Here is a 52,622-nt window from a genome sequence, read left to right on the forward strand (position 1 = left end):
GTACCCCGAGAAGCTCGTCTACGACGTGGCCGGCTTCCCCGCCGTCCGCGGCCAGGACCTGGTGGACCGGCTGGCCGAGCAGGCCGGGCAGTCGAACCCGGTCTACCTGCTCGGGCACGGGGTCACCGACCTCGACGACGCGGGTGAGCACATCGTCGCCACGACCGACGCCGGCACGCGGATCACCGCGGGGGCGGTGCTGGTGTGCGGCGGGATCGGCAACTTCGTGCCCCGCGAGCTCCCTGTGGGCTCCGACTACCTGGGCCGGGGGCTGCGGTACTTCGTGCCCCGGCTGGACGAACTCACCGGACAGGACGTCGTGGTCGTCGGCGGCGGGGACTCGGCGCTGGACTGGGCTCTGTCGCTGGAGCCGATCGCCTCGTCGGTGACGGTGGTGCACCGGCGTACGCGGTTCCGGGCTCACGAACGCACCGTCGAGCAGGTGCACGCGTCCTCCGTGCGCGTCCTGACGCCCTACGAGGTCGAGAAGATCTCCGGCGACGGGTCGGTGTCGGAGGTCGTGGTCGCGGGCCCGGACGGCGACCGGATCAGCCTGCCCGCCCAGTCCGTCGTCGCCGCGCTCGGCTTCATCGCCGATCTCGGGCCGATCGAGCGGTGGGGACTGGAGCTACGCCGTCGGCGCATCCTCGTCGACCGCACGATGCGCACGAGCCGGGAGCGCGTCTTCGCGGCCGGCGACATCGCCGACCACGACGGCAAGGTCAGCCTCATCTCGATCGGCTTCGGCGAGGCCGCTCTGGCCGTCAACCACATCGCCTCCCTGCTCGACTCGGCCCGCTCCCTCACGCCGGGACACTCCTCCGATGTGTGAGGGCCTGGCACACCTCAACTCTTCCCGCACATTTACACGGCTCTCACCGTTACGCTATCCAATACGGCGTTCCATTCAACGTCTCACCACCTTATTAAGTACGAAACAGGAGCAAGATTCATGGCCACGAAGGCGCAGCCCGGCACCGGCGAGCAAGGCGCTCCCGACACGACCGCGCCGACGATCCAGACGGTGCAGCGTGCGGCGCTGATCCTCGGCTCGTTCACGGTCGGCAAGCCGCACATGAGTCTCAACGAGATCACCGCGCGGCTCGGGGCGAGCAAGGCGACCGCGCACCGCTACACGAAGGCGCTGCGGGCGGCGAACCTGCTGCGCTACGACGAGCGCACCTCGCTGTACTCCCTCGGCCCCCAGGTGCTCACGCTCGCGACGGCGGCGCGGGCCGGCCTGCCGATCGTCGCCGCCGCCGAGCCGTACATGGAGGAGCTGGTCCGGCGCGTCGACGAGACGATCGTGCTGTCGGTCTGGGACGGCGAGTCGCCGACCGTGGTGCGCTCGGTGGACAACACCGACCACATGGTGCGCATCAGCGTCCGGGTCGGCTCGCGTCTCGACCTCACCTCCTCGGCACAGGGACGGATCTTCCTCACGTTCCTGCCCCCGGACCAGGTACCGGCGCTGCCGCGCTCGGTCCGCAAGTCCCCCGAGCTCACCGAGGAGCTCGACGCCATCCGGCAGCACGGGCTGTCGGTCAACTCCCCCGCCGTCAACGGGGTCCGCACCATCGCGGCGCCGATCTTCGAGGGCGACAAGATCAGCGGAACGCTCGCTGTCGTCGGCACGACGGCGACCGTCCCCGACGACGTCAAGTCGCCGATGGCGCAGGCGCTGCTGGAGACCGCCCGCGCGCTGTCGCAGCGACTGGGCAACTCGGACGGCGCACCCAACGGGGGCTGACCCGCGTGTGACACACCGAGGGCCTCCGGGCGGAGTGAATGTGTCTGACATTCACTCCGCCCGGAGGCCCTCAACAGCTCCCAGATCTGTCGGTCAGGGAAGCAGGTCGGTCCTGGGCGGGACGAAGAAGTCGATGTTCACGCAGGGGGCCTCCGTCGGCTCCACGTAGTGCTCGCTGCCGCGGGGAACCAGAAGGAACGACCCCGCACGCATGTCGTGCGCGACACCGTCCACGTAGTAGTTTGCACGGCCCTCTGCGATATGGACCAGCTGGTCGAAGTCCTCGTGCCGGTGCGGGTTGAGTGTCATGCCGACGTCGAGCTCGTGGTGGCAGATCATCATCTCGTCCGTCGCGTAGACGCGACGGCGGACCCCCGGTCGCACCTGGGTCAGCGGCAACTCGTCCCAGTTGACGACGGTGCTGAACAGCGCCGCGTTGCGTGTGGTCACTGGTGTTCCTCTCCGGCGGCCGCGCGCAGGGCGGTCGCCAACATCTGCAGGTCCGAGCCGACGACCAGGTAGTCGGCGTCACTCAGGCCCAGGTCCGCCGCGCCGCCCCGGACCGGCACCCAGCCGCCGAACGCCACCGCCGCCGAGCGGGCGGCCTCGCGCACCCGGCCCACCGCGGCGCGCAGCACCGCCGGGTCGGCCGGCAGGCCCAGGTCGACCGCGAGGTCGGTGCTGCCGACGAAGCACACGTCGAGAGGGGCGAGCAGATCCGGCAGAGGATCGGTGCGCGCGGTCTCGATCTGGCCCACCAGCACCGGTGGGTCGTCCCGCTCGGCGCGCAGAAAGGCGGCCGGCGGGAGCGCGCCGAAGCGGGCGGCCCTGTTGGCCAGGCTGACCGAGCGGCGGCCGGCGGGCGCGAACCGGGTCACCGCCGCGAGTGCCTCGGCCTGGGCGACCCGGGTGAGCATGGACAGCTGGATACCCGCCGCCCCGGCCTCCAGCAGCCGGTTGAGGGCGGCGGCGTCCACCTCGGGCACGCGGACCACAGCCGGCAGACCGCAGGCGTGGGCGTGGCGCACCAGGTCGACGGCGTTCTGCTCGGTGAGCGCGGAGTGTTCGAGATCGACGACCACGAACGCGAACCCGGCCGCCTCGGCCAGTTCCACCACGTCGGGCGACGCCAGCTTGACGAACGTACCGACGGCGGGTTCCGCCGCCGTCAGGGCCGCGCGCAGCCGGCGCCGCAGCAGGTGGACGTCAGCGACGGTCATCGCGTCCTCCGCGGGACGTGCGGGCGTCTCACGCTGCCGGCAGACCGCGCCACGGCACGATGTCGACCTCGGCGCCGGCGTGCAGTACGACGGTCGGCTCCAGGCGCGGCGCGACGATCGTGTTGCCGGCGGCGTCGGGCAGGGTGACCTCGTCGGTCCAGTCGACGACCGTGACGTCGGCCCGTCCGCCGACCGCCAGGCGGCCGTAGCCTTCGGTGTCGAGCCCGAGGAGCTGTGCCGGGGCGACGGTGGCCCGCCGGATGCACTCCTCCAGCGGCGCGCCGAGCGCGACCAGCTTGGAGACGCTGGTGAGCAGGTCGAACACCGGGCCGCGCCAGTTGCGGGCGCTGGTGTCGGAGCTGAGGATGTCGGGCAGGAATCCGTCGGCGATCGCCCGGCGGGCCACCTCGAAGCTGAGGTTGCTCTTGCCGTGGGCGGAGTCGAACAGCACGCCGCGCTCGCGGGCCGCCATGACTGCCGGGTGCACCTGGTCGCCGTCGAGGATGCCGTTCGGCTTGCCGGTGTAGCAGTGCGCCACGATGTCGCCGGGGCGCAGGTAGTCCAGGACGACGGGCACCGGCTCCTCGGTCTCGCCGATGTGCACCATCAGCGGGAGGCGGGCCTGCTCGGCCAGCGCCACGGACTTCTTCAGCAGCGACTCCCAGTTCTCGCCGACGACGTCCTCGGACAGCCGGATCTTGAAGCCGCGCACGATGTCGGGGTGGGCCTCGGCGGTCGCGAGCGCGTCCTCGGGGACCAGGGTGTCGGGGTTGAGCAGCTCGCCGAATCTGAAGTCGATCAGGCCGAGCACCGAGACGTTGAGGAAGTTGACGATGCGCAGCGGGTTCGCCTCGACCACCAGCTTGCGGAAGGCCGCGAACGTCGAGGCGCCGGCCGTGCCGGCGTCCGCCGCGGCGACGACGCCGCGCCGCAGGTGGGCCTCCTCGGCGGGGGCGCCGACGGCGGAGACGTACTGGAAGATGTGGGTGTGGCCCTCGACGAGGCCCGGAAGCACGGTGGAGCCGGTGACGTCGATCGAGCGGGCCGCGCCCGTCGCCAGCCCTTCCCCGATCGCGGCGATGCGGTCACCGGTGACCGCCACGTCGAGCCGGGCGTTGGTGCCCGACGCCGGATCGATGACGGTGCCGCCGGCCAGGACGAGGTCGTAGGACGGCATAGAGGAGATGGGCATCGGTATGGGCTCCAGGGTGAGAGGTGGTCAGCTGACCGGTTCGGTCAGCCGGTGGTCGTGCGGTGAAGCGTCCGCGGGGCGCACGACGCGGGTGACGAGGGGCAGCACGCCGTCCACCTCGACCCGTATCTCGTCGCCGTCGGCGAGGAAGCATCCGCGGTCCTGGCCGGTGCCGGCCGGAGTTCCGGTGAGGACGACATCGCCGGGTTCCAGCGCGGCGAACCACGACAGGCGGCTGAGCAGATCGGTGACCGCGAAGATCATCCCGGCGCTCGTGTCGTCCTGTACGAGCTCGCCGTTGACCCGGGTCCGTACGCGGATCGCGTCGCGTTCGGCGAGGTCGTCGGAGGTGCGGATCGACGCGCCGAGCGGTGTGAACCCTGGGTAGCTCTTGGCGAGGGCAGGGATCGTCGTGGTGCGCATGACGTCGCGTGCCGTCATGTCGTTGGCCGCGGTGATGCCGGCGATCGCGGGCCAGACCTCCGACTCGGACGCCTGGTACAGCCGGCGACCGACGACGACCGCGATCTCCCCTTCGTAGTCGGGTTCGGTCGCGGCCTGCGGGATCACCACCTGCGCGCCGGGTGCCAGGACGCCGGACGACGCGGCCAGGTACAGGATCGGCTGCTCGGGCACTCCCCGGCCCGCGCGGGCCGCCTTCGACTGGTAGTTGAGTCCGACGCCCCACACCGCGCGGGGACGGCCAAGCGGCGCCACGAGCGTGGCCTGGTCGAGCGGGATCCGCCGGCGTACCGCGCAGGACGCCAGGCCCTGCAGCGAGCCGTCCTGCTCGAGGACCGCGCCGACGTGCGGAAATGCCGTGTCCAACAGGGCGATGGCCCCGTCCTCGATCCGGCCCAGGCCGGACTGCGTTGTCACTACTTGCATGACGGCATCTTTCATTGCGAGACGACATCGTGTCAAGCAATGCGAGACGGCGTCATGCAAAGCGATACGCAGGTCGGGCGGGGATACACCGGCACCCCGTCCGCGCGAGGGGCGGACGGGGTGTCAGGGATCTGGTTCCGGGCTTCCGACCAGGGGCGTCAGGCGAGCTGCCGCTGCACCTCGCCGCTGTCCCAGTAGTCCGTGCGGCGCGCGATGAGGCCGTCGGCGACGGTGAACACGAAGACCCCGCGAACCCGTACGGGGCGGTCGCCCGCCGAACGCATCAGGAACCTCATGACGTACGGCACCGCGGCGGACTCGCCGTCGACGAGGAAGCACTCGGGCGCGTAGTGCAGGTCCCCGAAGTTCTCGAGGAACCCGGTCAGGGCGGCGCGGTACTCGGCGCGGCCCCTGCGGCTCTGTCCCATCGACGACGTGTGCTCGTTGACGAAGTCCTCGGCCACGCAGGCGGCCACGGCTTCGGCGTCGTGCGCGTTCAGCGCCGCGAGGTACGCCTCGACGGCTGCGCGGGTGTCCTTCAGGACGAACCCCACTTCGCGCGGACCGAGTCGAAGACCCGCTGGTCGTGGGAGATCTCGACGACATTGCCGTCGGGGTCCTTCAGAGCGCAGATGTAGCCGACGGGCTCGGGCATCTGCCGGGGCTCCCAGTGCAGGCAACCGAGCTCGCGGGCCCGGTCCGCGAGGGCGTCGACGTCCTGGCGCGTCGGCACCTCGATGCCGAGGTGCGCGAAGGGGTGCAGCAGGCCCAGTTGATTGCCCTTGTCCTTGTTGAAGGACACCAGGACGAGCACGAACGGCGTCTCGGCCTGCTGGTCGTTGGAGAGCCAGACGCTCTCGCCGTCGGCGTCCTTGAACCGCTCGACCACGACCAGCGGGGTCAGTGCGGTGTAGAACGCGATCGATTTGTCGAGATCGCCGGTCGGCAGCGCGACGTGAGTCCAGCGTGCCGAGGTGAGACCGGTGGCCACGGTACCTCCAGTGAGTGGTTCGGATTTCTTTGTTCGGATTTGTTTGAGCCTAGGCACGCATGCACCCGCGGGTCGATGTGCTGCGGACACAACACGCAGGCCAGGGATGCTGGCCCCGCGCGACATCGGTTCGGGACCGGCCTCTGTGCGAGCCTGCGAGAGGACAGCGACACGGCGTCGGCTGGGAGACGAGGGCGAGCATGCACTACCGGATTCTGGGTGGGACGGGCATCGAGGTGAGTCAGCTGTGCCTGGGGTCGATGATGTTCGGCGCCTGGGGCAACACCGACGAAGCGGAGTGCCACCGCATGGTGGCGACGGCGCTGGACGCCGGGGTCAACTTCGTCGACACCGCCGACGTGTACGCCTTCGGCGAGTCGGAGGAGATCGTCGGCCGGGCGCTGAAGGGACGGCGCGACGAGGTCGTCCTGGTGTCGAAGGTCGCGAGCCGGATGCCCGCGGGCCCGCTCGACCGCAACCGGGGCGGCGCCTCCCGGCTGTGGATCACGCGTGCCGTGGAGGACAGCCTGCGCCGGCTGGGGACGGACCACCTGGACGTGTACCTCGTCCACCGCCCCGATCCCCTCACCGACGTCGAGGAGACCCTCGGTGTGCTCAGTGACCTGGTGCGGGCGGGCAAGGTGCGGGCGATCGGCACCTCCAGCTTCCCGGCCGAGGAGATCGTGGAGGCGCAGTGGGCCGCGCGGCGCGGTGGCAGCGAGCGGTTCACCGTGGAACAGCTGTCGTACTCGATCCTGGCCCGGCACGCGGAGGCCGCTGCCCTGCCCACCGCCGAGCGGCACCGTATGGGCGTCATGGTCTGGAGCCCGCTCAACGGCGGCTGGCTGACGGGCAAGTACCGGGCCGGCGCCGAACCGGCGGGAGACTCGCGCGCGCTGAGAAACAGCGACCACTTCGACTTCGCCGACGAGCAGGTGCGCGAGCGCAAGCTCGCGGTCGTCGAGGAACTCGTGCGCCTGGCCGCCGAGGAGGGCTGCACGCTCGTCGAGCTGGCACTGCGGTTCGTGCTCGCTCATCCCGGCGTCACCTCGGCCGTGATGGGCGCGCGCACCCACGACCAGCTCCTGTCGCAGCTCACCGCGGTGGACCGGCCGCTGTCGGCCGAGGCGCTGGACCGGATCGACGAACTCGTCGCGCCGGGCAGCGTCCTCAACCCGCTCGACGTCGGCCACACGCCACCGGCCCTGCAGACCGCGGCGCTGCGCCGACGCTGACATCGGGATCGCCCACCCACGGCGGATGCCGTCTCCGTACGGTCGCGGAGCCGGTGTCCGTCCTCGCCGCTCCCGGCCACCGGGTCGAGCCTCGCCCGCATGTCGGCCGAGGCAGCGGACCGGAATCACGCACTCCTCACACCCGGCCACGGGCCCGACCCCCTCGACGCCGGCCCCACTCCGCCGACGCTGCGCCGCCGGCGGGGGCGCGCACCAACGAGCCACGCGCCTCCGCACACGCGGCATCCGTCCTCGCCCGATCCCGGCCGTCACGTCGACCCGCGCTCGAAGGGCCGTCCGAGCGCGGCGGGTTCCCGGTGCTGGGTGGTGAACAGCAGCATGGCCAGGAGCGCGAGCAGATACGGGGCCGCGACGAGAAGTTGGGCGTTGAGGGTGACGCCGAGCGCCGGGAGCGCCAGACGCATCGCGTCGGAGAGGCCGAACACCAGGCAGCCGAGCAGCGTCCGCCCGAGCCGCCACGCCCCGAAGATCACCGCGGCGATGACGATGTATCCACGCCCGGCGGTCATGTTCTGGTTGAACGATCCGACCTCGCCGACCGCGAGGTACGCGCCCCCGAGACCGGCCAGTGCGCCGCACCACAGCAGGGCCTGCCGGCGCCGCATGTTCACCTTGATGCCCGTGACATCGGCGGCCTGGGGGTTCTCCCCCACCGCCCGCAGTTCCAGACCCCAGCGGCTGCGCTCCATCAGCCACCAGGTGAGCGGCACCAGCGCGAACAGGATGAAGGCGGGCCAGCGTTCGGAGAACAGCGGCTTGCCGATCAGCGGGATGTCCTGCAGCAGCGGGATCGACAACATGTGGACCTGGTGCGAGGCGAACTGGTTCGTCGTGATCAGGTAGCTCGTCAGTCCGAGGACCAGCGCGTTCAGCACCAGGCCGACGACGAAGGTGTTGATCTGCGCCCGGTGGGAGAGGTTGCCGTGGACGAAGCCGAGGACGAGGCCCGTGACGACGCCGGCCACGAGACCGACGGTGGGGCTGCCGGTCGCGCTCGCGGTGGCGATCGAGGTGAACGCGGCGCCGAGCATCATCGCCTCGACGGAGATGTTCATCGTGCCGGCGCGCTCGGCCACGTACTCGCCGCAGGCGGCGAACGCCAGTGGCACGGTCAGCCGGACACCGCTGGCGAGGATGGTGGTGGTGCTGTCCAGGGCGCTCACGCGGATGCCTTCACCTTGGTCGGGACAACGGACACGGCGGTCGCCGTCTGCGGGATCGCACCGCGACGCCTGCGGAAGAGATCGACGAGGACGGGCGGCGCGACGAACGCGAGGACCAGCAACGCCTTGACGACATCGACGAGGTAGTACGGCACGCCGGTGGCCGAGAGGAAGTCGCCGCCCGCACGCAGCACGGCGAACACCAACGACACCGGGACCGCGACCAGGGGCCGGTTGCGTGCGACGAGCGCGACGAGCAGGCCGTCCCAGCCGAAGTTGTCCGAGAGCCCGGCCTGCAGCTGGTTGGTGCCGATCGGGCTGACCAGCAGCAGCCCGCCCGCCAGCCCGGCCAGGGCGCCGGACAGTGCCAGGGTGAAGCCGCCGAGCGCGGCCACACGGACACCGGTGTGTTTGGCCGTCAGCGGATTCAGTCCGAGCATGCGCACCCGAAAGCCCCACCGGCTGCGGCTGAGGACCAGTGCGACGCCGACCGCGGCGACGAGGGCGATGAACAGACCCATGTTCAACTGCACCGACGGGTACTGCCCGAAGCCGGCGAGCCGGGCGTTGGCCGGCAGGGGGTTGGACGCCGCGTCGGCGATGCCCGAGGTTCCCTGCGCGCTCTCCTGCAGCCACGGCGTACTGACCGCGAAGGTGACGAGCTGGATGGCGAGGAACGTCATCAGCAGAGTGCTCACCGGGACGTTGACGCCGCGGTAGCGGAGCATCAGGGCACTGAGCGCGGCCCAGGCTCCACCGCCGACCGCCGCGGCGATCATCACCACGACGACCAGCATCGGGCCGGGCAGTGCCAGCCGCAGTCCGACCCAGGCGCCGGCCAGGCCGCCGATGAGCACCTGTCCTTCCTGGCCGATGTTGAACGTGCCGGCCGACGCACAGACGCACGCACCGACCGCGACGAGCAGCAGCGGCGCCGCGTTGAGCAGCGTCGTCGTCCAGCCCGTGGCGTCGGCCAGGCTCCCGGTCCATATCGCGCTCGCCGAAGCACTCGGAGAGCCACCGGTGAGCAGGAGCAGCAGCGCGGACGCGCCCGCGGCGACGGCGACCAGCACCACGGTGAGGCCCACCACGAGCCAGCCACCGGGCCCGGGCCGAAGCCGGGCGAGAAAGCGCCGGGAGAGGTCGTCGACGCTCGTCAGCGAGGCGGCACTCATGCGGCCTCACCGCCGACGAGCATGCCCAGTCGCTCGGGGGTCGCCTCCGCGACGGGGAGTGCTCCGGTGATCCGCCCGGACGAGATCACCGCGATCCAGGTTGCAAGTGCCATGACTTCCTCGAGTTCGGTGGAGATGAGCAGCACTCCGACCCCTTCCGCGGCCGCCCTGCGCAGTCGGGCGTACATGTCCTCGATGGCGCCGACGTCCAGCCCGTGGGTGGGTTGCGCCGCCACCAGGACGCTGGTGTCGCCGGACAGTTCCCGGGCGAGCACGACGCGCTGCTGGTTGCCTCCGGACAGGCTGCGTAGCGGTGCGTCGAGTGAGGGGGCGACGATGTTGAACTCGTCGGCGAGGCGACGGGCCTCGGCGAGCATCGCGCGCCGACGCAGCAGGAAGCGGCCGCTGAGCTTGTCGAGCGACTTCATCGTCAGGTTTTCGGTGACGCTCATGTCGAGGACGACACCGCTTTGGTGCCGGTCCTCCGGCACGATGCCGAGACCGGCCTTCCCGAGCGCGCCCGGCCGGGCCACATCGACCCTGTGCCCGGCGACCTCGATGGTGCCGGAGGTCGGCAGGACCAGCCCGGCGAGGACTTCGCCGAGCGCCGCCTGGCCGCTGCCCTCGACGCCGTAGAGGGCGCAGATCTCGCCCGCGCCGACGGTCAGGTCGACTCCTTCCAGAACCCTGACCCCGCCTTTTTCGACGGTGAGTCCGGCGAGGCGCAGGACGGGCGGCTGCCGGTCGTGCGCCCCGCCCTCGCCGGTACGGGTCTTCTGCACCGGCAGCAGACCCAGCGCGGCGGCCTCGTCGTGCAGGGACACGTCACGGCCCACCATCCGCCGGGCGAGTTCCGGCGCGGTGGTCTCTGCGGTGACCGCCCGGAAGGCGACACGGCCCTTGCGCAGAACCGTCACCCGGTCGGTGGCCTGCTCGATCTCGGCGAGCTTGTGACTGATGAGGATGACAGCGCGTCCTTCCTCCTGCACCACCCGGCCGAGCACGGCGAACAGCTCCTGCGACTCGGCCTGGGTGAGCACCGAGGTGGGCTCGTCCAGGATCAGGATCCGAGGGTTGCGCCGCAGGCACTTGACCACCTCGACGCGCTGCCGCTCGCCCGCCGCGAGTGCGTCGACGCGCGCCTCGGGGTCGACCGGCAGCCCGTACCGCGCGGCGACCTCGGCGATCTCGGCACAGATCGCCTGCTTGTTCACCGCGCCCGTGTCACCGAGCGCGACGTTCTCCCACACGGTGAGCCCGCTGATGAGGCTGAAATGCTGGTGCACCATGCCGATGCCCAGCTCGGCCGCTTCCTGCGGGCTGTCCAGCGCGACCTGCTCTCCGCGCACCAGCACGGTGCCGGCGTCGCGCCGGATCAGCCCGAGGAGGACCTTCATGAGACTGGACTTGCCCGCCCCGTTCTCGCCCAGGAGACCGTGGATCTCGCCGGCGTCGACGGTGAGGTCCACGGCGTCGCAGGCCGTGACGGATCCGTAGGTCTTGGTGATGCCACGCAGCTCGAGGATCCGAGCCGCTGAGGTCGTCGGTGTCATCGCGTGTGAATCTCCTGGGTCGATGTCGGCACGGTCAGCCGAGGCGCTTGACCTCGGCCTCCGGGTCGATCGCCTTGGTGCCGATCTTCTTCATGAACTGAGCCAACTGCTGGTCCTCGTCGCCCTGGCCGTTGCAGATCTTGACGGTCGGGTAGGGGTCGACGCCCAGCTGCCACACGCGCTTCGTGCCCATCTTCAGGTCGTCCTTGGCGAAGTTCTCCAGCGCGGCGTGGAAGTAGTCGCCGGGGCTGAAGATCACCGAGATGTCGAACTTCGGGCTGGTCGAGGCGCACCGGTCGGTGCCCGGGGTGAGGGTCAGCGCGCCGTTGGCGTTCGCCAGCTGTGCGGCGGCGTCGGTCGCTCCGCCGAGATAGGGGTAGATGACCTTGGCGCCCTGGCTGATCTGTGCCTGGGTGGCCTCCTTGGCCTTCGCCGAGTCGTTGAAGTCACCGGTGTAGGTGCTCACCAGCGTGGCCTTGGGGACGACCTCCCGGATGCCTGCCAGGAAGGCCTTGGCCCCGAGCACACTGAAGTCGGCCTTGACGCCGGTGACGAACCCGGCCTTGGTGTAGCCGGCCGCCTTCATCTTCAGGCCCGCGGCGTAGCCGGCGGCGAGCAGCGACTGGTTGGGGTTGTCGGAGGACAGCAGGATCCGCGGGGTCTGGTCGATGTTCGCCGACGACGGCACATACCAGGCGGTCTTGGCGCAGACCGGCTCCTCGGAAGCCGGGATGGCGGCCTTCAGCTCACCGGCGGCGAGCGCGACCATGTCGACGTGCTGCTGGCACAGCGCGCGTGCCGCGGTCAGCGCGTCACCGGCGGGCACGCTGCCGCGCTTGATGACCTTCCATCCCTTCTCCTTGGCGAAGGCGTCCGCGGAGTCGACGAAGCTCTCGTAGAAGCCGTGGTCGTTGATGTCGCCGGGGCTGAGGACACCTATGACGACCTTGCCGTCGCCGTTGACGTCGGGCTCGTTGAGGCCCGAGCCCTTGCTGCTGCTCGCCGGGGTGGTCGCCTTGGGTGCCGTCGCCGCGTTGCTGGCGCAGCCGGAGAGCGCGAGGCCTCCCGCGAGGGCGAGGCCGAGTGCGGCCCGACGACGCCGGAGCGAAGTTCTTGCAGTCATGGTTGCTGTTCCATTCGCTGGGTGGCACCGCCCTGGCAGGGGCGGTGGCGGGGCGGGGAGTGGGTCAGTTGGCGGACGTGTCGGCGCGCTCGAGCTCGGCGTAGGCGACCCGCTCCTGGTGGAAGAGGGCCTCCTCACCCGCGGCGACGAAGTACGGGAAGCCCATCCGCCCGACCGCTCGGACCCGGGTGGGGTCGATGCGGTCCGGGGCGGACATGATCGAGTCGTCGGTGGTGATGCAGAGGACCTCGGCGAGCACGATGTGCACGCCCGAGAAGCAGGAAGTGTGATCGCCGCGGTCGATGACCTCGTGCACACGGCACTCCAGGTGCGCGGGGCTGTCGGCCAGCGACGGCGTGTCGACGACCTGTGAGGGCACCGGCCGCCAGTCGGCGACGTCCATCTCGCTCACGCCACGGGGGTACTCGCGGGCCACCGCCTCGATGTGCTCGGCGATCGCGACGGTGGTCAGGTTGACGACGAACTCGCCCGTGCGCTCGATGTTGAGCCAGGTGTCCTTCGGCTCCGCGGTGCCCTCCCGCTGGGCGCCGATGGTGACCGCGATCAGCGGGGGTTCGCCACAGACCGGCATGTAGTAGCTGTACGGCGCGACATTGACCCCTCCGTCCGGGTCGAGCGTCGTGATCATCGCGATAGGCCGCGGCACCACCAGTTGCGAGAGCAGGCCCTGCTTGTGGGCCGGAGAGCGTCCGGACATGTGGATGACGTTCAACGAGTGGTCTCCTTTGCGGTGCCCGCCGGCCGCGTCGGCCAGGTCGGGCGGGGTGTGATGCCGGCGCGCCGCAGGAGGGCGGCGGACCGCTCGGCGGCTGCCTCGGCGACGGCGGCGAGGTCGACGCCGGTCGGCCGCCGGTCACGGACGACCACGCGGCCGTCGACCAGCACGTCACGGACGGTGCGTGAGACGTGGCCCCACACGAGCTGGCGGGCCAGGTCGCCGCGGGGCATCCAGGCGGGGTCGCTCGTGTCGAGTACGACGATGTCGGCGGCCTTGCCGACCTCGAGAGAGCCGGTCCGCTCGCCGAGACCGATCGCCTCGGCGCCGTCGACGGTCGCGAGCGCGAACGCCTGCTCGGCGCGGATCGGGTCGGGCAGGTCACGGTCGCGTTCGAGGCCGGCGAACAGGTAGGCGGCCAGGAGGACGTCAGGGGCGTCGCCGGCGTTGTGGGCGTCACAGCCCAGTGCCACCCGGCCGCCCCGGCGCACCAGTTCGGCGTGGCGCGAGGCGCGCGTGTAGCCCTGGGCGAGACGCAGGTAGGCCCCGGGGCACGCGGCGACGGCGGTACGGGTCTCGAGGATCACGTCGACCTCCGCGTCGTCGAGCCACACGGCGTGGCCCAGCAGCAGGCGCGGGCCGAGTACTCCCAGCTCGCCGAAGTGGACCACCGGCCGGCGTCCGCAGCGCTTGGCGTACGCCTCGACGTCGGCGGGTCCCGGCGAGACGTGCCAGGTCAGTCCGGTGTCGAGCCGCTCGGCCAGGCTCGCCGCTCCGGTGAACAGCTCGTCGCCGGCGAGGTCGTGGCCGACGAGCGTCACCCACCCGGTGACCGGACCGGTGACCGGCAGGGACCGGACGATGTCCTCCTGCCTGGCGAGCACCTCGTCGGCGGGGGCGCCGAACGGCACGCCTTCCGCGTCCCAGCCCCAGCCGCCGACCCGGGCGCGGATGCCCGCGGCGGTCAGACCTGCGGCGACCCGCTCCGGGTAGGCCACCGTGCCCGGCTCCAGCACGGTGGTGATGCCCCGGGTCAGGCACTCGACGGCGGTGATGGTCGCGGCGAGTTCGTCGTCGTCACCGTCGGCGTGGGCGTGCAGCGGGACGATCCAGTCGAAGATCGACTCCTGCGAGCTGATGTGGTCCGGGATCGTGCTGCGTACGAGGGGGTCGACGGTCGTGTGCTGGTGGGCGTCGACGAGGCCCGGGATGACGACACAGCCCGACGCGTTGATCTCCTTTGCACCCGGGAAGCGGTTGCGCAGGTCCTCGGCCGTACCGAGCGCGGCGATGCTGTCCCCGGACACGGCGAGCGTCGCGCCGGTGAGGACCCTCCGTGCGGGGTCCATGGTGACGATGTCGCCGCCCACGATGAGCAGGTCGGTCATGGCGCGATCACGACCTTTCCGATGGTCTCGCGGGCGCCGAGTACGTCCCACGCGTCGGCGAGATCCTCGAGCGGGAACTGGGTGGCGGTGGGCAGGTGAAGGCTGTCGGCGAAGCAGGCTGACGTGGCGGCGGCGAAGTCGGCCGCGGTGTAGCCGCCGGCGCCCAGCAGTTTCAGGCCGCGGTGGAAGACCTCGCTGAGCGAGAACGCCACCTGGTCGCCGCTGGTGTTGCCGAGCATCAGCAGACGTCCGCCGATGCCGAGGCAGTCCAGTGAGGTGCGCCAGGTGTCGGTGCCGACGTGGTCCAGGACCAGGTCCGCTCCGGCGCCGTCGGTGAAGGCCGACACCGCTTTCGCCGGGTCCGGGTCGTCGTTGCGCAGCGCCAGGTCCGCGCCGGCAGTGCGGGCCGCGGCCAGCTTGGCCTCGCTGCCCGCGAAGGCGACGACCGCGGCACCGGCCCGCTTGGCCAGGGCGATGGCCGCCAGGCTGACGGGACTCGCGGCCGCGTGCACCACGAGGGTCTCACCGGTGTGCAGGGCCCCGACGGTGTGCACCGCGTGCCACGCCGTGGCGAAGGCGGTGGGGAGGGTGACGGCCGCGGCGAGCGACACGGACGGGGGGACCCGGATGATCGTTTCGGCGGACGACAGGACGTATTCGGCGAGCGCGCCGGGGATGTTGCCGCCGATGATGCGCGGGCTCGCGCAGTACGCACGGTCGCCCGCCGCACAGCGCGGGCAACTGCCGCAGCCCTGGGTGGGATCGGCGATGACCCGGTCGCCCGGGACGATGGAGCTGACCGCGGAGCCGGTCGCCACCACCGTTCCGGCGAAGTCCATGCCCGGCACGTGCGGAAGGCGGAAGCCGGGAATCAGGCCCGGCCCCTTGCGCTGCAGCAGGTCCAGGCGGTTCAGCCCGCAGTACGCGACCTCGACGACGACGTCGCGCGGTCCGCACACCGGCTCCGGGACGTCCTGCAGGGACACGACCTCGGTTCCCCCGAAATCGGTCTGCACCATCGCTCGCACCGCGGCCCTCCTCACCTCAGCCGTCTCGCATTGCGAGTCGGTGGAACGTATTGTGAGGCCACTCTGCCCATGCCGAACAGTGCTGTCAACGCTTGTAGGGAAAAACTGGGTTTCGTCGGCGTTGCGCCTGTCCGTAACGCTCGCGGTGCAGGCCGCAGGCCGGAAGAGGCGGGGGCGGACGCGCGCTCGGCGACACCCCCGCCGCGGAGAAGGGCGGTTCAGTGTCCGGCTGAAACCGGCTCGTCGCCGCGCGGCTGCCGGTCGTCGGCGGCGAGCAGGTCGAGCGCCGCGAGCGCCAGGTGCAACTCCGCCGAGGCGGCGGGAAGAAGCGGGTCCGTGCCCAGGAGGTTCTTGATCTGACGCACTCGATAGCCCACCGAGTTGCGGTGGAGATGAAGCTGTTCGGAGACGCTCTGCCGACTGCCCCTCTCGGCCAGCCAGGCACGGAGGGTCGCCATCAGCTCCGGACGCTGCCGGATCGGCCCGAGATGCGCCTCGGCGTACGCCTCGAGATGCGCGCGCGGGAGGGGCAACAGCACCTGAACCACCCCGCACCCGCCGAAGGTGAGCAGCGGGACGCCCCGGATCCTGGCCAGACCGAGCAGCCGCTCGGCCTCGGCGAAGGACCGGGCCAGGCCGATGGGCGATTCGGGGTGGGAGCCGCTCGCCGCGACGACGTCGTCACCGGCGGACTCGTCGCCGGTCATGTGGCGCAGCCGGCTTCGCAGGCGGGCGAGCGTGACCTCGCCGGCCGCCACCGTCCATGCCGTGCGCGCCTCCTGCTGCACAGGGTGCTCCAGCCAGGTGAGAGCGGTGGACCAGGCGCGCAGGCGGGAGCCGCTGTAGTGGAGTACGGCACCGGCCGGCGGTCGCTGCAGATCGATCCCCAGCTCCGCCGCCGCCGCGCACACCGAGGGGCTCACCGTCCCGGACCGCAGCGCGGCGACGACGTCGGCCGGTGTGTGCGGCGGCGAGGTTTCGGCGGAGTCGTCCCCCGCGCGCACGGCGTCGATGAGGAGCGCGGTGACCGCGGCACCGGCCAGCTGCTGCACGCGCGGATCACCGGGACCGACGGTCAGCAGCACTCCGGCCACCGTCGTCCCCGCACGCACGGGCAGCGCCGTGGCCCGCAGCCCGTCCAGCGTGTCGACCACCGGTCCGGCCGCGCCGGCGAGGACGCCGTCCGCCACCGTGGCCGGGACTCCCGACCCGCCGTCGGTGGTCGCCAGCACCGCGCCCTGGGCGGACAGCAGCCGCACCTGCCGGCCGGTCGCCCGGACCAGCGCGTGGAGCACGTCCGAGCGCGCGGCGCCGGCGAGCACGGCCTCGGTGAGTTCCCGCTCCAGCACAGCCGATTCGGCGTCCGGACCGGCCCTGTCGTGGGCCGGTCCGGACCGTGCTTCGGCGACGGTTCCCATGGTGTCGAGTCTCAGCGGGCCAGCAGCCGGATGGCCACGCCCTTCTCCTGGGTGTACTCGCGCAGCGCCGCGTAGCCGCCGCCCCGGCTGAAGCCGCTGTCCTTCTGCATGTTGAAGGGGAAGCCGATCACTCCCGCGTCGTGGAACTGGTTGACCGCCACCTGCCCGGAGCGGACGTCCTTGGCCAGCCGAAGGGCCCGGGAGACGTCGTTGGTCCAGATGCAGGCCAGCAGGCCGAAGTCCGTCGCGTTCATCAGTTCGGTCGCCGCGGCCGTGTCGCGGAACGACTGCACGGCGAGGACCGGGCCGAAGATCTCCTCGCGGGCGACGCGCATGCCCGCGTCCACGCGGTCGTACACGGTCGGCTGGACGAACCATCCGTCGCCGGTGGGTGCGCCACCGGTGACCAGCCGCGCGCCGTCGCGAGGCGCGTCCTCGAGGAAGCCGCTGACGCGGGCGAACTGTGTAGCGCTGACCAGCGGCCCCATGTCCAGGTCGGCGTCCCAGGGCCCGGTCTTGACGGCGGCCATGGCGGCGGCGACCCGCTCCACGACCTCGTCGTGCACCGCGGCCTCGACGAGCAGGCGGGAACCGGCGTAGCAGTTCTGCCCCGCGTTCTCGGTGATCGAGCCGACGACCGCCTCGATCGCCGTGTCGAGGTCGGCGTCGGCGAACAGCACGTTCGGCGACTTGCCGCCGAGTTCGAGCTTCACCGGGACGAGGTTCTGCGCGGCGGCCGTCATGATCGCCCGCCCGGTCGCGGTGGAGCCGACGAAGCTGATGTGGTCGACGCCCGGGTGCGAGGTCAGTGCGGCGCCCGCCTCGGGGCCGCCGGCGACGACGTTGATCACTCCGGGCGGGAACCCGGCGCGTCGGGCAAGTTCGGCGAGTGCGAACGGGGCCAGCGGTGCGACCTCGGACGGCTTGAGGACGACCGCGTTGCCCGCGGCGAGCGCCGGCGCGACGTTCGCGGCGGTGAGCACGGCCGGCACGTTCCATGGGATGACGACGGCGCACACGCCGTACGGCTCGGGAACCGTGTAGCCCAGGAAGTCGGGGCTGCGGGTCGGCAGCGTGACCCCGGTGAGCTTGTCGGCCGCACCGGCGAAGTAGTTGATGATGTCGTGGGCGATGTAGATGTTCGTCCGGCCCCCGGACAGTGGTTTGCCCACGTCCCTCGCCTCTACGGCCGCCAGCGCCTCGACGTCGGCGAGGATCAGGTCGGCCCAGCGCCGGATCAGTGCCCCGCGCTCGGTGGGGTTGGTCGCCGCCCAGCCGGGGGAGGCGCGGCGCGCCGCGGCGACCGCGTCGTCGACATCGGCTCGGCCCGACAGTGCCACCTTGGTGATCACCTGCCTGGTGGCCGGATCGACGATGTCCAGGGTGCCGCCGTCGCGGGCCGCGACCCACTCGCCGTCGATGAAGTGCTGGGAGGAAGGGAAGTCAACAGCCGCCATAGGTGAACCTTGACCCTCCATGTCACGCATGTCAATATGCGATCTCGCGATGTGAGTCACTGAGGAGGCCTGGTGCGTGCCACCGCCGCTCTGCTGGAGCAACCCGGACAGCCATTCGTCCTGACCGAGGTGGACCTGGACGAGCCCCGCCCCGACGAGGTGCTCGTCCGCCTCGCCGGGGTCGGTATCTGCGGCACCGACCTGGAGTTCGCCACCTTCTTCCCCACGCCCGCGCTGCTCGGGCACGAGGGGTCGGGCATCGTCGAGAAGGTCGGCGCGCATGTCACGTCGGTGCGCCCGGGCGACAGCGTCACCATGTCCTTCGCGTCGTGCGGTACGTGCACGCTGTGCCGCACCGGCTCGCCCGCCTACTGCCGCAGCTTCGACGCGGTGAACTTCTCCGGTCGCCGGCCCGACGGCTCCACCGCGGTGACCCATGAGGGGCGCGAGGTCAACGCCCACTTCCTCGGCCAGTCGTCGTTCGCCAGCCATGTCGTCGCGCCGCAGCGGGCGGTCGTCAGGATCGACTCCTCCTTGGACCTGCTGCGGGCCGGGCCCTTCGGCTGCGGCTTCCAGACCGGTGCCGGCGGCGTGCTCAACGTGCTGCAGCCGCGCCCCGGTTCGTCGATCGCGGTCTTCGGGGCGGGGGCCGTCGGCGTGGCCGCCATCATCGCGGCCTCGCTGAGCGGCTGCGCGGTCGTCGCCGCCGTCGACGTGAACCCGGCCAAGCTCGAGGCGGCCCGCGGCTACGGCGCCACGCACACCGTCGACTCCTCGGCCGGGCCGGCCGCCGACCAGTTGGCCGCTCTCGTCCCCGAGGGATTCGACTTCGTGATCGACACGACGGGCCGCGAGGACGTCCTGCGCACCGCGGTGGAGTCACTCGGGCCGCTCGGCCGCGCCGGGGTGATCGGCGTCGGACCGAGCGAGTCGATGAGCTTCGACTGGCGGAGCATCCTCAACGGGCGCAGCGTCACCGGCATCATCGGCGGGTCCAGTCTGCCGCAGGTGTTCCTGCCGAAACTGCTCGAACTCAACGCCAAGGGGCAGTTCCCGGTCGAGAAGATGATCACCTACTTCCCGTTCGAGCAGATCAACGAGGCCGTCGCGGCGGTCCGGTCCGGTGCGGTCGGCAAGGCCGTGCTGACCTTCTAGACGTCGTCAGCCCGGGTCTCACGACGTCATCCACGAAACGTTGTCGCACGCGGCGGGACACCTTAGGGTGGCCCGACGCAGATGAGGCACCTGTTCATCCGGTGGCGCGGCCGGTCAACACCGCGCAGAAGACCGAGCACGTGGAGCGTGCCCTTCATGTCCGCCGACATCGACTTCGATCACCACTCCGACGAGGCCAACGCCGATCCGGTCGCCTACTACGCGCGTTTTCGCGAGTCCTGCCCGGTAGGCCGCGCCACCGCCTACGGCGGCTTCACCTATACGACGCGGTATGCCGACGTGGCCCGCATCGCCCGCGACGACGGGACGTTCTCCTCGGCCCGCAGCGACCACGGCGGCCAGGGGGTCGGCATCGTCATCCCCAAGGGACCGGGGCTCGACCAGTATCCGATCGAGCTCGACCCGCCGCGGTCGACCGAGTACCGGCACCTGATCAACCCGCTGCTCACCCCGGAGGCGATCGACCGGCTGGTGCCCATGATCGAGCGGCACGCCGCCCGCGTCGTGGACGACTTCGTCGAGCTCGGCTCCTGCGACTTCGTCCGTGACCTCACCAACCCGCTGCCGGCCGCGGTGACCTTGGACTGGCTGGGTTTCCCCGAGGAGGACTGGGCGAAGCTGGCCGGTCCGATCCACGACATCTTCGCCGCACCCGCCGACAGCGAGCGTGCCGTGCGCGGGGCCGCCGGACTGGCCTATATGGACCAGCGCATCCGTGAGCTGATCGCCGAGCGCCGGTCGGCACCACGGGCCGACGCGGTCAGCGCACTGGTGGCCGGCCGGCGCGGTGACGGCAGCGAGTTCGGCGAGGACGAACTGGTGTCGGTGATCGGCCTGCTCATCGCCGGCGGCGTCGACACCACCACCTCTCTGACCGGATCGACGCTCGTCCACCTCGCTCGCCACCCCGACCAGCGCCAGAAGCTGATCGACTCCCCCGATCTGCTGGACTCCGCGACCGAGGAGTTCCTCCGCGCGTTCGCCCCGTCGCAGTCGATGGCGCGCACGGTCACCCAGGACGCCGAGGTCGGCGGCTGCCCGATGCACCGGGGCGACCGGGTACTGATCCCGTGGGTCGCCGCGAACCACGACCCGGCCGTGTTCCCCGACCCCGAGCAGGTGCGGCTCGACCGCGACGCCAGCAGGCATCTCAGCTTCGGGATCGGCTCGCACCGGTGCGCCGGCGCGCATCTCGCCCGGGCCATGTTCCGCGCGATGATGACGCAGGTGCTGACCCGGCTGCCCGACTACCGGGTGATCGAGGAGGGTCTCGTCGCCTACCCGACGCGGGGCAACCAGTCCGGCTGGGACGCGGTCCCGGCGGTCTTCACACCCGGCCCCCGGGCAGGTGCGGCGACCGGCTCGGTCCGCGCCCTGACCACGCCCACACAGTTGCGGGTGACCGCGGTGCGCGCGGCGGCGCAGGACGTCGTCGCCGTCGACCTCGCCCTGCCGGACGGAGGCGACCTCCCGGCCTGGCGGCCCGGCGCGCACATCGAGCTGCGTCTGCCCTCGGGCAGGCTGCGTCAGTACTCGCTGTGCGGTGACCCCGACGACGCCGGCACGTGGCGCATCGGTGTCCTGCGCGAGCCCCGGGGCCGGGGCGGATCGGCCGAACTCCACGAACTGGCCCGCCCCGGGGCACTGTTCGCGGTCCGCGGGCCCCGCAACCACTTCCCGCTCACGTCGGCGCCGTCCTACCTGTTCCTCGCCGGCGGCATCGGCGTCACACCGATCCTCGCCATGGTCCGTGCGGCGGCGGGGCGCGGCACACCGTTCACCGTCGTGTACGGCGGACGCACCCGGTCGACGATGGCGTTCGCGGACGAACTCGCCGCCGTCGCCGGCGACCAGCTCACCCTGCTCCCCCAGGACGAGGCCGGACTGCCCGACCTCCCCCGGCTGCTGGGCGGGCTGGACGCGGACACCGCCGTCCACGCGTGCGGGCCGGCTCCGATGCTGGCGGCCGTCGAGCGCGAGTGCGCCCGTCTGGACCTCACCGACCGGCTGCACCTGGAGCGCTTCACCGCCGGCGACGACCTCGAGACGGCGTACGACGCCGCGGAGAACCGGGACTTCGACGTCCAGCTCGCGCGCACGGGCGGCACGCTCACCGTGCCGGCCGACCGCCGCCTCATCGAGGTACTGCGCGACGCGGTACCCGGCCTGTCCTACGACTGCGAGAAGGGATACTGCGGCGCCTGCGAGACCCGTGTGCTCGGCGGGACTCCGGAGCACCGGGACTCCGTGCTGAGCGAGGAGGAACGCCTTGCCGGGCGCACGATGATGATCTGCGTGGGGCGATGCCGGGGCGACCGCCTCGTCCTCGACCTCTGAGCCGTCCTCGGCCGTACGGGGCCAACAGCGGACGCGATGTCCGCTGTTGGCCCCGAGCGCTGCCCGGACCGGCGCGGCTTGAGCTTCACTCCGGGCCACTCATGCGAGATACCATGTTGGAATACGAGACAGCGTTACGGCGCGGACCCTCCCCGGAAACACCGGGGCAACGGGACGTTCCTAGCGTCGGGCCAGCCCTTCCCCTTCACGAAAGGTCGGCCATGACTGCGATCGACTCGCCCCTCCTCGACGTCGCCGCGACCGGATTCCCGATCCTCCAGCCCGGCCACGGAGCGATCGCGTCGACGACCTACGTCCCGTCAACGCCCGCGAACACCCTGTGGGGTCGTCTGCCCTGCGAGACGGACGCACCGTGCGCGGTCGTCCGACCGGGCACCGTCGTCACGGTCGACACACTCAGCCACGAGGGAGTTCTCGAGGACCAGGGCCGCAACCCCGCCCAGTTCTTCGGCCGTTACGGCGTCGGCGGCGGCCATGTGCTCGACGACGCCCAGCAGGTGGCGGACTCCGGTATGCCGCACGACTTCGACGACGACGGGCCGCACCTCGTCACCGGGCCGATCGCCGTGGCCGGAGCCCGGCCCGGCGATCTGCTCGCCATCACCGTCCTCGGCCTCACCCCACGGGTTCCGTACGGCTTGGTCTCCGCACGCCACGGCTTCGGCGCACTCCCCGGCGAGATGCCGTCGCTGCCCGGTCCCTCGTTCACCTTCGCCACGGCACACGCGGATCGCGACGGCGCGTGGGGCCGGATGGCGGTGGATCCGACGGACCCCTCCCGCGGTGCACTGCGCTTCCCGCTGCGGCCGTTCCTCGGCGTGATGGGCGTGGCGGTGCCCGGGGACGAGCGGCCGCACTCGGTGCCGCCGGGGCGCCACGGGGGCAACATCGACATCTCCCTGCTCGGCGAGGGCGCCACGCTGTACCTGCCGGTGCAGGTCGACGACGCGCTGGTCTACTTCGGGGACCCCCACTTCGCCCAGGGCGACGGCGAGGTCGCCCTCACCGCGTTCGAGGCATCGTTGCGCGCCACCGTGAAGCTCGAGGTGGTGCCGGGCGGCGCGGCCCTGCGGCCCGGCCACGGCCGCGTCGCCCCGTTCGCCGAGACGGACGACCACCTGGTGCCGATCGGGCTGGACAAGGACCTCGACGAGGCGATGCGCGACTGCGTGCGCTGCGCGCTGGACCTGCTCGCGACCGACTACGGCATCGACCGCCATCTGGCGATGGCGTATCTCAGCGCGGCAGGCGACTTCGCGGTCTCCCAGGTCGTCGACGACGTGAAGGGCGTCCACGCGAAGATCCGCAAGTCAGACTTTCGTGAGGTCCGCCGACCGCGCTGACCGGCGAACGCGCGACGGGATCAGGTCCAGGAAGAGAGCGCTCCGAGCCACACACAGGCGGCGACCGCGGTCAGGATCTGGGCGCAGGCCGGGCTCAGGGACCGCAGCATCGCCTCGGACCCGCCCCGCTCCCGACCGCCCCACGCGGCACCGCACGCACCGGCCAGCGCGGCCAACGCGACCGAGCGCTCCGAGGAATCAGCCGCACTTGCCAGAGACCGGACCGCGGCATCGCGCCTCTCCCCGTCCAGGACGTCGTAGCGACGAGCCAACCCCGTCGGCAACGGCAACCGTGTCGGCGTGCGAACGAGGACGCCCTCGGCGATCATGCCGGCCGACAGCCGCTTGTGTGCGCCGACGCTCAGGGCCCTGACCCACTCCGATGCCGTGCGCGGATTGCGAGACGACCGGATCCGCACGAGAACCTCTCCGAGCGCGCGGTTCTGCGGCTGTGCACCGTGGGCGGCGACGAGGTATCCGTCCACGGTGTGGAGGAAGCCGTCCAGAGCGAGTTCCATCAGCATCGCGCCGCTCAGGCCGAAGCCGAGGCCGGTGCCATAGCCGGGAACACGGCCCTGCCCGTCCAGATACACAGCCAGCATGAAGTCTCCGCAGAGGCTCGAGGTGGCATCGGTCTTCATCCCGGTCTCCCCAATACGGCGCTACGGCATCAGCACTATGGCGGGCCCGGAGACCCTGCGTCAATGCAAGATATCGTCCCGGCATACGGAACACGGCACTTCATCGCGTCAGGCTCCCAGATCGATATTTCAGCGGTATGTCATGACCCCGAGAGGCCAGCGCCCGCTTCGCCACCGCCGTTCCCGACCGCAGCGCGGCCACCGGATCAGCGGCCTCGTCCAGTTCGATCAGGACCGTGCCCGCGCCGGGCGTACCGGACATCGCGTCCGCCCAGCCCTCCCAGTCGACGATCCCCGTGCCCAGCTCCGTCATGTACGGCTGCTGCTGGGCGTACACCGTGTCGTCGATGGTGAGGTGGACGTCGATCGGGGCGACGGCGTCCTTCCAGTGGGCCAGGGCCGTGCGCGGTGTGTGGCGCCGGGCCACCGCGACGGGGTCGCCGCCGCCCAGGGCGATGTGGCAGGAGTCGGGGCACAGCCAGACATAGCGCGGGTCGGTCAGGGCCATGAACAGGTCGATGTCCCGCTCGTACCAGAGGGTGCTGTGGGACTCGGTGTGGAAGGCCAGCCGCACCCCGTACCGGGACACCGCCTCGCCCACCGCGTGCGCGATGTCGGCCATGCGGGTCATGTAGGCGGCGTCGACGAAGAAGGGCGGGCGGGTGCCGTACGTCGCCCTCATCGGCAGTCCGGCGACGAGGACTTCGGCGCCCACCTCGGCGAGGAAGGCGGAGCGGCGCTCGGCGTCGGCGACGATCTCGGGGAGGTTGTCGCCGTGCCGCCAGTCGGGGGCGTCGCTGTCGGCGACGAAGGCGCTGACGACGGCCAGGCCCCGGCCGGCCAGTTCCCGGCGGAACGCCGCCGCGCTGCCGTAGGCGCGCAGGGCGGAGTCGAGGTCGCCGGGCGCGAACGTGAGCTCGATGCCGGTGACCTCGGTCTCGGCGAGCGTGTCCAGCACCCGCTGCCAGAAGCGGTCCGGATGATCCGCGGCCCAGTCGCGGACCGCGTCGGCGGAGTCGAGGTCCCAGAATCCGGGGTGGTAGAAGGTGATGACGTCCGTCGCGAATCGAGGGCTCATTCCGTTCCCCCGCGCGCGTTGTAGACGACGACCTCGTCGGACTCGTCAATGGCCTTGCGGTAGTTGCGGAACACCGCGAGCGCCTCGTCCCTCAGGACGTCTCCCACGACCTCGATGCCACGTGTCTCGAACTGCTCGGCCCAGTCGGAGCCGACCGGGCCCTCGTCGAAGGTGGTGATCTCCTCCAGTTCCGGGCCCTGACCCGCGACCACCAGGCCGCGCACCCCGGACCACATCGTGGCGCCGTAACACTGCACGCAGGGACGCCAGTTGACGACCAGTTCGTGAGACGGCAGGCCGTCGCCGCCGAGGTCCCAGCTGCGGGTGGCAACCTGGGCGAGGCCGAGCGCGACGACCTCGGCGTGCGCGCTGGAGACTCCGCTGGACAGGACGACGTTCACGCCGACGGAGACGATCCGGCCGGACTCGCGCTCGGCGACGAGCGCGGCGAACGGACCGCCGTTGCCCTCGCGCCAGTTGCGGTCGGCGAGGCGGTGCACGAGACGCATCCGGTCCTCGCGGGAGGGTACGGCTGCGGGCGCGTCGGCGAGTTCGTCGTCGATCCAGGCGGGCAGGGCCACGCGGTATTCCCTGGCGATGTCGATCACGGTTCGGGTTCCTCTCGGTGGTTCAGGTGCGTGCGGTGACGGCACGGGCGGCCCGTACCGCGGTGACGGCGCCGGTCAGCGTCACGTTGGCGGCCATCGGCGTGGGGACGACCCCGTTGCCGGCCAGATACAGGTTGTCGAAGCCCCACACCCTCCCGTCCGGGTCACACACGCCGGTGCCGTCGTCGGTGACGCCTGCCCGGACCGTGCCGGTGAGATGCAGCGACGAACCGGGCGGCAGCACCGTCGACTCGGTCGCGGGATCGAAGGGGCCGAACTCCTCGGCGACGGACCGGACTTCGTCCAGCGCCCGCCGGATCAGCGCGCGGTCGGTCGCGGAGTAGCCGAACTCGACGCGGATGCGGGGCAGCCCGGCCAGGTCGGTCTCGCTCGCCGAGAACACGAGCCGGTTCTGCGGGCGCGACTCGACGGGGACGTACAGCGACAGGCCGACGGAGTGCGCGAGGGGCCGGCCGGCCCCGTCGACGTAGGTGCGGTTCATGATCTGGCCGTGGAAGGGCTGGGCGGGTCCGTTGCACGGCAGCCACAGCGAGTCGGTGCTGAACTCGCCGGGGCGCGGCAGGGGCAGGGCGTCGGGGTCGAGGCCGAACCGGTCGAGGTCGAGCAGGACGCGGGCCGTGACGAAGGCGTGCTCGTTGAGGTGGCGGCCCAGGGCTTCAGGGCGGATGCCGGAGGCGTACAGGAGTTGGGGGGTGCGCAGGGCGTCGGCGCACACCACCACGGTGCCGGCGCGGAGTTCGGACTCGGTGCCGTCGGCGACACGGCGCAGGCGGGCCCCGGTGACCCGGCCGGCGTCCCGGCTGAGGGCGGTCACGAGTGTGCCGGTGAGCAGGGTGAAGGCCGGGTCGCCGCCCTGGGCGAGTGCGGGGAAGATCGTCCCGGGTGCCGTGCGGGGCATGGGGCCCGACGGTGTGGGGGTGACGGCCATGGGCATGGGCTGCGGGGCCCGGTCGGCCGGCCCTGTGCCGCCGTAGCGTCGGCGCAGGACGTCGAGGACGAGTTCGCCGACCTTGGTCGGGCCGATCGCCGCGGGTGTGACGGCGAGCAGTGCGCGTGCGGTGTCGAGGTCGGCCGCCCAGGCGTCGGGGTCGCCGAAGTCGAAGACCTCGTCCCCGGCGGGCCACGGTGTGGCGGCGGTCCAGTGGACGCCCATGCCGCCCGCGTTCCAGGCGAGCGCGGCCTGCGGCATCGCCTCGGCGTCCTGGCCGAAGGCGAGTGCGTGGAACATGCCGGGGGTGAGGTCGGGGAGGCTGCCCGCGACCTCACGGACCACCTCGGCCCCCGTGTACATGCCCTGGATGCCGGTGGCGACCTTCTCGTTGTAACGGGACCACAGGTCGGGGTCGTCGAGGTCGTGCAGGTGCCGCCCCGGCGTACCGCCGATCGGGCTGCCGCCGTCGGCCATGGTGATGTGCAGCGCCGGATCGCTCCGGCGCAGGAGGCGGGCCACCAGGGCTCCCATGATGCCGCTGCCCACGATGAGGACGTCGGTGCGGGGGGTGTGGGTCAAGTGGAGCTCCGTGTACGTGTGTTGTGGGGGTCAGTCGACCGGGACGAGCGGTCCGAACAGCTCGGTGTCCATGCGGTCCAGGGCGAGCTTCACCCGCCGATGAGGGGGGCGTCGTGGCCGAGCGCGGTGGCGCGCAGTTCGACCGCGGGGGTGCGGGCGTCCCGCAGCGCGTTCCGCACCCGGGGCAGCAGGACGTCGGCCGCGTCCTCCAGCCCGCCGCCGAGGACGATGAGCGAGGGGGCGACCGTCCAGGACAGGGTGGTGAGGATCGACGTGATGTTCTCCACGAACTCGTCGACCTCGGCGAGCGCGGCGGTGTCACCGTTGCGGGCCGCCTCGAAACGGGCCAGGGCGAGGGCGCGTTGGGCGGGCAGCGGTGAGGTCAGGGCGGCCACCGGCCAGTCCTCGACCGAGCCGGCCGGCATCGAGCGGGCCTCGACGATCTCGCCCGCGGCACCGTCGAGCCCGCGGTGCACGGCCCCTCGGATGAGGATGCCGAGGCCGGTCCGGTTCCCGAGCATCGCCCATACGACGTTGTCGTGATCGGCGGCCACTCCCCGCCAACGCTCCGCCAGCGCACCGAGGTTGGTGTCGTTGTCGGCGAACCAGGGCACCGGGACACGCAGGCCGAGCTCCTCGGGCAGGTGCACGCCCTCCCAGCGTGTGGTGTGCACCAGGCGCCGTACGACTCCTTCGTCGTCGATGGCACCACCGCCGGCGATGGCCCCGGCGCGCAGCCGGTCCACCGAGCCGCCGGCGTCGTCGAGGGCCTGGAGGACCAGTTCGGCGGCGTCGTCGAGAGTGGTGCGCGGGTCCTTGTAGGCGCGCAGCGGCCGGTGTGCCCGGCCGAGGATGTGGCCGCGCACGTCGGCGACGACGGCGGAGGCATCGACGGTCGTGACGCGTACGGCGGCCAACAGGGCGTGTTCGGCGCGCAGTTCGTAGCGGCGGGCCGGGCGTCCGGCGCAGCCGCTGTTCGGCACCCGGTCGAGTTCGGCGACCCAGCCCGCCTCGACGAGCGAGTCCAGGATCAGTTCGATCGTGCGACGGGACAGACCGGTCTGCTCGGCGAGTTCGGTGAGTTTCCTCGGTCCGGCCGACACCGCCAACGCCCGCAGGATCACGGAGGTGTTGACCCGTCGTACGGCGCTCTGGTTCATGCCGGCCGTCAGCACGGCTCCCCTCCCGTCACCGGGTCGTACACGCCCCGGGTGTCGGCCGCGAGCGGTCGGCCGTATTCGCGGGCCGGGTCGCCGAGCCGCCCGGTGGCCCTCCCCCAGGTCGGGGTCTCGCCGCGGACGAAGCCGACGAGGTCGGTGTGCATCCGGGCGGCCAGTTCCGCGGGCGGGTTCGGGCCGAGCGCCTCGGGGACGCCGGGCGCGTCGAGCACGTCGAAGAAGAACGGGAGGTCGACGCAGTGCACGGCGCCGCCGAGGGCCGGGGAGGGCCATTCGAAGGAGTACAGCCAGGTACCGGCGGGGGCCGCGCGGCGGGCGGCCGCGGTGCGGGGGCAGGCGGAGCGGAACAGGGTGTCCGTGATCCGGGTGCCGGCCGCGCGCGACCCGCGCTCGCTGTCGCCGTCGAACTCGTCGCCCGTGGCGCCGAGCAGCAGCGGGACGTCCTGTCCGTGCACGGCCAGCCCCTCGGCGAGCGGCAGCGGCAGCATGTCGTCGCCCACGACCGGGCCGAGCAGGAGCAGGTCGTCGTCCTTGCGCAGGTCGAGCACGCCCCGCTGGAGCGACTCCGGTGCGCACAGAGCGAATCCGGCCCGGGTGGGCGGCACGCCCAGGTGCTCGCCGAGCCGTGCGAGGAAGGCGCGAGCCGGGGTAGCTTCCACCTCGAACAGGCCGCCGGACAGACTGACCGCCCGCTGGAACCGGCCGCGCCCGGCGGGCGACGACAGCAGCGCGAGCACCATCGCTCCCCCGGCCGACTGGCCCGCGACGGTGACCCGCTCCGGGTCACCCCCGAACGCGGCGATGTTCTCCCGCACCCAGTCGAGCGCGAGGAGCACGTCCCGCAGCCCAAGGTTGGTGGGGACGTCGTCCAGTACGGCGAATCCGTCGACGCCGAGCCGGTAGCCGACGGTGACGGTGACGACCCCGTCGCGGGCGAAGGCGCGGCCGTCGTACCAGGGGCTGGCCGGGCTGCCCGCGAGAAAGCCGCCGCCGTGGATCCATACGAGCACCGGGCAGCCGTCTGCGTCGGGGGCCGTGACGGAGACGTTCAGAATGTCGTCGCCCGGCACCGACGGTTCCGGGATGGTGGTCATGGCGAACAGCGGCACGCGCTGCGCGGTGGCTCCGGGGCGGGAGGCGTCGTACGGCCGCGTGAAGCGCCCGCGTGGGAGCGGCGCGGCGAACCTCCGTGGGCCGGTGGGTGCTTCGCCATAGGGGATGCCCAGGAAGCGCCGCACGTCCCGGTGTCGACGGCCGACGACCGTGCCCGCCGGGGTCCGGACGGTGACCGGCGTGCTCATCGCAGCCCCGTTCCCGCGATGCCCTGTACGAAGTACCGCTGCAGGAAGAGGAAGAGCACGAGAACCGGCAGCATCACGACGATCGCTCCGGCGAGCAGCAGGCCGTAGTCGGTGACATGGGCCGCGGCCTGGCTGGTGGCGGCGAGGCCGACCGGGAGGGTGTAGGTGGACATGCTCTGGGCGACGACCAGCGGCCAGATGAAGTTGTTCCAGGAGTTGAGGAACGACATGATCGTGATCGTGGCGACGGCGGGACCGGCCAGCGGCAGGAAGATCCTGAAGAAGATCCGGAACTCGCCCGCGCCGTCGATACGGGCCGCTTCGAGGAGTTCGTCGGGGACCGACAGGGCGTACTGGCGCACGATGAACACCGACAGGGGAAGCGCCGCGCCGGGCAGGGCGATTCCGGCGAGGGTGTCCGCGAGGCCCAGGTCCACGGTGATCACGAACTGGGTGACGAACACCGCGGTGAAGGGCACCATCATCGCCGCCATGACCGCGCCGAACGCGAGCCGCCGGCCCGCGAAGTCGAGTTTGGCGAGGGCGTATCCGGCGGCCGACGCGGCCAGGATGTTCCCGGCCACCACGATCAGCGCGACGACGACGCTGTTGACCAGGAACCGGCCAAAGCCCTGGGTCTCGAACAGCCGGGTGAAGTTGCCGAAGGTGAGGTGGTGCGGGAACAGGGCCCCGGGGTCGGAGCGGATCTCGTCCAGGCTGCGCAGCGAGCCGCTCACACCCCACGCGAAGGGCAGTGTCGTGAGCAGGGCACACAGCACCAGGGCGGCGTACATCACGGGGCGGGCGGCACGGTTCATGTGCGGGACCTCAGCAGCCGGAACTGGACGACGCTCACCACGGTCACCAGCGCGAGCGTCACGAAGGACGCCGCCGAGGACATCCCGAACTCGCCCGCCCCGAACTGGCGGTAGGTGTACAGCGCGACCGACTCGGTGGAGCCGAGCGGGCCGCCGCCGGTGAGGAGGTAGGGCTCGTCGAAGACCTGGAGGTAGAAGACGGTCAGCAGGACGGAGACCATGAGCGTGGTGGGCAGCAGCAACGGCAGGGTGATGTGCCGGAGTTGGCGCCAACGGCCGGCCCCATCGAGTGCGGCGGCCTCGTACACGTCCCGCGGGACGGCCTGGAGGCCGGCGAGGAACAGCACCATCGCGATGCCGAAGTTGCGCCAGACGCCGAGCAGGATGACGACCGGCATCGCCAGGTTGGGGTCGTCCAGCCAGTTCGGTCCGGCGAATCCGACCGCGCCGAGGAGCTTGTTGACGGTGCCGTCGATGTGGAAGGCGTACTGCCAGATCAGCGCGACGGCGACGACGTTCGTGACGACGGGCGCGAAGAAGACGGTGCGCAGGACACCGCGCATTCGGCTGATGCCGGAGTTCAGCGCGAGGGCCAGGGTGAAACCGATGCCCATCGTCAGCGGTACGCCCACGGCCACGAAGAGGGCGGTGTTGAGGATGTCCCGTACGAAGGTGTCGTCCTGGAACAGCCGGAGGTAGTTGTCGATGCCGGTGAAGTCGACGGCGAACGGGGTGCGCAGGTCGGCGCCGCGGATGTCGGTGAGGCTCAGCGCGAGCGCGGCGACCGTGGGGATGGCCGTGTAGACCAGGAAGACGAGGCCGAAGGGGGCGAGGAAGAGCCAGGCGACGGCGGTGCGGCGGGCACGGGACGCCTTGGGTGCCGCGGTCTTCGGTAGGGCCCTGGCCTTCTTTGCGGCCGGTGCGAGAGTCGTGGTCATCACTGCGTGCCCGTGCCGACGCTCTCGGCGTACGCCTGGATGTTCGCGGCCGCCTTCGCCGCGGTCTGCTTGCCCTTGGCGACGGCCTCCACCTCCTTGCCCAGCCGGGTCGCGACCTGCTGCCATGTGCTGACCTGCGGGAACGCGCGGGTGTTCTTGAGCTGGGTGAAGAAGGCGGCCAGCAGCGGCTGGCCCTTGATCGCCGGGTCGTCCCAGGCGGAGATGACGGCCGGCAGCGAGCCGTACCCCTTGTACTGCGCGACCTGCGTGCTGGGCTCGGCCAGATATCGGACGAGCTTCCAGGCGGCGTCCGAGTTGCCGCTGTCGGCGAGGACGCCCCAGGTGCCGCCCGCGGAGAAGGAGACGCTGCTCGACGCTCCGGCGGGCAGGGGGGCGGTGGCGACGTGGGAGGCCGTCCAGCCGCTCTTCTTGGCGGCGGTGTCGAGCTGGCCGATGACCCAGGGTCCGGTGATCATGCTCGCCGTCTTGCCGGAGACGAAGTACGGCTGTGCGTCGAGGAAGGTCGGCCCGCTGGTGTCGGCGGTGCCGGCGGTGAAGAAGGACGCGTTGTAGTCGAGGGCGTCGACCATCTGGGGCGTGTTCAGGTTCCACTTGCCGGCGGAGGTGACGAGTGAGCCTCCGGCCTGCCAGGCGTACATGGCGACGTCCTGGCCGTTGAAGATGTCCCACCCGATGTCGGCCCCGAGCGCGTGGGCCGCGCCGGCGCCCTGAAGGGCCTTGAGGAAGGGTTCCATGCCGGCCCAGGTGGTCGGCGCCTGGACGCCCGCCTTCTTGGCCAGATCTGATCGGTAGACGAGCGCGTATGTGTACGCGTACCAGGGCACCGTGTAGGCCACGTCGTCCACGACGCCGGCGTCCCAGAGGCTCTTGAAGAAGCCGCCCGGATCCACCAGGCCGTCCGGCACGGGCATCAGGGTCGACGAGTCGAGGAACTGCGCCTGCGACTCGGGGAAGAACTGGGCGACGTCCGGTCCCTTGCCCGCCGCGATCGCCGCCTGGAGCTTGGTGTAGTACTCCGCGTTCGGGATCAGCGTGGTCTTCACGACCAGGTCGGGGTTGGCGGACTTGAACGGCTTGACGACCGTGCCGAGCACGTCGGCGTCGCCCTGGGCGGCCCAGACGTTCACGGTGCCGGTGGCCGGGGACGCGTCGACCTTCTTGGCGCCGGAAGCGGCGGCCGCGTCGTCTTCGCGCCCGCAGCCGGCCAGGGGAAGCGCGGCGCCGAGGGCCATTCCGGCGGTCAGCCGCAGGGCGGTGCGACGGGAGAGGTTGGGCACGGGGACTCCTGTGACACGAGATTCCTCACGAGTACTGAGGGCGGTGGCGTGGTGTGTCCCGACGCTATGAACCGCGTGTTTCGGCCACGTGGCGGTCCTCGCCCCGAATAATTTCGGAACTTGTAGCGAAATCGGTGTGGCGAGGGCCCGGTGCGCGGAGTGCGCACCGGGCCCTCGCCGCCCTGAGGCGTTCCGCTACTTGTGACCGCCGCTCGTGAACTGCTCGAAGGTGTGGCTGAAGGCCCAGGTGTCCTGGACGATGCCGGAGCAGGAGTTGGAGCCGCCGGTGCCCGGGCAGCCGCCGTTGTCGCGCTGGAGCGCCCAGAAGGAGAGGCTGTTGATCTTCTTGGCCTCGGCCCACTGCTCCACCGCGACCGCGTTCTCGACGGTGAAGGTCTCCTCGGGGCCGTAGTCGTCGATGCCGGGCATCTCGATGACCCCGATCATGCTCCACAGCTTCGCGGAGCTCTTGTGCGGGTAGAGCGCGGCGAGCTGGCCGTGCAGCCCCTCGGCGGCCGTCTTGGTGTCGGCCGCCATGTCGTGCGTGGCGCCGTCGTAGTAGTCGAACGTCATGAGGTTGACGACATCCACGCGTGCACCGTTGTCGACGGCGTTCTGGAGCACGGCGAGGCCGTTGGCCGCGAGGCCGGTCGTGGAGGTCGGGAGGGTGTAGGAGAACTGCACGGTGCGGCCGGTGCGTTCGGCCCAGCGCTGGACCTTGGCGATCGCCTTGTTGCGGCGGTCGATCCCGGCGGCGTTGTTGATGGAGTCGCCCTCGACATCGAGGTCGATGCGGCTGATGCCGTACGTCGTGACGAGGCTCTTGAACACGTCGGCGATGGCGTCGACGCTGGTGCAGCTGTCGGCCAGTTCGGTGCCGGTCGTGTCCGCGGACCAGCCGCCGAAGGACGGGATGACGTCGCCGCCGCGCGCCTGGATGGTGGCGATGTCACGGCCGAAGGACGCCTTCGAGATCGGCTGACCGCTCTCGCCGTTCCAGTAGGTGGTGCAGGAACCCGCCGTGGCCGTCTGAAGGAAGGCCATGGTGAGGTACTTGTTGCCCGAGGCGGCGGCGAGCGCGGCCGGGCTCTCGCCCGTCCACGTCTCGACGTAGGGGGCCGCCACCTGGGCGGGCAGGGGCTTGCCGAAGGCCGTGAGCGAGGGGGCGGACGGCGCCGCGAGCGCGCTCCCTCCCCCGAGTCCGACGAGCCCGGCGGACAGAGCGCTCACGCTCAGACAGGACAGCAACGCACGAAGGTGACCAGGTCGTCTCACTGACGCTCCCAGGGGAAAGGGCATGCGGGGACGCGGAAGGACAGAACCGCGGGGAAGAAGAACGGTGCCCATAATTGGACTAGACCATCTAACTGTCAAGGTTCTTTACAGTTAGATGGCCCAGTCCGCCCCAGCAGGTTGTCCGGCCTTCCCCTTCCGTGAGACGGAAGCGGTGTTGCCGTGCCCCTGCGAACGTTAAGACGATGCCACCACCACGACAGACGGGAGCCGCAACGATGCCGCACACGACCGCCTTCGCCAGGAACCAGTGGTACGTCGCCGCCTACAGCCATGAGGTCGGGCGCGAGGAGTTGCTCGGCCGGACGATCCTCGGTGAGCCGCTCGTGTTCTACCGGACCGAGGAGGACGGGACGCCCGTCGCGCTCGCCGACCGGTGTGTGCACCGCAGGTTCCCGCTGCACGAGAAGCCCAGTCGGCTCGACGGTGACAAGATCGTGTGCGGGTACCACGGGTTCACGTACGACACGACGGGCACCTGCGTGTACGTGCCGGGCCAGAAGCGCGTACCGCGCACCGCGCGGGTCGCCTCCTACCCCGTCGTCGAGCTGGACTCCCTGATCTGGGTCTGGATCGGCGACCCGGCCCTCGCCGATGCCGACACCATCCCGCGGGCCAGGCACCTCGACTCCGCCGGCTGGGTCACCGTCCGCGGCATGGAGCCGATCGACGCCGACTACGGCCTGCTGGTCGACAACCTCCTCGACCTCTCCCACGAGACCTATCTGCACGGCGGCTACATCGGCACCCCCGAGGTCGCCGAGACGCCGATCACCACGGAGGTCGACGAGGGCGCGGGCATCGTGCGGGTGAGCCGGCACATGGACGACGCCGAGTGCCCGCCCTTCTACGCCAAGTCCACCGGCATCAGGGGCAGGATCACGCGCTGGCAGGACATCGAGTACCACGCGCCCTGTCTGTATCTGCTGCACAGCCGCATCGCGCCGGTCGGCGTGCTGCCCGAGGCGGACGGCAGCGACCCGAACGGCTTCCACACCGAGATCACGTACGCCATCACCCCGTCGAGCGACGGTCACGTGTACGACTTCTGGATGGTCTCGCGCGACTGGGCTACCGAGGACGCCGAGGTGACCGAGTTCCTGCGGGGCAACAACCACACCGTCGTCATGCAGGACGTCGACGCGCTCAACCTGCTGCAGCGGACGCTCGGCACCGAGCGCACCGGCTACCAGGAGCTGAGCATCAACATCGACACCGGCGGTCTCGCCGCCCGCCGTATCCTCGCCCGGCTGGTCGAGGAGGGCGACAAGCCCGTGGAGAAGGTCCTGTGAGTGCCGGACCCACCGGGGAGATCTACCGCATCGACTGGCTGCCGGGCACCGATGTCCTGCACGGCACCTGTCACTGCGGCCGCGAGCACACCTCGCAGGACCCGATCGAGATGTGGGAGTGGATGCTCGCCCATCCGCAAGGACACGAGCCGCTCTCACACGAGCCGCAAGGAACCAGTTCATGAGTGACGCGTACGAAGCCGAACTCGTCGTCGACCGCAGGGACGCGGCGGCCGACGGCGTGCTCGCCCTCACCCTGCGCCACCCGCTGGGCGAACAGCTCCCGCAGTGGGAGCCCGGCGCCCACATCGACGTGGTGCTCGGCCCCGGTCTGGAGCGGCAGTACTCCCTGTGCGGCGACCCGGCCGACCGCACCGCCTGGCGGATCGCCGTGCTGCGCGAGCCCGCGGGGCGCGGCGGATCCGCCCATGTGCACGAGCAGTTGGGGCAGGGCGACAAGGTCAGGGTGCGCGGCCCGCGCAACCACTTCACCCTGCGGCCCGCACCCCGCTACCGCTTCATCGCGGGCGGCATCGGCATCACCCCGATCCTCCCGATGCTCGCGGCGGCGGAGGCCCAAGGCGTGGAGTGGACGCTGCTGTACGGCGGGCGAACGCGCGAATCCATGGCGTTCACCGAGGAGTTGCGCCGCTACGGCGATCGGGTCACCGTCGCTCCCCAGGACGAGACGGGCCTCCTGGACCTGGCGTCGGTGCTCGACGGCGTCCCCGAGGGAACCCTCGTCTACTGCTGCGGGCCCGGCCCGCTGCTCGACGCGGTGGAGGAGCGCTGCCCGGCCGGACTGCTGCACGTGGAGCGGTTCACGCCGAAGGAGCAACCGGCCTCGGAGAACACGGAGTTCGAGGTCGAGCTGGCACAGACCGGCACGACGGTCACCGTGGCCCCGGACGTCTCCGTGCTCGACGCGGTGCGCGCCTCGGGCGTGGAGGTGCTGTTCTCGTGCACCGAGGGCACCTGCGGCACCTGTGAGACCGATGTCCTCGACGGCACCCCGGACCACCGGGACTCGGTGCTCACGGACGAGGAGCGGGAGGCCGGGGAGACGATGATGATCTGTGTGTCCCGGTGCCGCGGGAAGAAGCTGGTACTGGACCTGTAGCCATACCGAGATCGGTCTCGATGCCCGCGACCGTCTCCAGCAGTGGCGGCAGCAGGTCCCGCCGCAACACGGCCAGCGTCGTACGCCCCGCCTGCACGGGGATGTTGACCGCCGCCACCACCTCGCCGCCCCGGCCCCGCACCGGGGCGGCGATCGAGCGCAGCCCCTCCTCCAGTTCCTGGTCGACGACGGCGTACCCCTGCCGGCGTACCCGGTCGAGTTCCGCCCGCAGAAGGTCGGCGGAGACGAGGGTGCGGGCGGTGAGGGGGATCAACTCGGCGTGTGCGAGGCGTACTTCGATGTCCTCCTGCGGCAGATGCGCGAGGATCACCCGCCCGACCGAGGTGACATGGGCCGGGAAACGGGTGCCGACGGTGATCGCCGCGGTCATGATGCGACGCGCGGGCACCCGGGCGACGTACACGATGTCGTCGCCGTCGAGTACGCACAGGGACGACGACTCCCTTGTGTTCTCCACGAGTTGCTCCAGATGCGGTTCGGCGATCTGGGCCAGCGAGAAACTCGACAGGTAGGAGTAGCCGAGCTCGAGGACGCGTGGCGTGAGCCGGTAGGTGCGGCCGTCGGCGCGGACGTATCCGAGGTCGGCCAGGGTCAGCAGGAAGCGGCGGGCGGCGGCGCGAGTCAGTCCGCAGGCGCGGGCGACCTCGCTGAGGGTGAGTTCCGGGTGGTCGGCGTCGAACGCGCGGATGACGGCGAGGCCGCGCTCCAGGGAACGTACGAAATGCGGGGCGCGGGCTGCCGGGGACATCGTCGCCTCCAGGGAGTTGTTTCCCATGAATGTCAACAATATTGTCAGCCAAAGGCATTGACCTCACCCCCGCGAGCCCCATACCTTTCGCGCTGAGCACCACTGTGCGGTCTGCGCACAGCCTGTCGGAACAACAAGTCTGCACAGGAGGAGCCATGCGTCGTCTGCTCGTCGCCCTCGCGGCCGGAGCATTACTGGTCACCGCGTCGGCCTGTGGTTCGTCCGGCGACTCGGGGGCCTCGGACTCGGGATCGTCGTCCGGCGGCACCACCACCGTCAAGCTCGGCCTCATTCCCATCGTCGATGTCGCGCCGGTCTATCTGGGCCAGAAGAAAGGCTTCTACGGCAAGCGCGGGCTGAAGCTCGAGATATCGACCGCGTCCGGCGGCGCGGCGATCGTGCCCGGAGTCGCCAGCGGGCAGTTCCAGTTCGGTTTCTCCAACGTCACCTCCCTGCTGATAGCCCAGTCGTCCGGGGTGCCGGTCAAGGCGGTCTCCAACGGCATCGCCTCAACGGGCTTGGCGGGCAAGGACTTTGCGGCGATCGCGGTGAAGAAGGGCAGCTCGATCAAGTCCGCGAAGGACCTGGAGGGCAAGAAGGTCGCCATCAACACGCTGAAGAACATCAACGAGTCCGCCGTGCGCGAGTCGGTCCGCAAGGACGGCGGCGACCCGGACAAGGTGAAGTTCGTGGAGCTGGCCTTCGACCAGATGCCGGCCGCTCTCGACAGCGGCCAGGTCGACGCGGCCTGCGCGGTCGAGCCCGCGCAGGCCACGATCAAGAGCCAGGGCGGCCAGGTGATCGCCTCGCCGTTGGTGGACGTGGCCAAGGACACCACGGTCGCCATGTACTTCACCTCGACGCGGTACCAGCAGCAGAACGCCGACGTGGTGAAGAAGTTCCAGGAGGCCACCGCCGAGTCCCTCGCCTACGCGGACGCCCACCCGGACGAGGCACGCCAGATCATCACGACGTACACCAAGATCCCGGCGTCGGTGCTGGCGCAGGTGACTCTCCCGAAGTGGCCGGCCGAGCCGAACAAGGAGTCCATCGAGGCACTGGCGAAGCTGGGCGAGGAGGACGGGTTCTTCAAGAAGACCCCCGACGTGGACGCGCTGCTTCCGTGAGGCTCCAGAACGCGGCGCTGGGCGCCGCAGGCCTCGCGGCCTTCCTCGCCCTGGGCGAGGCGGTGCCGCGACTCGGTCTGGTCAAGGAGGAGTACTTCCCGCCGACCAGCCGGATCGCGAGCGCCTTCGCCGACGAACTCTCCGACGGCGCCTTCTGGACGGCGCTCGGCGACACCCTCGCCGGCTGGGCCCTGGGCCTGGCCATCGCCGTCTCGGCGGGGATCGTCATCGGCGTGATCGTCTCCGTCGTGCCCTATCTGCGCGAGGCGACGGCCTCGACGATCGAGTTCCTGCGCCCGATCCCCTCGGTCGCCCTCATCCCGCTGGCGGTGCTGTTGTACGGCAGCGAACTGCGCTCGGTGCTGTTGCTCGTCGTGTACGCAAGCTTCTGGCAGGTCCTCATCCAGACGCTCTACGGCGTCCAGGACGTCGACCCCGTCGCCGAGGAGACGGCACGGTCGTACGGTCTCGGCACCTGGGCGCGGATCCGGCATGTTCTGTGGCCGACCGCGCTGCCGTATGTGATGACCGGTGTCCGACTGGCCGCGGCCGTCGCGCTGATCCTCGCCATCACCGGTGAACTCGTCATCGGCGCACCGGGGTTGGGCGCCAGGATCGCGGTCGCGCAGAACTCGCAGGCGGTCCCGGAGATGTACGCGCTGATCGTGGTGACCGGTCTTCTGGGGCTGCTCATCAACGTCGGCGCGCGTACCGTGGAGCGACGGTCGCTGGCCTGGCACCAGTCGGTGCGCGGGGAGGTGGCGGTGTGAAGCGGCTCGTTCTCCAGCTGGTCTTCGTGCTGGCGCTGCCCGCGTTGCTGGTCGCCGTGTGGTGGCTCGCGTCGGACGGCAGCACCAACGTCTTCTGGCCGCCGCTGCGCACGATCCTCCAGACCTTCCCGGACGTGTGGACCGCCGAGCGCCTGCGCGCCGACGTGCTGCCCAGCATCTGGCGACTGGCGGCCGGTTACGCCCTGGCGGCCGTCGCCGGGGTGGCGGTCGGCACGGTCATCGGCTCCTACCGGCGGGTGCGGGCGGTGTGCGAACCGGTCCTGGAGTTCCTGCGGGCGGTCCCGCCGCCGGTCCTGATCCCGGTCATCATGCTGTTCGCGGGCATCGGCGACACCATGAAGGTCACGGTGATCGCGAGCGGCTGTGTCTGGCCGATCCTGCTCAACACGGTCGAGGGCGTACGCGCGGTCGACCCGGTGATGCTGGAGACGGCCCGCTCCTACGGCATCACCGGCCCCTCGCGCCTGCGCGAGCTGGTGCTGCGCTCAGCGAGTCCGCAGATCTTCGCGGGTCTGCGCCAGGCCCTCTCGATCGGCATCATCCTGATGGTCATCAGCGAGATGTTCGCGGCCAGCAACGGCATTGGTTTCACCATCGTCCAGTTCCAGCGCAGTTTCGCGGTCCCCGACATGTGGACCGGGATCCTCGTCCTCGGTCTGCTCGGCTATCTGCTCTCCGTCGTCTTCCAGCTGGTCGAGCGGCGGGCCCTCGCCTGGTACCACGGCCTGCGCGCCTCGACCCGGCGGTCCCCGTGAATCACCCGAACCCGAAAGGGCGGTCCATGCGCGCGCATCTTGGCGTATCCGGCCTGCAGAAGGTCTACGAGGGTTCCGGCCGCCGTGTGGAGGCGGTCCGCGACCTCACCTTCACCGTCGAAGCGGGCGAACTCGTGTGTCTCGTCGGCCCGTCCGGCTGCGGCAAGACGACCCTGCTGAAGTGCATGGGCGGCCTGCTCACCCCGACCGCCGGCGAAGTCCACCTGGCGGGACGGAAGGTGAGCGGTCCCCCGCCCGGGATGGCCTTCGTCTTCCAGGAGTACGGGCGCAGCCTCTTTCCCTGGATGCGCGTTGCCGACAACGTCGAACTGCCGCTGAAACAGAAGGACTTGAGCAAGGCGAGGCGACGTGAACTGGTCGCCGACGCACTGGAGTCGGTGGACCTCACGGAGGCCGCCGGGGCGTATCCCTGGCAGCTCTCCGGCGGTATGCAGCAGCGCGTCGCGATCGCCCGCGCACTCGCGTACGAGCCCGAGGTCCTGCTGATGGACGAGCCGTTCGCGGCCGTGGACGCGCAGACCCGCGCCGACCTGGAGGATCTCGTACGACGGCTGTGGCGGGAGCGCGGCATCACGATCCTGTTCGTCACCCACGACATCGACGAGGCGGTCTACCTGGGCGAGCGGGTGATCGTGCTGTCCGCCTCGCCCACGGTCGTGCAGGAGCAGCTCAAGGTCGATCTGCCGGACGAGCGGGACCAGTTGCACACGCGTGTGGCCCCGCGCTTCGCCGAACTGCGCACCCATGTGTACGAGCAGATCCAGGCGGCGAAGCGCGGAGTCGTTCAGGACGCCGTCGTCACGAAGTCGGATACGCCTCCACTTCGCTGAACTGCCCTGCGGGCCAGCCGGTGTTGGCGCTGACGGAGAGGCGGAGGCAGCACAGGCCGGCACCGCTGGGCAGGGAGCGTCCACCTCGACGACTTGAGCACCGACCTGGTGGCCGACTGGCTGCGCGAGCGCCGCCGCTGGCCCGAGGCCACCAACCCGCACCTGCTCATCACCTCCCGGACCTATGGGCCGACCGCATCCTGGACGAGGCCCGGGGTGACCGCCGATCCGGTCCATCTCGTGCGCCTCTTCGGCATCCATCCCAGCATCGCCGTGAAGTACGTACACGCCGTGCACCCGGACAAGGCCCTGCCGCGGATCCGCTGACCGGGCGACACCGCCCCGCAGCCACGGCACGCGGTGGAAGACGTCCACCATCCCTTCGCCCTGGTCCCTGCCGGATCCGATGCGCGGCTGAGCCCAAGTGGGACGGCTACCGGGCATTCGTGGGCCGGTGGGCCGATGGCCGCGCGCTGATCCGCTCCCGCGGCGGCGGTGACCTGACCGGGGCCTTTCCCGAGATCCTTCTCGAACCGCCGGACCCGACCACTTGCCATCGACCGACGGACCCCCGTATGGTCGTACGAACGTAAGACATACGACCGTACGACATACGGACGTACTCTAAAACCAAGGGAGCTTTGTGATGGCGACGACTCAGCCGGTGGCACTCGTGACAGGTGCGTCCACCGGTATCGGAAAGGCGGCTGCCCTCGCGCTCGCCGCAGCGGGTTTCGAGACGGTGGGAACGAGCCGGAAGACGTCGGGAGCCGACCGTCGTGACGGCGTGACGTTCCTCGCCCTCGACGTGGGCAGCGACGATTCGGTCGCTGCCGCGGTCAAGCAGGTGATCGAGCGGTTCGGGCGGATCGACGTTCTCGTCAACAACGCGGGCGTCGGCTCCTCGGGCGCGTGGGAGGAAAACACTCTCGCGCAGGCCGAGCGCCTCTTCAACACCAACGTCTTCGGCGTGATGCGCATGACCAAGGCCGTTCTCCCGCACATGCGCGCCCAGGGAAGCGGGCGCATCATCAACATCTCATCCGTCCTCGGGTTCCTCCCCGCGCCCTACATGGCCAACTACTCGGCGTCCAAGCACGCGCTCGAGGGGTACACCGAGTCCCTGGACCACGAGATCCGCGAACAGGGGGTCCGGGCCCTCATCGTCCAGCCGGGCGGTACCAAATCCGCGTTCGAGGCGAACACCGTCGAGCCCGACATGCCCATGCAGATCTATGCGGAGCAGCGGCGTATCGCCGACAAGGTGGCGTTGGCGGTCAACGAGGAGGGCGACGACCCCGCCACCGTCGCGAAGGTGATCGTCGCGGCCGCCACCGACTCCAAGCCGAAGGTGCGGTACACCGCCGGCCGGCAAGCCCGGCTCGTCAGCGCGGCGCACCGTATCCTTCCCGCCGGGGTCTTCGACGGACAGATCCGCAAGAGCAACAAGCTCCCCGGCTGAGATCTGCAGACGGTGAACCGCTCCGATATCGGTGGAGGCTGCGGACTGCCCCGAGTTGGGCGGAGCCGAGTAGCCGTGGACGTCGCCACCAGGGACGGCATGGTCGGGCACTGTGCGGCTTCGTGCACATGGCGGCGGACGAGCGGATCGGCGCCCTGTGTCCGATGCTCGCGAAGAACTTCGACCAGGACCACCCCGAGCGGCCGGGGGCACCGAGTGCGAGGGCGTACTGCCCGGATCGGCCATGACCGTGGAGGACATGCGACGAGCGTGACTGATCCGGTCGGTCAGATCGATACCGATCAGTTCGGCGCTCGGCGCTCGGCGCCGGTCAGTAGTCGTAACCAGTAACCACTCGGTCCCTGTCCCTGTCTCGACGTCCCGACGTCTCGCTCTTCATCTCCAGCTTTGTCTCTCTGAACTTCTCTCATCGTTTTTCGCCCCGAAGTCCCGAAGTGGGTATCCCCATGTCTGAAACAGCTCAGGCCACCGCCAAGGCGGCAGCCGACTCCCATTCCAACCGCTGGAAAGCGCTCAGCTTCATCGCGCTCGCCCAGCTGATGGTCGTGCTGGACGCAACCATCGTGAACATCGCATTGCCGTCCGCCCAGCAGGACCTGGGCATATCCGACGGCAACCGCCAGTGGGTCATCACGGCGTACGCCCTGGCCTTCGGTGGTCTGCTGCTCTTCGGCGGCCGTATCGCGGACCTCTGGGGCCGCAAGCGCACCTTCGTCGCCGGTCTGATCGGCTTCGCCGTCGCGTCCGCCCTCGGCGGCGCGGCCACGAACGAGGCGACGATGCTCGGCGCCCGTGCCCTCCAGGGTGCGTTCGGCGCGCTGCTCGCGCCCGCCGCGCTCTCCCTGCTCGCTGTGATGTTCACGGAGGCCAAGGAGCGCGCCAAGGCGTTCGGCATCTACGGTGCGATCGCCGGTGGCGGCGGCGCCGTCGGCTTCATCCTCGGCGGCCTGCTCACCGAGTACCTCGACTGGCGCTGGACGTTCTTCGTGAACATCCCGTTCGCGGTCATCGCGGCCGTGGGCGCGTACTTCGTCATCCGTGAGCCGTCCGGCAGCCGCAACCGCTCGCCGCTCGACATCCCGGGCGTCGTCCTGTCCATCCTCGGTCTGGTCACGCTGGTCTACGCCTTCACCCGCGCCGAGTCCGACGGCTGGGGCGACTCCACGACGGTCGGCCTGTTCGTCGCCGCGGCGGTGCTGCTCGCCGCGTTCGTCTTCACCGAGTCCAAGGTCAAGGCCCCGCTGCTGCCGCTGCGCGTCATTACCGAGCGCAACCGCGGAGGCGTCTACCTCTCCCTCGGCCTCGCGATCATCGCGTTGTTCGGCCTGTTCCTCTTCCTGACCTACTACATGCAACTCGTGAAGGGCTACTCTCCGGTCAAGACCGGCCTCGCCTTCCTGCCGTTGATCGGCGGCCTGATGGTGGGCTCCACCCAGATCGGCACCCGCCTGATGACCCTGGTTCCCCCGCGCCTGCTGATGGCTCCGGGCTTCCTGGTCGCCGGGACCGGCATGTTCTTCCTCACCCGGCTGGAGATCGACACCTCGTACGCCAGTGTCATCCTGCCGGGGCTGGTGCTGCTCGGCCTCGGCATGGGTACGGCGTTCATGCCCGCCCTCTCCCTGTCCACGCACGGTGTCGAGCCGCGTGACTCCGGTGTCGCCTCCGCGATGGTCAACACCTCGCAGCAGGTGGGCGGCGCGATCGGTACCGCCCTGCTGAACACGATCGCCGCCTCCGCGACGACCTCGTACATCAAGGACCACATCGGCGGCGCCGGTTCCAAGGCCCAGCAGCAGCTGGTCCAGCTGGAGGGCCAGGTGCACGGGTACACCAACGCGATCTGGTTCGCCGTCGGCATCCTCGTGCTCGCCGCGACGATCGCCGCGACATTCATCAACACCGGCAAGCCGGAAGTCGGTCCGGGCTCCGGCGAGGGTGCCGAGGACGAGATGAAGATCCCGGTGATCGCCCACTGACGGCCCGTACACCGGGTACGCCCGGCACTTCGGGTACTGCGATCACTTCGGGCACTTCCCGTACTTCGTGTACGGCGCGGGGTGGGGACGCCTCGCCGTACACGATGCAGGGTCAGCCCCGGCTCCGAGAGCGACGGAGCCGGGGCTGACCCGTGTTCGGGCCTCCAGGGCCCGCCATGACATTTCCTGGATACAGACAGCCTGCGCGGAGCCGACGGCAGCTACGTCCTGACCAACGGCATGCCAGGTCGACCAACGACGAGCCGGAAGCGGCTCCTTGATGCGGGCATCGACCTCCGCGGTCCACTTCGCGGCCGCCGGCCAACAAGCCACCATGAACGCGGCCACCGCATCGCTGCCCTCACCCACAGTGACCGCGCAGCTCGGGAAGGCACCGCGATCTCCCACGACCCCCTCTCCGCGCACCCGGACATCCTGGCTCTCGTCCACTCCGACCACCGCGGCCGCCACGCCACCGTCCTCGCGCCCGACTGGCACCCGATCAGGCGACCACGTTCAACGGTGCGGTGCCGTCAGGCCCTGCCCGGGCTCCGCCGTCTGGGCCCCTGCGCCATGCATGCAGGACGTCAGCCGACGAATCCGACTCGTCGTCCGCTCATGGCCTCTCCCGTGCCACAACCCGCGTTTCCCGGATCCTTCTCGAATCACCGGGCGTAACCACTTGCCATCGATCGAGGATCCCCCTATGGTCGTACGAACGTAAGACATACGAACGTAAGGCATACGTGAGTACGTCGAAGTCTAGGGAGCTCGTGATGGCGACAACTCGGCCGGTGGTGCTGGTGACCGGTGCCTCTTCGGGGGCCGGCAAGGAGACGGCCCGTGCCTTCGCCGCGGCGGGCTTCGAGGTGATCGGGACCGCCCGCAACACCGCGCGGGTCAGTGCGCCCGCCGGGGTGACCTACCTCGACCTCGACGTGACCAGCGACGAATCGGTCGCCTCCGTGGTCAAGCAGGTGACCGACCGGTTCGGGCGTATCGACGTCCTGGTCAACAACGCCGGCGTCGGCGCCAACGGCGCCGGCGAGGAGTTCTCCGTCGCCCGGACGCAGGAGGTCTTCGACGTCAATGTCTACGGCATCATGCGGATGACCAGGGCGGTGCTGCCGCACATGCGCACGCAGCGCAGCGGACGCGTCATCAACGTCTCCTCCCTCAGCGGGTTCGTGCCCAGCCCGTTCATGTCCATCTACACCTCGACCAAGCACGCGGTCGAGGGCTACTCCGGGTCGCTGGACCACGAGGTCCGCGAGCACGGCGTGCGGATCCTGCTCGTCGAGCCCGGCCCGATCAACACCCCGTTCGGGGACCACAGCGTGCAGGGCGACACCCCCATGCCGCTCTACGCGTCGGGACGGCGCACCTTCGACGAGGTACTGGCCAAGAACCTCAGCGGCGGCGACGATCCCGCCACCGTGGCCAAGGTCATCGTCGCCGCGGCCACCGACCGCAACCCGAAACTGCGGCGCACCGCCGGCACGACGGCCGCCGGCATCAGCGTGTTCCACCGCGTCCTACCGGCCCGGATCTTCGACCGCATCGTCCGCAGGTTCAACCGGATGCCGAACTGACACTCGCCGCGGGTTGCCCCCGGTCCCAACGTCCCTTGCTCAGCCACTTGTTGATTTACCTAGGAGAGTCATGCAGCAGCACCACCAGCACACGGCCCGGCGCAGTGCACCCGGCGCGCGGCGTTTTGTGAAGAGGAACGTCGGCATAGCGCTGGCGGTCACCGCGGCGGCGGCCGTCCTGGCTTCGGCGCCGTCCGCGTCGGCATGGACGGGAGGCTCGTACAGCGGACCCATTGTCACCGATGTACGGACCGCGGCGAGGTTCGACTTCGCGGCCGGTGAGATCCCGGAGAACATCACCGCCAACCCCGACGGTTCGGTGACCCTGTCCATGCTCGGCAGCTGTGCGGTGTGCCAGCGCACCCACGGTCCGGAGCTGATGCGCATCTCCGCCTCCGGAGAGCGCACGGTGCTCGTCACCGGGCAGGTGGGCGAGGCGATCAGCGGCAACGCCCGTGGCAGTGACGGCACCGTCTACTACGCGCTGTGGGCCCCGGGCAACGCGGACCGCAACGGCGTGTACAAGCTGCTTGCGGACGGTAGCCCGCAGCGCGTCGCCGCGCTGCCCGCCGACTCGGGCCCCAACGGGCTGGCCGTCGATGCGGCCGGACGCACCCTCTACATCGCGGACAGCCTCAAGGGCACCATCTGGTCCGTCCCGGTCTCCGGCGGACCGGCGACGCCGTGGCTGACCGACGCCGCTCTCGCCCCGGTGCCGACCGAGGCCCTGCCCATCGGCGCCAACGGGCTCAGGTTCCACAACGGCGCCCTGTGGATCAGCAACTTCAACAAGGGCACCCTGCTGCGCGTACCGATCACCCCCGCCGGCGCGCCCGGCCCCATCCACCAGATCGCGGGCGGCCTGCCCAACATCGACGACCTCAGCTTCCTGACCCCGTACTCCGACGTGGTGTTCGCCGCGCAGAACGGCTCCTCCTCGAACAACGGCCCGGACAGGGTCGTGGTCATCTACCCGGGCGGCACCTACAAGCCCGTCCTGACCAGCACGGACGGCCTCGCCTCGCCCTCCGCGACCGCGGTCCGCGGCGACCGCCTGTACATCACCGACGGCGGGGTCCCCGACCCCCACGACCCGAAACTGCAGACCGCCAGGATCAACCTCCCCGCGCTCCTGGCCGGTGCGGCCCACTGACCCGACCACGGCGGCAGCCGGGGCACCCGCCCCGGCTGCCGCGACGGAGGAACACATCGTGCGGTACACGAAAGAACACAAGCAGGAGACAAGGCAGCGGATCATCACGACGGCCGGCCGCCGCCTCAAGCACAACGGCATCGACGGCTCCGGCGTCGCCACCCTCATGAAGGACGCGGGACTGACCAACGGCACCTTCTACGCCTACTTCGCCTCCAAGGACGACCTCGTCGCCACCGCCGTGGCCGACCAGATGCGCGCCCAGCACGAGAACATCGTCGCTCAAGCGGCACCCGGCCGCGCCGGCCTCGAACAGATCATCCGCTGGTACTTCTCCACCCAGCAGCGCGACACCATCGACGACGGCTGCCCCAACGCCGCCCTCCTCGACGAGATCGCACGCTCCACGGACACCACCCGGCAGGCCTACACCGACGGCGCCCTGGTCCTCATCGACGGCTTCGCCGCCCGCCTGGCACCCCACGACCCACCCTCAGCACGCCTGAAGGCACTCAGCCTCCTCGGCATGATGGCCGGCACCCTGCAACTCTCCCGCGCCCTCACCGACCGGCAACTCGCCGACCAACTCCTCGAACAAGGCATCCACAACGCCCTCGCCCTGATAGACGCCGAACAGCACAACTGAGACGCCATCCGCGTACCGATCAGAAGCTGGTCCGGTCGAACAAGGGCGGCGGCTCCCTCGACATCCGCACCCGCTTCGCCGTCGGGATCGCCACCGCCGTGGCAGACGAGACCGACCGATAATGACGGGTGTGGTCGGGGCCGATCCTCGTGCCGGTCGTGGTGGCGGACTCGGCCTCGACCGAGGTGAAGGGGAGGGTGGCGCCGCCGCCGCGTGGGCCCAGCCACCATGATAATTGGCATGCCCCTGACGGATCTGCGCATGTGCTGATCCCTTCGTGTGGGGGTGCTGCGGTCTCAGCTCCGGAGCCAGACCGCGGTGTCCGTGGGCAGTCGGCCCACTCCGTCCAAGGGGCCGCTGGCAAGCAGTTGTGCGGTGTGCTCGGGCAGGTCCACTGCGGCGTCGGCGAGATTCACCACGCACAGGGCACCGCCCGCACGGGCGAAGGCGAGAACACCCTCGGGCGCGGACAGCCAGGTGAGCGGGCCGTCGCCGAAGACCGGCCGGAGCCGGATGGCCTCGCGGTAGAGGCTGAGCATCGACCCGGGGTCCACGGCCTGCCGGTCGACGGCGTACGACGCCCAGTCGGCGGGCTGCGGCAGCCAGGGCTCGCCGCCGAACCCGGCGTGGGGCGCCCCGGCCGTCCATGGCAGCGGCACCCGGCATCCGTCGCGCCCGGGGTCCTTGCCGCCGGAGCGCATGTGCATGGGGTCCTCGATGCGGTCGCGCGGGATGTCCGCCTCGGGCAGGCCGAGTTCCTCGCCCTGGTAGACGTAGACGGCCCCGGGAAGGGCGAGCGAGAGCAGAGCCGCCGCTCGGGCACGCCGGGTGCCGAGGGCGAGGTCGGTCGGGGTGCCGAAGGCCTTGGCCGCGAAGTCGAAGCCGGTGTCCGTACGGCCGTAGCGGGTGACCGTGCGGGTGATGTCGTGGTTGCACAGCACCCAGGTGGCGGGGGCGCCGACCGGGGCGTGCTCGGCGAGGGTCGTGTCGATCGAGGTGCGCAGCCGCCCGGCGTCCCAAGGGCAGGACAGGAAGGAGAAGTTGAAGGCGGTGTGCAGCTCGTCGGGGCGCAGGTAGCGGGCGAAGCGTTCGGTGTCCGGGAGCCAGACCTCCCCGACGAAGACTCCGTCGTACTCGTCGGCGATCGCGCGCCAGGAGCGGTATATGTCGTGGAGTTCGTCGCGGTCGACGAAGGGGTGCGGGTCGGGTCCGCCGGCCAGGTCGGGCAGCGCGGGGTCCTTGGCGAGCAGGGCGGCCGAGTCGATGCGGACGCCCGCCACTCCCCGTTCGAACCAGAAGCGCAGGATGTCCTCATGCTCCTGGCGGACGGCCGGGTGGGCCCAGTCGAGGTCGGGCTGTTCCGGGGTGAACAGGTGCAGGTACCAGTCGCCGTCGGGCAGTCGCGTCCACACGGGCTCGGCGGAGCCGACGAACTGCGACGGCCAGTCGTTGGGCGGGAGTTCGCCGTGCTTGCCGCGTCCGCGCCGGAAGTGGAACAGCTCGCGTTCGGGACTGCCCGGTCCCGCCTTCAAAGCTGCCTGGAACCAGGGGTGTTGGTCGGATACATGGTTGGGCACGATGTCGACGACCGTGCGGATGCCCAGCTCCCGTGCCTCCGCGATCAGCTTCTCCGCCTCGGCGAGGGTGCCGAAGGCGGGGTCGATGGCGCGGTAGTCGGCGACGTCGTAGCCGCCGTCCTTCATCGGGGAGAGGTACCAGGGGTTGAACCACAGGGCGTCGACGCCGAGTTCGGCGAGATACGGCAGTCCGGCGCGGACTCCGGCGAGGTCGCCGGTGCCGTTGCCGTCGCCGTCGGCGAAGCTGCGGACGTAGACCTGGTAGATGACGGCGGACCGCCACCACTCGCTGGGCTGTCCCACTGGGGGTTCCCTTCTGTAGGCGGACGGGCGGTGTCAGCCCTTCGTGCTGCCCGCGCCGATGCCGGCGACGATGTGCCGCTGGAAGACGAGGAACAGGGCGACCATCGGGATGCTGGCGATCACCATCGCGGCGATGAGCACGGTCAGTTGGATGTTCTGCGACAGCTGGACGAGTGCCACGCTGATGGGCTGCTTGTCGGTGTCGGAGAAGACCATCAGCGGCCACAGGAAGTCCTGCCAGACGGCGACCAGCGCGAAGATCGAGACCACTCCGAGGACCGGCCTCGACATGGGCAGCACGATCGACCACAGGATGCGCAGCTTTCCGGCCCCGTCGATCTCGGCGGCCTCCAGCACATCGCGCGGGAGCTGGTCGAAGAACCGCTTGAGCAGGTACAGGTTGAAGGCGTTGGCGACGGCCGGCAGCCAGATGGCGAGGGGGTCGTTGAGCAGGCCCAGGTCGGCCACGGTCAGGTATTTCGGTACGACCAGGGCCTGGGCCGGGACCATCAGCGTGGCGAGGATCCCGCCGAGGACCACCTTGCCGAAGACGGGCCTGAGCCGGGACAGGGCGTAGGCGGCGGCCGTGCACAGGACGAGCTGGAACGCCCAGGCGCCGGCCGCCTGGACCGCCGTGTTCCACAGGTGCTGCGGGAGCTGCATGAGGTCCCAGGCGTCGGTGTAGCCGTCGAGGTGCCACTGCTCGGGGACGAGGGTGGGCGGCGTGCGCGTCACCTCGTCCGGTGACTTCATCGCCCCGGTGACCATCCAGTAGACGGGGAAGAGGAAGGCGAGCGCGAAGAGCACGACGACCGTGGTGAAGACGGTCCAGTAGACGGCCCTGCCGCGCGGGCGGGCGAGCGTCGCCGGGGAGATCAGGGTGCGGGTGCTCATTCGAGATCCCCCTCTCCGGACCGGGTCAGCCGTAGATACAGGGCGGAGAAGGCGCCCAGCAGCACCAGGAGCATGACGCTCAGCGCACACGCGCCGCCGAAGTCGTTGTAGAGGAACGCGTACTTGTAGATCAGGTAGAGAACGGTGACCGTGGCGTTCTCCGGACCGCCACCGGTGATCACGAACGGCTCCGTGAACACCTGCATGGTCGCGATGATCTGAAGGAGCATCAGCATCAGGACGACGAACCGGGTCTGAGGGAGCGTCACATGGCGGATGCGCTGGAGGAGGTTCGCCCCGTCCAGTTCGGCGGCCTCGTACAGCTCGCCGGGGATGGACTGCAGGGCGGCCAGGTAGATCAGGACGGTGCCGCCCAGGTTGGCCCAGGTCGCCACGATCACCAGGGAGACGAGCGCGGTGTCGGCGCCGTTGGACCAGTTCGAGGTGGGCAGGTGCAACAAGCGCAGCGCCTCGTTGGCGAGGCCGGCTCCGGGGTCGTAGAACCACTTCCAGAGCAGGGCGCTGACCACCGGCGGGATCATGACGGGCAGGTAGACCACCACCCGGAAGAACGCCTTCGCGTGCCTGAGCTCATTGAGCACCAGGGCCATGACGAAGGGGATCGCGAAGCCGATGAGCAGGGCCAGCAGGGTGAAGGCGAGGGTGTTGCGCCAGGCGGCGGTGAACTCCGGGTCGTGCCACACGCGGGTGAAGTTGGCGGTGCCGACCCATTCGGGCTCGGAACCCGGCGTGTACTTCTGGAAGGCGATCACGACGGCGCGGATCGCCGGGTACCAGGAGAAGAGGGCGAAGCAGAGCAGTCCGCCGAGGAGGAAGCCGTAGGCGCGGGTCTGGTCGGCGAGGCGGCGCCGCCTCCGGTCCCCTGCGGGAGGCGGCGCCTGGATCGGGGGTACGGCGATGGCCTCGTGGGGCGGGCTTTCCACCGTCTTCATGGGGGTCAGCTCCGGGCCAGGATGCCGTCGATCTTGCCGGAGGCGTCCTTGAGGAGCTGGTCGATGTCGGCGTCCTTCTTGGTGAGGACGGCGGAGACGGCTCCGTCGAGGACGGAGTAGATCTGCTGGGCGTTCGGCGGCTCGATCTTCATCCTCAGGGACTGGTTGCCGTCGAGGAAGGCCTGGTAGTTCTCCACCGGCACATTGGCGTTGGCCTTCTTGACCTGCTGGTCCTTGGTGTCGGCGGCGCCGGTGAACAGGCGTGGTTCGGGCAGGCCGACCGGGGCATCGGCCTTCTTGGCGCGGGCGTAGTCGCCGAGGAATCCCGCGCCGGGCCTGAGGAACATGTGGTCGAGCCACTTCAGGCCCGCCCTGATCTGGTCGGGGCTCGCCTTCTTGTTGACCATGTAGCCGTCGCCGCCGATGAGCGTGCCCTCGCCGCCGGGCATCGGGGCGAGCGCGAGGTCCTTGTAGTCGCCGCCCTTCTCCTTGACCAGGATCGGGATGTTGTCCGGGGCGGAGAGGTACATGCCGAGCTTGCCCGAACCCATCATCTGCTGGGCGTCGTTGATGACGAGGAGCTGCTTGCTGCCCATGGAGTCGTCGGTCCAGCGCATGTCGTGCAGGTTCTGCAGGACGGCCCGGCCCTCGGGGGTGTCGATGGTGGCCTTCTTGCCGTCCGCGCTCACGACGTCGCCGCCCTGGGAGTAGAGCTCGGCGGTGAAGTGCCAACCGCCCTGGTTCTGGGCGCTGTAGTCGGCGTAGCCGACGGTGCCGTCGCCCAGCGCGGCGATCTTCTTGGCGTCGGCGCGCAACTCCTGCCAGGTGGCCGGGGGTTGCTCGGGGTCGAGGCCGGCCTTAGCGAAGAGCTTCTTGTTGTAGATCAGGCCCATCGAGTAGCCGGTGCGCGGGATGCCGTAGATCTTCCCGTCGACGGTGTAGATGTCGCGCAGCTGCTGCTGGAGGGTGCCGTAACTCTTCAACTCCTTGACGTACGGGGTGAGATCGGCCGCCTGGTTGATGTCCACGACGTGCTTGGCGTCGGTGAAGTACGTGTAGAAGACGTCCTCCATCTGCCCGCCGGCGAGCTTGGCGTCGAAGGTCTTGGGGTCCTGGCAGGGGAAGGCGTCGTGCGCGACGACGTCGATGTCCGGGTTCTGCTTCTCGAAGGACGCGATGTCCTGCTCGAAGAACCGACGGTCGACCTTGGCGCTCTTGGGCGGCATGCAGTTGACCGTGATGCGGGTCTTGCCGCTCGCCGTGTCGTCGCCCGATCCACAGGCGGAGGCGGCGAGGGCAAGGGAACAGACACTGAGCTTGTTCTTTATCTACCAAGATCTTCCAGGCTTGCCGATGGCCGTGAGGGTCTCGGGGCGTTTGACGGTCTTGCCGACGTCGTAGCGGGGGGCCCGGTGTTTGTTCTTGGCGCCGGGTGGCC

48 protein-coding genes and 3 pseudogenes (1 of these 51 only partly in view) are annotated in these 52,622 nt (G+C 70.5%); 21 read left to right on the forward strand and 30 right to left on the reverse strand.

The window, feature by feature from the left end:
* Positions 1 to 832, forward strand: the 3' portion of a protein-coding gene (locus RNB18_RS25035) for an NAD(P)/FAD-dependent oxidoreductase (RefSeq protein WP_311716346.1). The gene continues 170 nt to the left of window position 1, outside the view; 832 of the gene's 1,002 nt are visible here — the last part of the coding sequence; the start codon falls outside the window, past its left edge; the stop codon is at positions 830 to 832.
* Between the two features lie 120 nt (positions 833 to 952).
* Complete coding sequence (locus RNB18_RS25040) at positions 953 to 1,750, forward strand: IclR family transcriptional regulator (protein WP_311716347.1); 798 nt, start codon at positions 953 to 955, stop codon at positions 1,748 to 1,750.
* Positions 1,751 to 1,843: 93 nt separating this feature from the next.
* Here RNB18_RS25040 and RNB18_RS25045 read toward each other — a convergent pair whose 3' ends face one another.
* From RNB18_RS25045 to RNB18_RS25070, 6 genes are all read right to left on the reverse strand, one after another.
* On the reverse strand, positions 1,844 to 2,200 hold the full coding sequence (locus tag RNB18_RS25045) for a cupin domain-containing protein (RefSeq protein ID WP_311716348.1): 357 nt from the start codon (positions 2,198 to 2,200) through the stop codon (positions 1,844 to 1,846).
* The gene (locus RNB18_RS25050; protein WP_311716349.1) at positions 2,197 to 2,970 is read right to left on the reverse strand and encodes an HpcH/HpaI aldolase family protein; all 774 of its coding nucleotides are present in this window, start codon (positions 2,968 to 2,970) and stop codon (positions 2,197 to 2,199) included. Before RNB18_RS25050 ends, RNB18_RS25045 begins: the two co-directional genes overlap by 4 nt.
* Positions 2,971 to 2,998: 28 nt before the next feature.
* Positions 2,999 to 4,162, reverse strand: coding sequence for an amidohydrolase family protein (locus tag RNB18_RS25055; RefSeq protein ID WP_311716350.1), 1,164 nt, complete (start codon positions 4,160 to 4,162; stop codon positions 2,999 to 3,001).
* A 27-nt stretch (positions 4,163 to 4,189) separates the two neighbouring features.
* The gene (locus RNB18_RS25060; RefSeq protein WP_311716351.1) at positions 4,190 to 5,050 is read right to left on the reverse strand and encodes a fumarylacetoacetate hydrolase family protein; all 861 of its coding nucleotides are present in this window, start codon (positions 5,048 to 5,050) and stop codon (positions 4,190 to 4,192) included.
* A gap of 158 nt (positions 5,051 to 5,208) precedes the next feature.
* The gene (locus tag RNB18_RS25065) at positions 5,209 to 5,604 is read right to left on the reverse strand and encodes a nuclear transport factor 2 family protein (RefSeq protein WP_311716352.1); all 396 of its coding nucleotides are present in this window, start codon (positions 5,602 to 5,604) and stop codon (positions 5,209 to 5,211) included.
* The gene (locus RNB18_RS25070) at positions 5,589 to 6,041 is read right to left on the reverse strand and encodes a VOC family protein (RefSeq protein ID WP_266510376.1); all 453 of its coding nucleotides are present in this window, start codon (positions 6,039 to 6,041) and stop codon (positions 5,589 to 5,591) included. The genes RNB18_RS25065 and RNB18_RS25070 overlap by 16 nt, the downstream gene beginning before the upstream one ends.
* 200 nt (positions 6,042 to 6,241) lie before the next feature.
* Between RNB18_RS25070 and RNB18_RS25075 the strand changes: the two genes are divergently transcribed.
* Complete coding sequence (locus RNB18_RS25075; protein WP_311716353.1) at positions 6,242 to 7,276, forward strand: aldo/keto reductase; 1,035 nt, start codon at positions 6,242 to 6,244, stop codon at positions 7,274 to 7,276.
* 269 nt (positions 7,277 to 7,545) lie between these two features.
* On the opposite strand, the gene RNB18_RS25080 is transcribed toward RNB18_RS25075, so the two are convergent.
* The 9 genes from RNB18_RS25080 to RNB18_RS25120 all read right to left on the reverse strand — a co-directional run bounded on the left by RNB18_RS25080 (position 7,546) and on the right by RNB18_RS25120 (position 18,338).
* The gene (locus RNB18_RS25080; protein ID WP_311716354.1) at positions 7,546 to 8,460 is read right to left on the reverse strand and encodes an ABC transporter permease; all 915 of its coding nucleotides are present in this window, start codon (positions 8,458 to 8,460) and stop codon (positions 7,546 to 7,548) included.
* Positions 8,457 to 9,635: an ABC transporter permease gene (locus RNB18_RS25085; RefSeq protein ID WP_311716355.1), complete on the reverse strand. Its 1,179-nt coding sequence runs from the start codon at positions 9,633 to 9,635 to the stop codon at positions 8,457 to 8,459. Before RNB18_RS25085 ends, RNB18_RS25080 begins: the two co-directional genes overlap by 4 nt.
* Positions 9,632 to 11,188 carry an ABC transporter ATP-binding protein gene (locus RNB18_RS25090; RefSeq protein WP_311716356.1) on the reverse strand — a complete coding sequence of 519 codons (1,557 nt, stop codon included), beginning with the start codon at positions 11,186 to 11,188 and terminating at the stop codon, positions 9,632 to 9,634. Before RNB18_RS25090 ends, RNB18_RS25085 begins: the two co-directional genes overlap by 4 nt.
* 34 nt (positions 11,189 to 11,222) lie before the next feature.
* Entirely contained in the window at positions 11,223 to 12,311 is a 1,089-nt protein-coding gene (locus tag RNB18_RS25095) for a BMP family ABC transporter substrate-binding protein (protein ID WP_311716357.1), read from the reverse strand.
* 64 nt (positions 12,312 to 12,375) lie between these two features.
* On the reverse strand, positions 12,376 to 13,044 hold the full coding sequence (locus RNB18_RS25100; protein ID WP_311716358.1) for a flavin reductase family protein: 669 nt from the start codon (positions 13,042 to 13,044) through the stop codon (positions 12,376 to 12,378).
* Positions 13,041 to 14,435 carry an amidohydrolase family protein gene (locus RNB18_RS25105; protein ID WP_311716359.1) on the reverse strand — a complete coding sequence of 465 codons (1,395 nt, stop codon included), beginning with the start codon at positions 14,433 to 14,435 and terminating at the stop codon, positions 13,041 to 13,043. The genes RNB18_RS25100 and RNB18_RS25105 overlap by 4 nt, the downstream gene beginning before the upstream one ends.
* A complete protein-coding gene (locus tag RNB18_RS25110; protein WP_311716360.1) occupies positions 14,432 to 15,454 on the reverse strand; it encodes an alcohol dehydrogenase catalytic domain-containing protein in 1,023 nt (340 codons plus the stop codon). Before RNB18_RS25110 ends, RNB18_RS25105 begins: the two co-directional genes overlap by 4 nt.
* 227 nt (positions 15,455 to 15,681) lie before the next feature.
* Positions 15,682 to 16,881: a PucR family transcriptional regulator gene (locus tag RNB18_RS25115; protein ID WP_311716361.1), complete on the reverse strand. Its 1,200-nt coding sequence runs from the start codon at positions 16,879 to 16,881 to the stop codon at positions 15,682 to 15,684.
* Between the two features lie 11 nt (positions 16,882 to 16,892).
* Positions 16,893 to 18,338, reverse strand: a complete 1,446-nt coding sequence (locus RNB18_RS25120; protein WP_311716362.1) for an aldehyde dehydrogenase family protein — start codon at positions 18,336 to 18,338, stop codon at positions 16,893 to 16,895.
* 72 nt (positions 18,339 to 18,410) lie between these two features.
* On the opposite strand from RNB18_RS25120, the gene RNB18_RS25125 reads away from it, so the two are divergent.
* From RNB18_RS25125 to RNB18_RS25135, 3 genes are all read left to right on the forward strand, one after another.
* The gene (locus RNB18_RS25125; protein WP_311716363.1) at positions 18,411 to 19,493 is read left to right on the forward strand and encodes an NAD(P)-dependent alcohol dehydrogenase; all 1,083 of its coding nucleotides are present in this window, start codon (positions 18,411 to 18,413) and stop codon (positions 19,491 to 19,493) included.
* 156 nt (positions 19,494 to 19,649) lie between these two features.
* On the forward strand, positions 19,650 to 21,851 hold the full coding sequence (locus RNB18_RS25130) for a cytochrome P450/oxidoreductase (RefSeq protein WP_311716364.1): 2,202 nt from the start codon (positions 19,650 to 19,652) through the stop codon (positions 21,849 to 21,851).
* A gap of 221 nt (positions 21,852 to 22,072) precedes the next feature.
* Positions 22,073 to 23,215, forward strand: a complete 1,143-nt coding sequence (locus RNB18_RS25135) for an acetamidase/formamidase family protein (protein ID WP_311716365.1) — start codon at positions 22,073 to 22,075, stop codon at positions 23,213 to 23,215.
* A 20-nt stretch (positions 23,216 to 23,235) separates the two neighbouring features.
* Here the strand turns inward: RNB18_RS25135 and RNB18_RS25140 are convergent, their stop codons facing one another.
* From RNB18_RS25140 to RNB18_RS25185, 10 genes and pseudogenes are all read right to left on the reverse strand, one after another.
* Positions 23,236 to 23,856 (reverse strand): GOLPH3/VPS74 family protein, encoded by a 621-nt coding sequence (locus tag RNB18_RS25140; protein ID WP_311716366.1) that lies wholly within the window; start codon positions 23,854 to 23,856, stop codon positions 23,236 to 23,238.
* A 100-nt stretch (positions 23,857 to 23,956) separates the two neighbouring features.
* Complete coding sequence (locus RNB18_RS25145) at positions 23,957 to 24,934, reverse strand: sugar phosphate isomerase/epimerase family protein (RefSeq protein ID WP_311716367.1); 978 nt, start codon at positions 24,932 to 24,934, stop codon at positions 23,957 to 23,959.
* Positions 24,931 to 25,542 carry a nucleoside deaminase gene (locus RNB18_RS25150; protein WP_311716368.1) on the reverse strand — a complete coding sequence of 204 codons (612 nt, stop codon included), beginning with the start codon at positions 25,540 to 25,542 and terminating at the stop codon, positions 24,931 to 24,933. The genes RNB18_RS25145 and RNB18_RS25150 overlap by 4 nt, the downstream gene beginning before the upstream one ends.
* A 22-nt stretch (positions 25,543 to 25,564) precedes the next feature.
* The gene (locus RNB18_RS25155; protein ID WP_311716369.1) at positions 25,565 to 27,073 is read right to left on the reverse strand and encodes a GMC oxidoreductase; all 1,509 of its coding nucleotides are present in this window, start codon (positions 27,071 to 27,073) and stop codon (positions 25,565 to 25,567) included.
* Positions 27,074 to 27,103: 30 nt separating this feature from the next.
* Positions 27,104 to 28,233, reverse strand: a pseudogene (locus tag RNB18_RS25160) (ROK family protein).
* Positions 28,234 to 28,241: 8 nt separating this feature from the next.
* Positions 28,242 to 29,552, reverse strand: a complete 1,311-nt coding sequence (locus RNB18_RS25165; protein ID WP_311716370.1) for a carboxylesterase family protein — start codon at positions 29,550 to 29,552, stop codon at positions 28,242 to 28,244.
* Positions 29,549 to 30,370, reverse strand: a complete 822-nt coding sequence (locus RNB18_RS25170; protein WP_280861388.1) for a carbohydrate ABC transporter permease — start codon at positions 30,368 to 30,370, stop codon at positions 29,549 to 29,551. The genes RNB18_RS25165 and RNB18_RS25170 overlap by 4 nt, the downstream gene beginning before the upstream one ends.
* On the reverse strand, positions 30,367 to 31,308 hold the full coding sequence (locus RNB18_RS25175; protein WP_311716371.1) for a carbohydrate ABC transporter permease: 942 nt from the start codon (positions 31,306 to 31,308) through the stop codon (positions 30,367 to 30,369). Before RNB18_RS25175 ends, RNB18_RS25170 begins: the two co-directional genes overlap by 4 nt.
* Positions 31,308 to 32,606 carry an extracellular solute-binding protein gene (locus tag RNB18_RS25180; protein WP_311716372.1) on the reverse strand — a complete coding sequence of 433 codons (1,299 nt, stop codon included), beginning with the start codon at positions 32,604 to 32,606 and terminating at the stop codon, positions 31,308 to 31,310. The genes RNB18_RS25175 and RNB18_RS25180 overlap by 1 nt, the downstream gene beginning before the upstream one ends.
* A gap of 195 nt (positions 32,607 to 32,801) precedes the next feature.
* The gene (locus RNB18_RS25185; protein WP_311716373.1) at positions 32,802 to 33,836 is read right to left on the reverse strand and encodes a chitinase; all 1,035 of its coding nucleotides are present in this window, start codon (positions 33,834 to 33,836) and stop codon (positions 32,802 to 32,804) included.
* A gap of 281 nt (positions 33,837 to 34,117) precedes the next feature.
* Here RNB18_RS25185 and RNB18_RS25190 point away from each other — a divergent pair, with 281 nt between their 5' ends.
* The 3 genes from RNB18_RS25190 to RNB18_RS25200 are packed head-to-tail and all read left to right on the forward strand — an operon-like array spanning position 34,118 to position 36,311.
* Positions 34,118 to 35,191 carry an aromatic ring-hydroxylating dioxygenase subunit alpha gene (locus RNB18_RS25190; protein ID WP_311716374.1) on the forward strand — a complete coding sequence of 358 codons (1,074 nt, stop codon included), beginning with the start codon at positions 34,118 to 34,120 and terminating at the stop codon, positions 35,189 to 35,191.
* Positions 35,188 to 35,376 carry a hypothetical protein gene (locus RNB18_RS25195; protein ID WP_311716375.1) on the forward strand — a complete coding sequence of 63 codons (189 nt, stop codon included), beginning with the start codon at positions 35,188 to 35,190 and terminating at the stop codon, positions 35,374 to 35,376. Before RNB18_RS25190 ends, RNB18_RS25195 begins: the two co-directional genes overlap by 4 nt.
* Positions 35,373 to 36,311: a PDR/VanB family oxidoreductase gene (locus RNB18_RS25200; RefSeq protein ID WP_311716376.1), complete on the forward strand. Its 939-nt coding sequence runs from the start codon at positions 35,373 to 35,375 to the stop codon at positions 36,309 to 36,311. Before RNB18_RS25195 ends, RNB18_RS25200 begins: the two co-directional genes overlap by 4 nt.
* Here RNB18_RS25200 and RNB18_RS25205 read toward each other — a convergent pair.
* The gene (locus tag RNB18_RS25205) at positions 36,226 to 37,107 is read right to left on the reverse strand and encodes an IclR family transcriptional regulator domain-containing protein (RefSeq protein ID WP_394817661.1); all 882 of its coding nucleotides are present in this window, start codon (positions 37,105 to 37,107) and stop codon (positions 36,226 to 36,228) included. The genes RNB18_RS25200 and RNB18_RS25205 overlap by 86 nt on opposite strands.
* A gap of 128 nt (positions 37,108 to 37,235) precedes the next feature.
* On the opposite strand from RNB18_RS25205, the gene RNB18_RS25210 reads away from it, so the two are divergent.
* From RNB18_RS25210 to RNB18_RS25265, 12 genes and pseudogenes are all read left to right on the forward strand, one after another.
* Positions 37,236 to 38,207: an ABC transporter substrate-binding protein gene (locus RNB18_RS25210; RefSeq protein ID WP_311716377.1), complete on the forward strand. Its 972-nt coding sequence runs from the start codon at positions 37,236 to 37,238 to the stop codon at positions 38,205 to 38,207.
* Positions 38,204 to 38,977, forward strand: a complete 774-nt coding sequence (locus RNB18_RS25215; protein WP_311716378.1) for an ABC transporter permease — start codon at positions 38,204 to 38,206, stop codon at positions 38,975 to 38,977. Before RNB18_RS25210 ends, RNB18_RS25215 begins: the two co-directional genes overlap by 4 nt.
* Entirely contained in the window at positions 38,974 to 39,753 is a 780-nt protein-coding gene (locus RNB18_RS25220; RefSeq protein ID WP_311716379.1) for an ABC transporter permease, read from the forward strand. The genes RNB18_RS25215 and RNB18_RS25220 overlap by 4 nt, the downstream gene beginning before the upstream one ends.
* Before the next feature lie 26 nt (positions 39,754 to 39,779).
* A complete protein-coding gene (locus RNB18_RS25225; protein WP_311716380.1) occupies positions 39,780 to 40,604 on the forward strand; it encodes an ABC transporter ATP-binding protein in 825 nt (274 codons plus the stop codon).
* A gap of 93 nt (positions 40,605 to 40,697) precedes the next feature.
* The gene (locus RNB18_RS25230) at positions 40,698 to 40,931 is read left to right on the forward strand and encodes a hypothetical protein (RefSeq protein ID WP_311716381.1); all 234 of its coding nucleotides are present in this window, start codon (positions 40,698 to 40,700) and stop codon (positions 40,929 to 40,931) included.
* Positions 40,932 to 41,250: 319 nt separating this feature from the next.
* Positions 41,251 to 42,066 (forward strand): oxidoreductase, encoded by an 816-nt coding sequence (locus RNB18_RS25235; protein WP_311716382.1) that lies wholly within the window; start codon positions 41,251 to 41,253, stop codon positions 42,064 to 42,066.
* Between the two features lie 107 nt (positions 42,067 to 42,173).
* Positions 42,174 to 42,266, forward strand: a pseudogene (locus RNB18_RS25240) (TetR/AcrR family transcriptional regulator); the annotation flags it as partial.
* A 267-nt stretch (positions 42,267 to 42,533) separates the two neighbouring features.
* Positions 42,534 to 44,066, forward strand: a complete 1,533-nt coding sequence (locus tag RNB18_RS25245) for an MFS transporter (RefSeq protein WP_311716383.1) — start codon at positions 42,534 to 42,536, stop codon at positions 44,064 to 44,066.
* A 244-nt stretch (positions 44,067 to 44,310) separates the two neighbouring features.
* Positions 44,311 to 44,631, forward strand: a pseudogene (locus RNB18_RS25250) (ADP-ribosylglycohydrolase family protein); the annotation flags it as partial.
* A 211-nt stretch (positions 44,632 to 44,842) separates the two neighbouring features.
* Positions 44,843 to 45,658 (forward strand): oxidoreductase, encoded by an 816-nt coding sequence (locus RNB18_RS25255; RefSeq protein ID WP_311716384.1) that lies wholly within the window; start codon positions 44,843 to 44,845, stop codon positions 45,656 to 45,658.
* Between the two features lie 70 nt (positions 45,659 to 45,728).
* Positions 45,729 to 46,811 (forward strand): SMP-30/gluconolactonase/LRE family protein, encoded by a 1,083-nt coding sequence (locus tag RNB18_RS25260; protein ID WP_311716385.1) that lies wholly within the window; start codon positions 45,729 to 45,731, stop codon positions 46,809 to 46,811.
* A 55-nt stretch (positions 46,812 to 46,866) separates the two neighbouring features.
* Entirely contained in the window at positions 46,867 to 47,457 is a 591-nt protein-coding gene (locus tag RNB18_RS25265) for a TetR/AcrR family transcriptional regulator (RefSeq protein WP_311716405.1), read from the forward strand.
* 296 nt (positions 47,458 to 47,753) lie between these two features.
* Here the strand turns inward: RNB18_RS25265 and RNB18_RS25270 are convergent, their stop codons facing one another.
* From RNB18_RS25270 to RNB18_RS25285, 4 genes are read right to left on the reverse strand one after another with little or no spacing between them, the layout of a single operon-like run.
* Positions 47,754 to 49,337 carry a glycoside hydrolase family 13 protein gene (locus RNB18_RS25270; protein WP_311716386.1) on the reverse strand — a complete coding sequence of 528 codons (1,584 nt, stop codon included), beginning with the start codon at positions 49,335 to 49,337 and terminating at the stop codon, positions 47,754 to 47,756.
* Between the two features lie 33 nt (positions 49,338 to 49,370).
* A complete protein-coding gene (locus tag RNB18_RS25275; protein WP_311716387.1) occupies positions 49,371 to 50,231 on the reverse strand; it encodes a carbohydrate ABC transporter permease in 861 nt (286 codons plus the stop codon).
* A complete protein-coding gene (locus RNB18_RS25280; RefSeq protein WP_311716388.1) occupies positions 50,228 to 51,184 on the reverse strand; it encodes a carbohydrate ABC transporter permease in 957 nt (318 codons plus the stop codon). The genes RNB18_RS25275 and RNB18_RS25280 overlap by 4 nt, the downstream gene beginning before the upstream one ends.
* 5 nt (positions 51,185 to 51,189) lie before the next feature.
* A complete protein-coding gene (locus RNB18_RS25285) occupies positions 51,190 to 52,512 on the reverse strand; it encodes an ABC transporter substrate-binding protein (RefSeq protein WP_311716406.1) in 1,323 nt (440 codons plus the stop codon).
* Positions 52,513 to 52,622 lie beyond the last annotated feature (110 nt).

Source organism: Streptomyces doebereineriae (genome assembly GCF_031845645.1).
Lineage (GTDB): Bacteria > Actinomycetota > Actinomycetes > Streptomycetales > Streptomycetaceae > Streptomyces > Streptomyces canus.

Excerpts from the sequence above, each read along its gene's own strand:
- RNB18_RS25040 (WP_311716347.1), top strand. The coding sequence starts at position 953 with ATGGCCACGAAGGCGCAGCCCGGCACCGGCGAGCAAGGCGCTCCCGAC.
- RNB18_RS25050 (WP_311716349.1), bottom strand. The coding sequence starts at position 2,970 with ATGACCGTCGCTGACGTCCACCTGCTGCGGCGCCGGCTGCGCGCGGCC.
- RNB18_RS25055 (WP_311716350.1), bottom strand. The coding sequence starts at position 4,162 with ATGCCCATCTCCTCTATGCCGTCCTACGACCTCGTCCTGGCCGGCGGC.
- RNB18_RS25060 (WP_311716351.1), bottom strand. The coding sequence starts at position 5,050 with ATGCAAGTAGTGACAACGCAGTCCGGCCTGGGCCGGATCGAGGACGGG.
- RNB18_RS25075 (WP_311716353.1), top strand. The coding sequence starts at position 6,242 with ATGCACTACCGGATTCTGGGTGGGACGGGCATCGAGGTGAGTCAGCTG.
- RNB18_RS25085 (WP_311716355.1), bottom strand. The coding sequence starts at position 9,635 with ATGAGTGCCGCCTCGCTGACGAGCGTCGACGACCTCTCCCGGCGCTTT.
- RNB18_RS25090 (WP_311716356.1), bottom strand. The coding sequence starts at position 11,188 with ATGACACCGACGACCTCAGCGGCTCGGATCCTCGAGCTGCGTGGCATC.
- RNB18_RS25095 (WP_311716357.1), bottom strand. The coding sequence starts at position 12,311 with ATGACTGCAAGAACTTCGCTCCGGCGTCGTCGGGCCGCACTCGGCCTC.
- RNB18_RS25105 (WP_311716359.1), bottom strand. The coding sequence starts at position 14,435 with ATGACCGACCTGCTCATCGTGGGCGGCGACATCGTCACCATGGACCCC.
- RNB18_RS25110 (WP_311716360.1), bottom strand. The coding sequence starts at position 15,454 with ATGGTGCAGACCGATTTCGGGGGAACCGAGGTCGTGTCCCTGCAGGAC.
- RNB18_RS25115 (WP_311716361.1), bottom strand. The coding sequence starts at position 16,881 with ATGGGAACCGTCGCCGAAGCACGGTCCGGACCGGCCCACGACAGGGCC.
- RNB18_RS25120 (WP_311716362.1), bottom strand. The coding sequence starts at position 18,338 with ATGGCGGCTGTTGACTTCCCTTCCTCCCAGCACTTCATCGACGGCGAG.
- RNB18_RS25130 (WP_311716364.1), top strand. The coding sequence starts at position 19,650 with ATGTCCGCCGACATCGACTTCGATCACCACTCCGACGAGGCCAACGCC.
- RNB18_RS25135 (WP_311716365.1), top strand. The coding sequence starts at position 22,073 with ATGACTGCGATCGACTCGCCCCTCCTCGACGTCGCCGCGACCGGATTC.
- RNB18_RS25140 (WP_311716366.1), bottom strand. The coding sequence starts at position 23,856 with ATGAAGACCGATGCCACCTCGAGCCTCTGCGGAGACTTCATGCTGGCT.
- RNB18_RS25145 (WP_311716367.1), bottom strand. The coding sequence starts at position 24,934 with ATGAGCCCTCGATTCGCGACGGACGTCATCACCTTCTACCACCCCGGA.
- RNB18_RS25165 (WP_311716370.1), bottom strand. The coding sequence starts at position 29,552 with ATGAGCACGCCGGTCACCGTCCGGACCCCGGCGGGCACGGTCGTCGGC.
- RNB18_RS25170 (WP_280861388.1), bottom strand. The coding sequence starts at position 30,370 with ATGAACCGTGCCGCCCGCCCCGTGATGTACGCCGCCCTGGTGCTGTGT.
- RNB18_RS25175 (WP_311716371.1), bottom strand. The coding sequence starts at position 31,308 with ATGACCACGACTCTCGCACCGGCCGCAAAGAAGGCCAGGGCCCTACCG.
- RNB18_RS25190 (WP_311716374.1), top strand. The coding sequence starts at position 34,118 with ATGCCGCACACGACCGCCTTCGCCAGGAACCAGTGGTACGTCGCCGCC.
- RNB18_RS25200 (WP_311716376.1), top strand. The coding sequence starts at position 35,373 with ATGAGTGACGCGTACGAAGCCGAACTCGTCGTCGACCGCAGGGACGCG.
- RNB18_RS25205 (WP_394817661.1), bottom strand. The coding sequence starts at position 37,107 with ATGGGAAACAACTCCCTGGAGGCGACGATGTCCCCGGCAGCCCGCGCC.
- RNB18_RS25210 (WP_311716377.1), top strand. The coding sequence starts at position 37,236 with ATGCGTCGTCTGCTCGTCGCCCTCGCGGCCGGAGCATTACTGGTCACC.
- RNB18_RS25225 (WP_311716380.1), top strand. The coding sequence starts at position 39,780 with ATGCGCGCGCATCTTGGCGTATCCGGCCTGCAGAAGGTCTACGAGGGT.
- RNB18_RS25235 (WP_311716382.1), top strand. The coding sequence starts at position 41,251 with ATGGCGACGACTCAGCCGGTGGCACTCGTGACAGGTGCGTCCACCGGT.
- RNB18_RS25245 (WP_311716383.1), top strand. The coding sequence starts at position 42,534 with ATGTCTGAAACAGCTCAGGCCACCGCCAAGGCGGCAGCCGACTCCCAT.
- RNB18_RS25255 (WP_311716384.1), top strand. The coding sequence starts at position 44,843 with ATGGCGACAACTCGGCCGGTGGTGCTGGTGACCGGTGCCTCTTCGGGG.
- RNB18_RS25260 (WP_311716385.1), top strand. The coding sequence starts at position 45,729 with ATGCAGCAGCACCACCAGCACACGGCCCGGCGCAGTGCACCCGGCGCG.
- RNB18_RS25275 (WP_311716387.1), bottom strand. The coding sequence starts at position 50,231 with ATGAGCACCCGCACCCTGATCTCCCCGGCGACGCTCGCCCGCCCGCGC.
- RNB18_RS25280 (WP_311716388.1), bottom strand. The coding sequence starts at position 51,184 with ATGAAGACGGTGGAAAGCCCGCCCCACGAGGCCATCGCCGTACCCCCG.